Genomic DNA, 52089 nt, shown 5'->3' with positions numbered 1-52089 from the left:
AGCTTGCGACAGCCCGCTGCAAAAGCCTGTTGCCAAGGCCGATTGAGGAGATTGCCGCCGCCGTCGCGGCGAGGTACGTGACAGAGTGTCGCGCAACGAGAGCGATAGCTGTCCACCCGACAGCCCTGTGCTATCGTCATCAGGTTGTCCATGTGCCAGGCGACACTGTCGGTGGCATGCCTCCATGCAGCTACCCGCCCTGTTGCCCGCATTTCGCCAGCCATATCGCGAGAATCGCCAATGCCTGCCCTTCGCCGCCTGCTTGCCCGGCCCAGCACGCCCCTCGTCGCCATTCTGACCTTCAGCGCCCTGACCAGCATGACGCCCGCTATGGCGGACAGCCTGGAGCTACCCGCCCAGGCACGCATCGACGTCAGCATTATCGAAGGCATCGACCTCGACTCCGCCGGACAGCGGCTCGATGATGTCATGCTCAAGCCCGCCGCCGATGCCGAGGGACGCACCGACCTGCCCCACTACTGCGTGCTGGTCGGCGACGCCAAGCGCGATGGCCAACGCCTGCGTATCACCACCGAGGCCCTCACCTGCGTCGAGACCGATGGCGGCGAAAGCCACATCTACTCCGGCGAACTCATCGCCGGCGCCTATGACGAGGATGGCCAGTTCGGCATCGCCGCCTGCGATGACGGCGGCTGCCGCCTGGACGCCGACCGCGTGTTTCAGCTAGAACTGACCGAACCGCTGGCCATCGAGCAGATGCCCAACCCGTCTGCGCAGCTTAACGCCGAACGTCGTGGCGAAGACGCCGACAACGAAACCAAGCAGGCAACCCCGTCGAGCCAGACCACTCCGTCCGAGTAGCGGCACCTATGGCGGACAGCACACGGCGTCCGCCAGACCCCATCTGTCAGCCACCCGCCAGCCAGCGCTCGGAATCCGCCAGGGCCAGGCGTTGATGCTCCAGCTGGCGGATGTGCTCGTCCCAGTAGCCGGCGTCGGCGACCCAGGGAAACGCCCGGGGAAAGGCCGGATCGTTCCAGCGCGCCACCACCCAGGCGCTATGGCGCATCAACCTCAAGGCGCGCAGCGGTTCGATCAGGGCGAGCTGCTGGCGATCGAAATCGATCACCTGCTCGTAGCCCTCGATCACCTCCGATAGCTGCATCGCCCTTTCCTCCGGCCCCTGGGCGGTGAACAGCATCCACAGGTCCTGTACCGCCGGCGCCATCATCGCGTCGTCGAAATCGACCAGCGCAAAGCGATCCTCCCGCCCCAGCATATTGCCGATATGGCAGTCGCCGTGAACCCTCTGCATGGGTGCGCTGACACCCGCGGGTGGTGCCAGCGCCTCGATCAACTGCTGCGAGATGCGCTCGTAGGCCTTGCGCTGACGCTCGCTCAACCAGGGACTCTCGAGTACCGTGCGACGAGCCTGTTCGGCCATGGCGCGGGGCTCCTGCCGACAGCGATGGGCGAACTCGCCGCGCCGGCCCACCTCGTGCACGCGTCCTATCAGCTCACCCAGGGCGAACAGATGGTCGGGGTTCTCGAGCTCAGGCGCCTGGCCGGGCAGGTGGGGAAACAGCGCCACGCGGTAGCCCCCCGCCCGGTGCAGACTCTCGCCAGCGTCGTTGCGCCAGGGGGCCGCCACCGCCACCCCGGCATCGTCGAGCTCACGCAGGAAGGCGTGCTCCTCGCCGATGGCCTCATCGCTCAACCGGTCGGGGCGGTAGAACTTGGCCACCCAACGCTTGCGGTCATCGTCCTGCACCAGATAGACGCGGTTCTCGTAGCTGTTGAGCGCAAAGGGCTCGCCGGGCAGCCACAGGCCCAGTGATTCGATCGCCTCCACCACGCGCTGCGGAGAAAGTTCACTGAAGGGCGTGGGGGTCGTGGTCATGGGGGCTCCGGGTAAAAGCACAAATATCAAACGAGGCGAGAGGCGCCGAGCTTAACAGAGCCAGGGTGGCGGCGTCCTCGCCAGCGCCCAGGCGTCCACCCGGCGTGCCCCCGCCCGGCGACAGGCCTGCGCCAGCCGCTCAAGGGTGGCCCCGGTGGTCATGACGTCATCGACCAGCGCCACGTGCCGAGGCAGCCCTGACGCGATACCAAACATGCCCGACGCGATGCGACGGCGGGCCCGCGAACCGAGCTCATGCTGGGGGCGATCATCGCGACGCCGCCAGGCCCGCCTCACCGGCACGCCGAGCCGGCGCCCCAGCTCGCAGGCCAGCCACTGGCCCTGATCGAAGCCAAAGCGCCTGGCCCTGACGGGATGACGCGGCACCCCGATCAGAGCGTCAGGCACGCCATTCTCGCCCGCGAGTGACGCCTCGAGAAACAGTGCGACCAGCAACTGGGCGCTGGGCAGATGGGCCTCGGCCTTGAAGCGCTGGACGAGACGCCTGATCTCGTCGCGGTAGATCAGCGGCGTCCGCACCTCATGGAAGCTGAAGGGCTCCACCAGACAGCGACCGCACAGGCGTTCACCCGCCGGACGCCGCCAGCGGTGCTCGGGCAAGGGTTCGCCACAGCCCTCGCAGGGACAACGATTGAGGTCAAGCCCTCGGCGGCAGGGATCACACAGCAGGACGGACACAGGACCCGGCGCAGCAATCACCGCGAGCCCCGATCTTGACCCTGACCCTGGTCCTGGCGCCAGGGTCGCCAGGCAGAACAGGCAGCGATCCGCCATCAGTTTCGCCACGCCATGGTCAACCTTGCCGATCACGCAGGTTGACAGCTTCGCCACACCACCTATCCTTGTCGTCAACCAATCCGATTTTAAAAAGTTGACCATAGCGAGACACCCATGTCTGCCGACTCGACGTCCACAGTTTCCACCCTAGCCGCCGATGCCGCCCCCCGTCACGACTGGACGCTCGATGAGATCGAAGCGCTGTTCGCCCTGCCCTTCAATGATCTGCTGTTCAAGGCCCAGTGCGTCCACCGCCAGCACTTCGATGCCAACGCCGTTCAGGTCTCGACCCTGTTGTCGATCAAGACCGGCGCCTGCCCCGAGGACTGCAAGTACTGTCCTCAGTCTGGCCACTACAACACCGGCCTGGACAAGGAGAAGCTGCTCGAGATCGAAAAGGTGGTGGAGCAGGCGAAGTCCGCACTCGATGCCGGTGCCAGCCGTTTCTGCATGGGCGCCGCCTGGCGCAGCCCGCGCCAGCGGGATCTCGAGGTGGTCATCGAAATGGTGAAAAGGGTCAAGGCGCTGGGGCTCGAGACCTGCATGACCCTCGGCATGGTCGACGAAGCCCAGGCCCATCAGCTGGCCGATGCCGGCCTCGACTACTACAACCACAATCTGGATACCTCGCCTGAGTACTACGGCGAGATCATTACCACGCGCAGCTACGCCGATCGCCTCGACACCCTGGGCAATGTGCGCCAGGCCGGCATGAAGATCTGCTCCGGCGGCATCCTCGGCATGGGCGAGACCGCCCGTGATCGCGCAGGACTGCTCAGGCAGCTGGCCAACCTGTCACCGCACCCGGAGTCGGTACCGATCAACATGCTGGTCAAGGTCCCCGGCACGCCCCTGGAGGACGTCGAGGACCTCGACCCCATCGAGTACCTGCGCGCCATCGCGGTGGCCCGCATCATGATGCCGAAGAGCCACGTGCGACTGTCCGCCGGGCGGGAGCAAATGGACGAGTCGACCCAGGCACTGGCCTTCATGGCCGGCGCCAACTCGATCTTCTACGGCGACACCCTGCTGACCACCGGCAACCCACAGCTCGAGCGCGACCGCGCGCTGTTCGACAAGCTTGGCCTGCATCCGGAACGTCGCGACACCTGTGCCAGTGACGACGAACGCGAACAGGTCCTGGCCCGGCAGATCGAGCGCCAGGCCAGGGAAGCCAGCAGCGCCCAGTTCTATGACGCTGCGGTCTAGCCCCATGTGCGCCCGCTGCCAGCCCTGCGCTAGTGCGGCGCATCACTGCCAGGAGCCCACCCCATGAGCGCAGACTGGCATTCCCACCTGCGCCAGAGTGCCCAGGCACGCCACGAGGCGCATCGCTGGCGCCAGCGCCGTGTCCATCGGCAGGACGCGCAGCGACTCGACATGGCCGGCAATGACTATCTCGGTCTGGCCGCTGACCCGCGCCTGGCCGAGGCCGCCGCCGATGGTGCGCGGCGCTTCGGCGCCGGGGCCCGTGCCTCACATCTGGTCACCGGACACAGCACGGTGCACGAGGCACTCGAAGAAGCCCTGGCACGCCTCACCGGACGCCCCCGGGCGCTGCTGTTCTCCACCGGCTACATGGCCAACCTGGGGGTGATACAGGCGCTCTGTGACAGCGGCGTGCATCTTCTGCAGGACCGGCTGAATCACGCCTCCCTGATCGACGGTGCCCGGCTGTCCGGCGCCCGCTCACGGCGCTATCACCACAACGACCTTGATGACCTGGCGCGCCTGCTGGATCGGGTGCCGGACGCCAGCCGCCGCCTGGTCATCAGCGACGGTGTCTTCAGCATGGACGGGGACTGCGCCGACGTCGACGGCCTGGCCGAGCTCAGCCGGCGCCACGGCGCCTGGCTGATGATCGACGATGCTCATGGCATCGGCGTGCTGGGCGAAAACGGCGACGGTAGCGTCGGTCGACGGCTGGGCTGCGAGCGGGTCCCCGTGCTGGTCGGCACCCTGGGCAAGGCGCTCGGCACCGCCGGTGCCTTCGTCGCCGGCGATGACGCCCTGATCGAGCATCTGATCCAGTTCGCCCGCCCTTACATCTACACCACCGCCCTGCCCCCGCCGGTGGCGGCAGCGACGCTTCAGTCTCTCGAGATACTGGCCGGCGAACCCGAGCGACGCCGCCATCTCGATGGGCTGATCGCGCGATTCCGACGCGAAGCCGCCAGCCTTAAGCTGCCGCTGATGGCGTCGGCCACTCCCATCCAGCCGATCCTGCTCGGCGATGAGCAGCGCACCCTGGACTGGGCCAGCACGCTTGACGACGCCGGCATCCGGGTGGGCGCCATTCGCCCGCCGACGGTTCCCGCCGGCGCCTCGAGGCTGCGTGTCACCCTGAGCGCCGCCCATGACGACCACGACATCGACCGTCTGCTCGAGGCGCTCTTGACCTGCCAGAAGCAGGAGTCGGCCACCTGCGCAGGGGCATCCCGATGATCCGGCTGGTACTGCTGTCCGGTTGGGCCATCGACGCCAGAATCTGGTCACCGCTGGCGAGCCATTGGGGGACCTCGGTGACGGTGGAGGCCATCGACTGGCCCGGCATGGGCGGCAGGCCCGGGCTTGCAGACGCAGGTGTCTCGGACGCAGACGCCTCAGACGCAGACACGGGGCTTTTCCAGCAGCAGGCACACCCGTCCTCTGGCCTTCAGACGCTGGCGAAGGCCATGGGGCCTTCCCTGTCGTCCCGCGACGGCGAGCCGGTCATCTGGGTGGGCTGGTCGCTCGGTGCGTTGCAGGCCGCCGAGCTGACCCGGTACCTGCCCGCCCCCGATGGCCTGGTGCTGCTCGGCATGGGCCCGACCTTCTGTCACCCGAACGGGGTGACAACGTCCGCGCTGGCTGATTTTCGCGCCGCCTTCCGCCGCGACCCGACCAGGGCCAGAGAGCATTTCCTGCGCTGGCAGCTGTCCGGCGAGCCCACGCCCCGTGACGCCCTGCGCCGGCTGCGCAGCCTGCTGACGCCTGACATCGGCGCCGATCACGCCACACTGGAGCAGGGCCTCGCCACCCTGGCAGGCGCCGATATCGGTGACCTGCTTGGCGGCGTGCCAGGCCATGTCTCAGGCCAAGCGCCGGATAATGCAACTCCCGTCCCCGTCACGTCCCTGTGCGGTGCCACGGACCCCCTGCTGGCCCCTGCCGTACGCGCGGCCATGGACGAGCGGATCGAAGGCGCCGGACACTGCCCGATGCTGAGCCAGCCGGCCCGTCTGGCCGAGGCGATTCAGCGACACGCCTTGCGCATGCTAGATGAAGGAAAGGCACCCACCAGCCGTCGCGGGGCTCACTATGGTGACCGCGAAGCTATCGATGCCGACCGCGAAGTCCAGGGGTTTGACGAGGTGACGCCATGAACGCTCCGCTTGTGCAGCGCCAGCTCGAGCCCGCACGCTCCAGCGACACCGCCACGCCGGCCCAGGCTGGCGTCTCCGTAGCGCCCGATGCCACACCCGGTGACTGGCAGCGACGGGTCGCCCGGGCGTTCTCGCGGGCGGCCCCGCGCTACCGAGAACTGGCACGCGCCCAGATGGCAATGGCCGAGACGCTGTGGCCCCACCTGCCAGATCACGCCGAACGGATCCTCGATCTGGGTTGCGGGCCCGGCGACCTGACCCGGGGAGTAGCCCAGCGCTACCCTGACGCCAGCGTGCTGGGGCTGGATCTGTCCGCGGCGATGCTGGCACAGGCTCGCCAAGAGGCATCACCTCATCCGCGTGCCACGGCGTGCGCCTGGGTCTGCGCCGACGCCCAGGCGCTGCCGCTGGCCGATGCCAGTCTCGACCTGGCGATATCCAATCTGGCCATCCAGTGGTGTCCCGACCTGGAGCAGGTGCTGGCGGAACTCCATCGCGTCCTGGCACCTGGGGGACGGGCGGTACTCAACACCCTGCTGCCCGGCACCCTGGCAGAGATCGGCCAGGTCTGGCGTCAACCGGGCAAGGCCAGTGGAGTGCTGGACTTCGCAAGCCTCGACGACCACCGGCGAGCAGTGCTTTCCCGCCGCTGGGCCGCCACCGCCTTCGAGCAGCGTGCCGAGCGCTTCTACTACCCGGACCTGGACGCCGTGATGGCCTCGGTCAAGGGCGTCGGCGCCCAGGTCGCCCGTCCCGGCGCCCGTCTGAGCCGTCAGGATATAAGACAGGCGCGGGCCCGCTATGAACACCTGCGCAGACCCGAAGGACTACCGGTGACCTACCAGCGGCTGACGTTGATTCTCGATCGCTGACGCCTGACCACCGCGCCCCTGAGTGAGGTGCCCCATCGTCGTTTCACCGCCACCAAACTTGCAGCACAGGATCCCGCACTCGCCATGCCAAGCTACTTTGTGACCGGCACCGACACCGACGCCGGCAAGACCCTGGCAAGCTCCGGCCTGCTGGCCCTGGCACGCCGCCAGGGCCAGACCACCCTCGGCCTCAAACCGATCGCCTCGGGGTGTGAGTCCACCGCCGAGGGCCTGCGCAATATCGACGCCCTGACCCTGCAGGCCCAGAGCGTGCCGTCTGTACCCTATGACGACATCAATCCCTTCGCCTTCGCGCCCCCCATCGCGCCACACCTGGCGGCTCGCTATGCCGGCGTGGACCTGTCCCTCGACAGGCTCTGCCACACGCTGGGGGGAAGCCTTGAGCTCCCCCGTGATCTGATCCTGGTCGAGGGCGCCGGCGGTTATCGGGTCCCGCTCAACGACCAGGAGGACCTGGCGGGGCTCGCCACACGCCTTCAGCTTCCGGTGATCCTGGTGGTGGGACTGAAACTCGGCTGCCTGAACCACGCCCTGCTGACCGCCGAAGCCCTCAAGGCAGATGGCGTCACTTGCGCCGGCTGGATCGGCAACCTTGTCGATCCCGGCTTCGCCGAAGATGAAACCCTCTACCGGGACAACCTCGATCACCTGAAAGCCAGACTGCCGGGGCCCTGCCTCGGCATCATTCCGCGCCTCGATAGCAGCGACCATCGGGCACTGGCCGATCAGGCCGCCGATCATCTTTCGCTGCCATAGCTCGACCTCACAAGCCTCAGCCCCGCCCCCGCTCCCGCCCCGGACGCAGCGTCCGGGCGGATAGCGGGGCCCTGACTCGATCGAAGCGAGCGCACCTCACGGAAGTGTTTGACTTGCCAGGCCGGCAACGTAAAATATGCCCCGCCTACCCCGCGTGCGGATGTGGTGGAATTGGTAGACACGCTAGATTTAGGTTCTAGTGCCTTAGCGCGTGGGAGTTCGAGTCTCCCCATCCGCACCATCTTGATTTCCCTCAGCTTTTCCCGAATTCCAGCACATTGTCACGGCGCACTAGATTTTCGGGTGTGACCGGATTGTGACCGAGCCGATTCACTGCTTCCCTCACCCGGTGTGGCGCCAGGTGTGCATATCGCTCCGTCATCGTTATGCTGGAGTGACCAAGCAACTCCTTCACGACTTCCAGCGGCACCCCGTCTGTCACCAGCCATGATGCGGCGGTATGCCTCAAGTCGTGAATGCGCAGATCCTCGAGGCCGGCGCTCTTGCTTGCTTTCTCGAAACCACTGCGCAGCGACTTCACCTGGCCACCGCCCGGCCGGGCGAAGACCCAGGGCGACTGTGGCGCGTTCTCCGCACGCCAGGTCGCCCGCCTCTTGATTGCCGATGCCGCATTGGCGTTCAGCGGCACAACGCGAGGCTTCCCCGACTTCGTGTGCCTGGCGTTGAGCGTGATCGACTCCACTCCTCGCGTCAGGTCCACCCTGGCCCAGTCCAGGTTGAGCAACTCCCCGCGGCGGCAGCCGGTGTAGACGGCTACCTCTATAAAGTCAGCGAGGATGTCACCGCTCCGCTGCTGCCGGGCCACGGCGATCAGCCGGCCCGCCTCGGCTCTCGTCAGGTACCTCTCCCGGTGGTGGGGCTCCCGCAGCATCCTGCCCTTCACTGGGTTCGGTAGATCCCACTCCCATTCACGATTGCAGTGATTGATGGCCGAGGACAGGGCCGCCAGTTCGCGGTTGATCGTGGCGTTCGCTCGCCCCTGGTCTTTCCGCTGCCGGCAGTAGGCCTTGATGTCCTGGCCGGTCAGTCCGTTGACCTCCCTGCCCTTGAAGAACGCCAGCAGGTTCTTCGTCTGCCGCTTCAAGGTCTCCAGGCTGCGCAAGTGCTCCGACCCGCGCAGGTATTCCAGCATCACTTCCTCGAACAGCCGCGGTGGCTTTACCTCCCAGTGCTGTTCTCTGTGGGCCTGCGATCGCCACTTGGATTCGATCGCCTTGGCCTCGTTCAGGTCCGTTGAGCCAGTAGAGCGTCTAACTCTTTGGCCGCGTTCTTGGTATGAGGCCCACCAGTACGGCGACCCCTTCCTTCTGTGTGGCATGCAGTCTTCTCCATTTTCTGCACGCCGGGCGCACTGTGAGCGTCATACTCTGGTGCGCCGGCGTCAAGGTCAGCCAGTCGACGAATGCTCCCCAGGGTCACTTTCCGGCCCTTGCCGCTGCTCACGGTTCGCAGCGCCCCCTGGTTCGCCCAGCGCCGTACCGTCCAGTGGCTGACGCCAAGCATCTCGGCGGCCTCGCTGTAGGTCAGAAGCACCTTCTGCATACACCCTCCGCGCAAAAGAAAGCCGCCTCGAGGGCGGCGGTTATCGTTTCGAGTCGATGCGATCCGGCTTCGCAAACGCTGCCCAAGATCGGTAGGCCTGCTCGGGCGTTCTCCCGCGCCCGATGACCGGGATGCCTGGCTGAGAGCAGATGAAACCACTGGGCGCCATGGCGTAGAAGCCGCCGCAGAGATTGGCCACCCACACCCTTTTGAGCCGAATGTGCGGCTTCATGCCTCACCTCCCACCTTTGCTGCTGACCGAGTAATCGCCTCCCTAATAGATTCAGGGCCAGTGAACTCGACCGCCGGACACTCAGAGAAGGACAAGGCCGCTGGTTGCGCAGTCACAATAGGCTCGCCCAAGTCGTTCTCGCCGTGGAGCACGTCCATCCGGTGTCCGGCCGCTAGCTCTAAGGCGTCGCCGCTATTGACCAGCGGGTTCCAAAGACGGCTCGACTTCCCGTCATCACACTTCACCATGGAGAAGGCTCTGCCGAATCGACTGCTCTCTTTCATGTGGCTGATTTCTAGCCCGAGAGACGCCGCTGCTTTCTCGATCAGATGGCGACCGATCATTCCTCACCTCCCGGCTTCGGCGCCGCTGCGAGCATCACCGTCCACGCACCAAGCATTCCATGGTAGGCAGATGCGCTGGTGTCACCCGTCGATTCCAGCATCTCGCGCGTCGGCTCCACCGGCACGCACTGCCAGGGCTCGTCCGGCGTCGGGATGCGCGGGCCGGCTTCGATCTCGTCTCCGTCTGGGATGAGACTATCCCACCGAGCCAGCCTGGAATCCCAATAGCTGGGCGACCAGTCGTCACAGCCCAGCATGCCTTTCACCCAGTACCACCCGGCCTGCCTACTCATCGCCACCTCCCTCGGCCTGTTGGCGGTACATTCGGGCCATCTGCTTCATCGCGTCACGGCAGCAAGGGCTGTAATACTTCCCCAACTCGTGTTCTGCTTCATGCAGCGCCTCCGCCTTCATCCTGGCGTCGCGGCGGGCGAGGCCGGTGGCGATAGAGCCTCCTTTTAGCGCGACGTGCAGATCACGCCCCATCTTCGTTCTCCAGCCGGGCGACACGAACTCGACGGGCTCGCCATCCGACATGGTGTGCACTGGATGGTCAACACGATCCGCATCGGCAATTCGCTGCGCGGCCTCCAGGCATTCAGCCAGTGCATCCCTCTCTGCCTCTATCTCCTGGAGCCTGGAGCGCAGCGCGTCAGCCTCCTGCTCCATACCCTGGGACAGCCGTCGAACCGCATCCCACGTTTGCTCGTAGATCGGCCAGTCCGGCTCGACGACAACGCATTCTCGAGTGTGTATGTGGTTGTGAGTTAGTATCCGGCACAAAGCCACAGCCTGGCTGGCCGACAGGTCCTTGATTTTGACAACGATGTATCGCTCTTCCCGCTCAAAGCTCATGGCGTGCCCTCCAGCGCTTTCTCCAGCTTGCCGACCATCGTCAGCCCGACATTGGCCGGCAGGTTGTCGCCCGCCCATTCCCGTGCCGCTCTGACGTCCTCACGCAGCCGCCAGAGCTTCCGTTCCAGCACCCGCTCCCGTTCGCTCTTGCCATCGGGGTCCAGCTCGCCCTCTGGCATCCTGGCCTTCTCGATACACCTACCCATGTCGACTCTCCTGCTCTCTGTACGCCCGCCTCGCTTCTCTCAGGACCAGCGCCCCGCCCGCCATGATCAGCAGGCCGAGAATGATGGCCGCGATCATCCCGCCTTCCTCCATGCCGGCATCCCGTCGAGCGTGCCGTCGCGCTGGATCCGCCCGTGCTCGTGCCACTGCCGGATCGCCTCTTGGGCCGCCTCCGGCGCTTTCGCCAGCCGGTACTGGCCCATCACGGCACCGAGGCCCGCCGCCACGTGCCGGGCGCTGAACCGCACCGGCAGTCCTTCCCGCACCCTGATCTCCTGCTGCACGGACACCAGGCCGCGCAGCCTGTCTACTCGCTGCATACCCACTCCCTCCACATCTGATCGGCGAGCGCCTGCTCGATAGCCCTGGCGCCGACCTCGCCCCATACCTCGATGTCGTTGATCCACTCGGCTGGCGTCATGCGGCGCTCTGCCTCAGCAAGTCATCCTTGTGGCCCGCGCCGTACTGCTGGGCTTCGCCGCCCATCCACTCCACGACGCGATCCACGCTTTCGCCCAGGGCCTTCGCCATCAGCAGGAAGTCGGTCTCGAGGCGGGCTACCGCGTCATCGCCGTCATCAGCCTCGTTCGCCTCGTCAATCAGCGTGTCATCGAAGCGAATTGCCTTGATGGCCAGGTCGTCGTGGAGCACGAAGGTCATACGCCCCTCGAGCACCAGGGCGAGCTTGCTTGCCTGGCGCCCGCTCTCCAGCAGGTGCTGCATGTCATCGCTGTCCAGGTCCACCTGGCGGCCGCGCACGACTCCGTCATCACCTTTTGCCTTGAGCTCGACCTGATCCCCGATCTGCATGTCGGCCGGGCGGCTGCCGGGGTCCGCAAGCCAAGTCGTCATGGCGCGCATCGGAAGGGTCTGCGTAGCAAGCGGCGTGACCTTGAGGCTGCCCAGCGTCTCGCGCATCAGGTCCAGGGCTTCCTCTGCACGTTTGCGGCTCGAGGTGGCCACGCCGATCAGGTTGCGACTCACGTCCCACCACACGTCGAATCGCTGCGTCCGCACGAATGCCCGCGGCAACAGTTCCTCGTAAACCTGCTCCTTGATTGCCTGCTTCTCTTGGCGGCGCAGCTTTCTGCACTCCTCCGCCTCGATCACATCGACTCGCTCCTCGACTTCCTCTCGCACTACTGAGGCCGGTAGGATCCGCTCTTGACGGCACATGCTCATGAGGCAATGACTCTGAAGCTCATGCAGGTGGCGATCACTTCCGCGACCTGCCGGGGGCACCCAGCCAACGCGACGTGCTTCGCTGCCACTGAGGGGGCGCAACGCCTGCTCGCCCAGCGCTTGTTCCAGCCACTCCAGGCTTGAGATATGGGCGCTGTGAACGCGGTAGAGATGGAGATTTTTGAACCACATGATCGTGCTCCCATGAAAAAGCCCCGGCGCGTGCCGAGGCTGGAAAGAAATTGCCGCTTCACGTGCGGCACCCGGCCCGCCCTGCCGCCTACTGCTGTGCAGTGAACTCGCCCGCGCTCAGCACGGGTGGAGCTGAGGAGGCGGCGGCCAGCGGGCTGACTCCGTTTTGAGACACGGTGGCCTGGCCTCGTCCCGGTCATTGGCGCCACCGGGCACGGCGCGTTTATTCATGCCGCCCGCTTGATCCGCAGGCGCATTCGATATGCATTGCTGGCTTGGCGACGGGCCGCGTTGATGCTGGCCTGAAACTGGACCGGCGCGGGCATCTGCTTGACCCGGCTGTTGATGCTGGAGTAGCTGGTCGATATGCCCTGCCGTTGCAGATGGCTGACGACCTGGCGAATGGACATGCACTGGACCTCGATGCAGTCCTGTACTGTCTGGTCGATCTCGGACCAATCTCGCCGACGCCACGCGCCGCGGCGACGGGGATCAGTAAAGCCGCTGCGCTTGGCCAAGCCATGGACCTGGTCTCGCCCAAGGCCCAACTCTGTTGCGATGTCCTGGTAGGTGGCGCCCTCATCGAGACGGCGCTTCACATACTGTTTTTCCGTGGTCTTCCATTGGTGCTGTTCCATACCGCCTCCCACAAAAAAGGCCCTGGTGTGGGGCCTAAGCTGGTTGATTCCGCTCTGCTTGAGCCTTCTCCAACTCCGCGTTGAGGTCTTGCGCGTCACCTTCATGGCTGCGCATCGTGAAGAAGTCGCTGGCTCTTGCCTGGCCACCCTTGAGGCTGTTGTAGATGCTCTGAAAGTCTGCGATGTCCTCTGGCAGACAATCGTCCAAGCTCTTGCCGAGATAGGCGCTCAGGTGGTTCGCCTTGACGCCAAACTTGTTGAACGCCTGAACAGTACGGCGCACTCGGTCGGCGATGGGCTCAGCGTTGTCACCGGCTAGCGTCTTCCTGCATTGGTTGACGGCAGCCTCGACAAGATCAGGCGGGAGGATCGCCAGCAGCCGGGCACGCAAGCGCCGTCCGCCCATGTTGGCCGTGACTTCGTAGATATCCCGCTCGTCAGTCAACGCAACGCCACCGCCTCGCTTGTCGCGGATGTGTCGAACCGTGAATTTCTGGCTGCTGTAGGTGTTTGTCTCAACGTCCCAGGCGTAGGCTTCCATTTCGCTGTTACCGTCCTGACGCGACAGCTCACGGATGCCAAAGTCGATGTTCCCCCAGCACCGGGCAAGCTCCTCTGCCAGGCGGATCGACGGGCCGGACACCTTCTGGCCTCCGCGTGGATAGGCATACTCGCCAACGGCGGCTAGGGATGGGCGACTGCAGCTCTGCATCACCTTCGAATAGGCCAACGCTTCATCCCGTGGAAACTGCTTTGCCAACAGTAGCTTCCCCTGAGCCTCTGTCGTCGCCCGGCTTTGTTCGATGTGCACAGTCCCTGCGTTGACGTGCTGCTGCATCTGTTGTGCAGCAAACGGGTTGACCGTTTCCTGCTGTACCTGATGATTCATGATCGTCTCCTACGCTGCCCAATGCGGCAGGCTCAATGTCTCGATGCCTGGCCAGTTACCGGCCTGCATGCATTCGTGGTACACCTGCAGATCCTGCTGGTAGCCAAAGCGGCCACGATCCTTGGCCTCGGCGTCCAGCGAGAACAGGCGAACCGGGTAGCGGGCACATTCGATGCTTGTACTGATCACCAGAAACAGGAATGCGCGTGGCGCCTCACCAAAGTGGGCTTGATAGCCATCGGAGTAGAAGGCGTCTTGAACGTGGTAGCGGAACTCGTAGGCCGACCGCGAGAACTTGCCCATATCGGCGGTAGTCTTCACGTCCATCAGCCAGCCCATTTCGGGCAGCGCTTTATCTGGCCGGCATCGGCAAAGCTCTCCGGTAATCTCGTCGTTCCAGTAGATGCTGGCCTCGACATCACCTGCGGACTCAACCAACCACCGGGCATGCGGGTGCGCCATAACGCTTTCCCGGATCAGCTCGACCTTCCGGCCCTCGGAATGAGTCAGGACCGTCTTATCGCCCGCTTCCTCTGCGAACTTTGCCCAAGCATCCTTGCCCGCCTTAGTGTTCCTTGGTGCGTCTGGCCCCACTGCATACTCGGCCTCGAAGCGGTGTGGCTCCAAAATCCTGGCATGGCAGGCATCACCAATATTCAGCGCTGTCTTCTTCTCGTCGTCCTCGGGGGCCGTCCGAGACCATTGAAGAAGGGCCGGTGATCGATGCAGCAGATCAAGCTGCGACTTCGATACTCCCGGGCCCTTGTGATAGTCATCGTTCGGCATGCCCTGGTAGTAACCAGGGCCTATGCCTTGTGCTGACATGCTGCTACCCTCTCCTCGATACTGTTGGTATCCGCCCCAGTCAGACCGCCATCGGCTGGGGCTTCTCTATAACTCTGCGTCAACCAAGCGCTCCCCCAGGAGGACGCGAGCCGGTATTACCGATTCTTCGAGTCCAAGCTGGGTCGCTATCTCTTGATTGGTGAACCCCCTCTGGCGAAGCCGAAAAGCCGCCTTTGCTATCTTCCTGCTACGGGCGTTCTGCCGCGCCTTGCCACTGGCCCCCATGCTTCCCTCCTCATGCCGCCCAGGCGTCCCGCTCTCTGCGGTACTCCTCGAGCAGTCGGTCGCTGTCTTCGTCGGTGAGCTTGGCCTCGAGCCATGCCGCCGGATAACCGCGGCGGTCGAGAATGTCGAACTCGAATTCCTCCGGCTCTGGGGGATCGGCGTCACCGAATCCAAATCCAGTGGTGCGCATCGGCACCCCAGGGCTGTAGAGCGTCACCTGGCACCGGCACGGGATACCGGCAACGGTGGTCATAAACGTCATGCCGCCGCCCTCCCCTGTGTGCCTGTGGCGTGCAACCAATCAGCCAGCAGATCGACGACACACCGGTATGCGTTGTCGCCGCCGCTGTGGCCCTCGCTGGTGGCCACTCGTTCCAGGGCGTAGGCCAGATCGCCCAGGCTGCCGGTGTGAACGGCATGCGTGATCGCCGCCTCAATGGCGTCTGTTGCTGGCTGCGAGTCGGGCTGGCCAGCTGCAGTAATCAGCCACTGCGCATCGCTGCGGGCATCTACGTAGCGTTGGTAGCTCATGCTCACCTCCTGCCGCACCAAGCGGCGCCGATGATGGCCAGAGTGATCAGGCCCGCCGCGATGACGAGCCAGCTGTCGTTGGGGGTCATGACTCGCCTCGGGCTTTAGCCAGGGCGTCTGCCATGGTTCGGCGAAGTCCAGCAAGGGCTTCTGCCTCTCCGTAGTGCTCTGTATCCACGTCGCAATCTGCGGGCAACCATAGGTCGACAACCCTCTCGAAAGCGGCCAGCGCCTCATACAGATCCGGCGCGGCGGCTATCAGGTGTGCGTCAGGCTCGCTCTGGCAGGCGTAGTACCCCTCCAGGTTCTCCAGAAACAGGTTCTCGGTTCCGAATTTCCCCTCGAAGGTGACGCAATCGCGCATTCGGTGGTGGACCGTCCACGGCCCTGGAGTTGTGTTTAGTTCGCTCATACCGCCCTCCAAATCTCGATCGGCGGCGTCACGCCCTTGGCCGCCATGGCCTTGCGTCGCTGCCAGCGCTCTTTGCGCAACCACCGCTTGCGGTGCTCGCTCGTAATAATCTTGTCGGCCCAGTGCTCGCCGATGAGAGGCCGCAGTCCGAGGCGGCGTCGTGCTGTGTCTGCGGTCATGCGACCTCCTGGAATAAAAAAGCCCGCCGGTGGCGGGCAAATGCAGGGAACAGATGATGATGCGGCGGCTGGATGCCTCCAGCGGCACGGGGACACTTGGCCTGATCCCGTGTTGCCACCAGCATTTCCGGCTTAGCGAGCCGGCGCTTGCACCGCATCGGGGAGAACCCTCGTCAACGCTCTTGCCTGTGTGTCGGCAGCTCGAAGGGCTCTCTCCGATGGGCAGATACTGTCAGCCTCTGCCGGGGCGCTGGGCCGCACTGCGCAGCGGATCGCGTGGTGCTCCGTTGTCACGCCCTGCGGCGCTTACCGTTCTGCAATCTCGTCCCACTCCCGAGGGCATGCGACATGGACGCGATGGCCTGAGTGCTCTTCCATCATGTCGGCCATGAATTCCCTGCGATCCATGAGCTCGTAGCCTGGCGCGTGATCCTCGATCTCTCCTTGCAGGCGCTCGATGCGCTCTTGAATCTCTTGGGGCGTTGGGTACTTGCCGGCGCCCATGCCGACTGTCATCACGGCCCGCTGCTCCGTGTCGGGGTTCATCAGATGGACCTTCATCTCAAACACGACAGGGCCGTTCATGGTGATCTCGCTGCTCATAGCTTCCTCCCGTTGTCATCCGTCAGCCCTCTCGGCGAGAAGGCTGGTGGATAACCCTTTAGGGTTGCGGCTCGCCCTCTGTTGGGGCCTCGCCTCGCCAGCTCCGACTTCGCTGGGTCTCCGGGTCGGCTACATCCGGTAGCTCGGGTGGTGGGCTGCTGCCCTGTCCACGCTTCAAACAATACTCAGGCGTATTGATTCCGTCAATGATTTTGCGCATTGAAAAACACATGATTTTGCCTCTCACGGGGTAAGATATTGATACGTTTAGGAATTGTGGATCAAAAAAAATCCGCCAGGACGGCGGATTCTTATGGTGCGGCGCGTTCGCTTAGTGGGTCGTGAACCGGAGCTTCATCTTTGCCTCGACCACCACCCCAACGATCTCGCAGTTCCCGTTGATCGGGATGACCGGGTAGGACGGATTCAGCGGCTTGAGGTAGCGCATGCCGCCGTCGATCACGAGTTTCTTGAAGGTCGCCTCGTCGCCACCAGCGAGCTGAGCGACGACCAGGCTTCCATTGTTGGCCTCAACCTCGGGGTCAACCAGGATCATCATGCCCTGTGGAATGCTGACACCAGTCGGCGCCGTCATCGAATCCCCTTGCACCTCCAGCCAGAAGGCGCGCCCCTTAGCCTTGTAGTCGGTTTCTTCAAAGGACTGCTCGCAGCCCGGATCGTACGGTGTGATAGCTTCGCTCCAGTGACCAGCCGCCACCCACGACACTACAGGGTAGTGGTACGACTCGCCAACGGGTGACGGCGCACCGACGTTGCTGCCCCCGCGAGCCTCGTCACCCTTCCCGTTCCTGAGCCACGTCGCGTCGACACCAAGCGCGAAGGCCAGCTTCTCGATATTGCCCTGCCTGGGGTCCTTGCTCTGGCCGGACATGATCCGGTGGATGGTTGGCTGCTTCACTTTGGAGCGACGCGACAGCTCGCCCTCGGACCAGCCGAGCTCGTTCAACTTGCGCCTCAGCCTTTCGCCCAAGGTCTCCATGCGCGATTCCTCGCAATACGAATTCGAATTGAAAATTGTATTGCGCGAATCAATACCCGTGCGTATTATTGAATCATGATTTCGGGTATTGGAGCTGACGATGCAACTTAAAGACATGGTGGAAGCTCTCCTCGAATCCGGTCACAGCCAGGCATCCATTGCCCAGGCCTGCGGGACAAACCAGCCGACGATCTGGCGCGCTGCGCAAGGCGTCGACATCCGCTACAGCACCGGACGAGAGATTGAGCGCCTTTACCGCCGGGTTAGCCGCTCCAAGCGAGCCGCCTAACCACACCGACAGATTAACCAGCCACGCCCGCGAGCGGCACGGTATCGATCAGGAGAATTTCCCCATGGATAAACAACCAGTACGCGACATGGACGCTTTCATCGATCCGGTGCACGACGCGGCGTTCAACAACTGCATCAAGGCCCTTGCCGTAAACGTCGGCATGTCTGCCAAGAGCCTTTATCGCCGCCTGGACGACAACGACGCGATGCCGCTGCGATTCGTGGACTTCGTGTCGATCTTCTGGAGCGTCGACGACGAGTCGCGCAAGGAAATGATCCAGCCGTTTATGGATGACATGGGGATGGTCGCTGTGAAGCGCACCGAGGCAGGCGTGGGCCGTGGTGACGTGCTGGGCTCGGTGCTGGACAGCCAAACAGAATCCGGTCGCCTGGCCGGCCTGATCCACCAAGTGATCGCCGACGGCGAGGTGGACGAAGACGAAGCAGCAAGCCTGGATGCGCAGTTCCGCGCTATCGAGGCAGCGACAGCCAAGTTGAAAGCCGACCTGGCGTCGATGAAGAAACCTGCCCTGCGCTCAGTCGGGCAGTAAATGCAAAGAAGCCCGGCGTGCTGGGGAGCAAGGGCCGGGCTTCATCACAAACAGTAGGTGAATCATGACAGATACCGCTCAGATATTCCAGTTCCCAAGCGCGCCCGAGGCGCCCAGGGAAAAGCGAGGCCCGCAGGTGGAAGACGGATACACCCGCATTGCCAACGAGCTTTTCGAGGCAGTGACCAACTCTCACACCTGCCCGATCACCCTGCGCCAGATGCGCATCGTCCTGTCCGTGATCCGCAAGACCTATGGGTTCAACAAGAAGACTGACCGGATCAGCGACGGCCAGTTGGCTGCAGCTACCGGCATCAGTCGGCAGAACGTGAACGCCGCAAAGCGAGAGCTGCTGGCGATGAACGTGCTGTTCACTGACGGTCAGAAACTAGGCGTCAACAAGGCATACGCGGAGTGGGACTTCACCGCTCGGCCCGAGAAAGACAACCTGAAACAAACTAGAGACACTGTCTCTAAAGCAGAGACAAAAAATGTCTCTAAAGCAGGGTCACACAAAAGACAGAAAGACATAACTACTGCTGACGCAGTAGTTAATGCGCAATCGGTGCGCGACGCCTTCGACGTTTTCTACAACGCTGGACTGCCGAAGAAGGACCGCAAGCGTGCCGAGCGGAAGTTCTCCGCCCTGGTCAAACGCGACAAGCGTACCCCGGGTGAGCTGGCCGACTTCCTGGCCAACGACATCCGCAAGCGCCTCGCATCTGAGCAGCAAGGCTTCGAGCTTCTGCATCCGACCACGTACCTGAACAACGAGCGCTGGCTGGATGACTACGAGCCTGCCTCACCGGTTGTAGCCCCCGGCTCAGACATTCCCGCCTGCCCGCATGCGGACATCCTGGCCGAGTGGGACCGTCACCTGGCCGCCAAGAAGGGCCGAGCTCCGGCTCCTGTCGACTGGGAAGGCACTCGCATGGCCGGAAAGCTGGAAGCGCTCTGGGCCAAGTGCTGGAACGCGAAGAACCCATCCGGCGCCGTGCGCTATGACAGCGTCGAGTCTGGTGTCCAGTGGTGGTCCTCGGTGTTCAAGCACCTCGCTGGCAGCCGCAACTTCCTGCAGTCCGACGTCACCCTGAGCAACCTGTTCAACCCGGACACGTTCAGCCTCGCCGTCAACGGCAGCCTCCGCGAGCAAGGGGGTGCTGTCCGATGAACACTGAGGTCATCCAGTACGAAAACCAGATCATCGGCGCCGTGACCCTGGACTCCAGCCTGATGATCAAGGTCGGTGAACAGCTCCACGCCGAAGACTTCGCCGGGGCCGATCAGCAGATCGCCTGGGGATCCCTCCAGAAGCTGTGGCGTGAAGGCAAGCCCACCGACGTGGTGACGCTGTCAGAAGCCAGCGGCCTGGCCATCGACCTGCTGGCCGAGTGGGTGCGCGGTACCTACAGCCACGACGCCAACTCGGTGGCCACCTGGGTCAACATCGTTCGCCAGAAAGCGCGGATCCACCGTCTGACGACCGGCCTGGCCGATGTGCTCAGCAGCGCTCAGGAGAAAGGCGCCGACGCCGACGCCCTGCTGGGCCAGGCCCGCGACATGCTGATGGGCATCGAGAGCGACGCTGTCCAGACGAAGCGCTCTACCAACGAGATCCTGAAAGACCGCCTCGCTGCACTCGACCGCCGCATGAACGGAGAGGAAAGCCACATCGGGCTGACTACCGGGCTGCGAGACCTAGACGACAAGATCTATGGCTTCAAGCCATCCGAGCTGATCCTGCTGGCTGCACGCCCTGCGATGGGTAAATCCGCCCTGGCCCTCCAGATCGCCCAGCAGGCGGCCTGTGACCATGGCAAGAACGTCGCCGTCTTCAACCTGGAGATGGACGAGGACGAGATGTTCGACCGCTTCATGGTCCAGCGCGGCGAGTTCCCGGCGGACTGGTTCGCCAACCCTCAAGGACGACAGGACGACATCCACCGCATCGGCAAAGCCGTCACGTCGCTCAAGACCGCGTCGCTGACCGTCTTCGACAACATCTTCGACATCGAAGGGATCGTCGCCAAGTGCCGTTCGCTTCATCAGCAGCGCCCGCTTGATCTGGTGGTGGTCGACTACCTGCAGTTGATCAGCTCCCGCAACGCTGGCCGCTTCGGCAACCGCACCCAAGAGGTCGGCGAGTACAGCCGCGCCCTCAAGATGCTGGCCATGTCCCTGGGCTGCCCGGTGCTCGCCCTGTCCCAGCTCAACCGCGACGTGGAGAAGCGTCCCGACAAGCGCCCGCTGATGGCCGATCTGCGCGAATCAGGATCCCTGGAGCAGGACGCCAACAAGATCCTGATGCTCTACCGCGACGAGATCTACAACGAGCACAGCGACCAGAAAGGCGTCGCCGAGGTCATCGTCCGCAAGCACCGCGGCGGCCCGACGGGGACCGTGTTCACCAAAGCCAATCTGCGCATGTACGCCTTCGGCGATCTTGCGTTCAGCGACCGTCAGCAAGTCCAGGCACAGGAGGCGACCAATGACCCGTTCGCTTGAATCCACATGGTGCGCCTTCGACGGCTACATCATGCGCTCGCTGGCTGAGTCGCGCGTCGCCGGCATGCTCTCATGCCTCGGTATCTCCTACCTGTATGAGCACATGCCCTACAACTTCCATGGATACCTGCCCGACTTCTATCTCCCCGCCCTGGATGCCTTCATCGAGGTAAAAGGCGCCGAACCGACGCGGGGTGAGATCGAAAAGTGTGAGCGCTTGCACGAAGAGACAGGCTGCCCGGTTCTGTTGGTGCATGGCCGACCCGACAAATTCATGCATCACGACCACTTGGACGGATATGCCCGTATCGAAGTGTCGTGGCAGCCGCGCCTGCTGGTTGCCGGGCGCTGGGGGTCCATCTCGCTGAACCTGATCTGCCGCGCGATCTACCACCTGGGAGGGCGCATCGCTGGCGAGCTCTTTGTCAGTGCCGTTGCCAACTCTGGCGCGACTAGCACGCAGCCGATCGGTCCATATGCCGTCAAGTTTCTGCATGAGCTGAGCGACAAGATGGGCCGCCGCTGCCGCGCCATCTATGACCACAACGCACCAGTCAATGCCGCCAAGATTTCTGCTCTACCACGCGAGCCATCGCTGGCAGAGAGGGAGTGCATGGCGTTTATCAACAAGCAGAGCGCCAGGAGGGCCGCCGCATGAACGCCGCCATCAAGTGCAACTACCGATCAACCATGACCGACTGCCCAGCGCACGCCGTGCACATGGCTGTGAACCGTGCCGAGATCAGCGGGAGGCGTTACGGCGTTTTCTCTTGCGGAGAGGGCAAGTTTCGTGTCCGCCGCGTCAAGGGACGCCCTCAAAGCGCCCTGGAGATCATCACGCCCTCCTGGAGCTACGACAAAGCGTACCGCGAGGAGGTGGCATGAGCAGCAAAGAGCTGACCTACCAGATCGCCACCCTGCGGGACCTGGGCGGCGTCATCCATATGGCGGCCCGAATGGCTGGCCGGGGCCTGGAAGCAGGCCCTGTCGAGCTGGTGCTTCGCCGGCCCAAGAACCAGCGCAGCCTCGACCAGAACCGCCGCCTATGGGCCGTGCTAGCCGACGTCAGCCGGCAGGTTGAGTGGTATGGCCGGTACCTCTCCAAGGAGGCCTGGAAAGACATTTTTAGCGCTGCCCTGGAGCGTCAGGACGTGGTGCCGGGCCTGGAAGGCGGCTTCGTCATGATCGGCGGCCGCACCTCGAAGATGACCAAGCAGCGTTTCGCTGACCTGCTCACCCTGATCGACGCCTTCGGGGCCGAGCACGGTGTCCAGTGGAGCGATCCAGCCCTGCGTGTGTTCGACGAGTACCGGGAGGCCGCATGAAAGACGAGATTTTCCTTTACAGCCTTGTTGTGTGGCTGTGGGTTGTAGCGACGTTTGTATGGGCATTCCCGCTCTACTCGGCATGGCAGGCGGGTGTCCATGGTCCTGTGCTGCTCACCGCATTTGTCATTTTCGCAATAGCCACGCCAATCCTGGTGTGGTGCATCTTCAAGATTTTGCAGATTAAGCGAGGCGGTCAATGAACCCGACATTCGCCCTACTCGCCTTCGCCATCGTGTCCTGCCTCGGCGCCTGTGCCGCCTTGGCTTGGGCGCAGCGCGAGGAGAAGCGCCGGGCCTGCGAGGAGATGCGCAGCTTTCTGGAGCAGATCGACAGGAGGGATTCATGAAGCGCTCAGCCCTCCAGCGGAAGACACCACTCCGCAACCGGGCGCCGATGGCCCGTAAGCCGATGCAGAAGCGCCGCAAGACAGCACAGAAGGCGTCGAGCGACACCCGGTGGCGCAGTGAGCGGTACCTGGCGTTCGTCCGGTCCCTGCCCTGCTGCGCGTGCGGCGGCCCTGCCACGGACGCGCATCACGTCATCGGGCTGCACTGGGGCCTGTCTGGCATGGGCACCACAGCGCCGGACAGCTTCGCCATGCCCGTCTGCCGGGAGTGCCATCAGTCGATCCACGCCAGCCCCGAGATGCAGGCCCGACAGCCAGGGTGGCTGACCGACACCATCAACCGCGGCCTCGACCACTTCACTGACGAGCCCATCGTCGGCGCCCTGGCCGACGCCCTCGAGTTCATCGCTGCCAAGGAGGATGCCCATGGCTGACATCGTTAAAAAACTGGTCCAACGAGGCATCTCAATAGCCAGCCAAGTGGACCTGGCATGGATTGTAGGCACCACGTCGCACTGCATCTGGGAGACAGGAAAAGATAGCCCCTACGGCTACATACGGCGTATCGCCACAGGGAGTCGCGCGCGGGCAATCGTAAACCACGACCGCGTTCTCAATATCGAAGAGACCATGCGCCGGAGGGATGCCAAGTGACTGACCACATCGACAACGCCCTGCTCCGTCATGAGGAGACGCTCGTCAGCGTCAGGGATCTGGCCCGGCCAATCCGCATGGGTGATGAGGAGCCGCGCAACAAGTACCACCGCGAGATCAAGCCTGGCGTGTGGGTTGATGTCTACGACGTCCTCGCCGCCTGGGCCGTCGACAATCCAGCGCTGCAACACCTGATCAAGAAGGCATTGCAGCCCGGCGAGCGGGGCCACAAGACCCGCGAGCAGGATCTGGCCGACATCGTGGCGAGCGCCAAGCGCGCCCAGGAGCTGGAGCAATGAGCGATCTAGCCCTGGGCCGCATGAAGGCCGGAAGGATGAACCAGACAGAGGCGGCCTATGCCGCCCTGCTCGAGCAGCAGCGCGTCGCCGGAGAGATCGCCTGGTACCGCTTCGAAGGGCTCAAGCTGCGCCTCGCAGACAACACCTTCTACTCACCCGACTTCGCGGTAATGCGAGCTGATGGGCTGATGGAGTGTCACGAGGTCAAGGGCTTCTGGCGGGACGATGCCCGGGCAAAGATCAAGATCGCCGCCGACCTCTACCCCTTCCGGTTCATCGCGGTCATGAAGCGCCGCAAGAAGGATGGTGGCGGCTGGTCCGAGGAGGTGTTCGAGTGAGCGACAAGCAATCCGAGCGTCCACCAGACCGGCGCTACCACAACGACCCGAGGCGCCGGTCGTGAAGTGGTCACGGAAAAGCGCCTACTCAATCCAGAGCGGCGAATTCGTGATCTGCAAGACGACTCACAGCGGCGTCGACCGCTACACCCTCTGGCGAGGGTTTCAAGGCATCAGCGAACACAGCACGGCGAACGAAGCCAAGGCACGAGCAAAACGGGAGAGCGCGGCATGATTACGACTGATCCGAAACTGGCATGGGCCATGGCACTCGACACCGGTGTTCGCTCTCAGATGGGCCCCATCCTCGAGGAGCTGGAAAGCGGTGGCGGCGTGCAGTTCACCAAGAAAGGCGGCACCGGCGCTGCCCACGGCATTGAGTACGGGCCGGTCTACGCCCGCATCTGCCGTCTGGAGCGTGAGCAGCCCACCCTGGCTGCAATCGGGCATGTGCTGTGCCATCCCTCGACCGAGCAGGCGAACGCCTATCTGGATGACGCTGTAGAAGCCGTCGAGGGCAAGGTGATCGCCAGCATTCCGAACTGGGGCGATGGTCGAGCCTGGCGCCCCGCGAAGAAAGAGCGCGTGCACTACCTGATCCACGTCGCCCTACTGGAGCGGCAGCGCAATCTGTCGAACGAGCAGCCGGCATGGGGCCCTGAGCGCATCGGCGCCACGATGGCCGAGTGGTACGGCGTGGCGATCACCACCCGGGACTGGGCGCGCGACTGGCTGCCTGTCTGGGCTGCCATTCAGGCGGCAATCAACCACTGGGAGGGTGAAGCCATGGAACCAATCAGCGAGACAATTGGCGATCTGGTGCGAAATATCAGGAAGGCTGCATAAAGTGCTTGCTTTCTTGCGCCCGCTCAGATAGCTTATCTGTAAGCTGGACGGCGTACGCCCAAACAGCTACCACATCTCAAAGCCTCGCCCTTACCGGCGGGGCTTTTTCGTTCCTGCGCCCTGGCCTCTCGCCGGGGCGTAGTTCGTTATGCCGCCCTGCGAGCCTTCCCTCGCCCTGGTCGGGCGGCACCCTTTCCTGAATGACGCCGCCACCGGTGTCTTTGCCCGTTCGTGCGGGCTGTTTTATTCGAGGTGCATGATGATGGCGCTCCAGACGCAGACGCTGTTCATCAGCGCCGGCCACTCGATGTCCGATCCTGGCGCAACCGGTAACGGCCTGACCGAGGCTGACGTGGTGCTCGACTTCCGCGACCGGCTCTGTGACTACCTCGCCGACAAGCTGGTATTTGGCCGAGATGGCCAGCCGGGCCAGAACCTGCCGCTACGTCAGGCCTGCGAGATGGCGAAGCGTCACGACGTTGCTGTCGAGTTCCACTGCAACGCCTTCTCCAAGCCCACCGCCACCGGCGTCGAAACACTGTCGGATGCGAGCGGTAAACGGCTAGGCGCCCTCCTCTGCCACTCAATGGCGAGCGTCATGGGCATCGCCAACCGCGGCGCGAAAGGCGAAGACTCTGGTCAGCACAGCCGGCTGGCATTCGTCCGTGCCGGCGGGATCATCGTCGAGCTGTTCTTCATCACGAACCCGAATGACCTGGCTGCATACCGAGACAACCTCGATGCCCTGGTGGCCGAGGTCGGTCAAGTGCTGATCGCCGAGGTGTGCGAGCCCGAGTATTCCGACGCTGCCTAAGAGCGGCGCGGACACAACACTTGAATACGCAGACCGCGAAAGCGGAAAACACACCAGCCCGAGAGCTCCTATGGCTGAACAAGACGATCCTCTCGAAAGGCTGGAGCGCCGCGTCTGCACTGACCCCCAGTTTTCAGAACAAGACGTCGCCCTGATCCACGAGGTACTGAGAGCCTATCGCGGCTGGAAGTCCCTCGGTTGGGCCGCCAAATGGGTGACGATGATCCTGGCCAGTCTTGCGGGCGCTCTGATGGCATGGAAGACCGTAGCCGAGGAGATACGCAAATGGCTGACCGGATAGCACGCTGGGCCCTTAGCTGGCCCGCCTTTTTCCTGGCCCTGGGCTGGCTTGGGCTGTTCTCGCAGACAGACACCGCTGCACGACTCCATGGGTCAGCGCTCCCGGTGGTCACCGAGATGCAGATCGAGAGCCTGACCGAGACGGAATACCTGGGCCGCCCTGCCACGATCGTCAGCGGTTCGGCCGTGAAGAATCGGGAGTGCAGCTTCCGAGGCGTCGAATGGGCGCTCGAGGGTCAGGCCGGCATGGACGTGAAGGTCGACGCCTTCTTCAAGGATGCTCCGATGATCCGCGGCGAAGGCGTACAGCACTGGCAGGCGCTGATCGTCGGCGTTCCCCCTGATCAACTACCCGACACCCGGGGCGTCGTCCGGCATGAATGCGGGCGCTTCCCCGCCATCACGTCGCTCTACAGCGGCGAGTGAGGCAAGCATGAACTGGAGATCAGCCGTTGAAGAAGTCGCCAAGTACGCACCGGCTGTCGCTACTGCACTTGGCGGTCCTGCTGTGGGTGGTGCTGCAACTGGCGCCGCCCTTATGGTCACTTCTGCGCTGGGTATCGAGAACGATCCTGCTGCACTGGTGGCAGCGACTCAGGACCCTGCCAAGCGTGCTGAACTGGTCCGCCTCAACAACGAGCATCGACAGGCACTGGAGGCAATGCGCCTTGAGGCTGAGAAAGCCGCTGCCGCCGAGCAGACGGCTCGACTGACCGAGACACAACGGACCATGCGCGCCGAGCTGGAGCACGAGGGCATCTATAAGAGCGGTTGGCGCCCTGCCCTGGGCTGGGTGTTCGCCTTCTCCCTGGGAACCCTGTCCGCCGTGATGGCCTACACCATCGCGATCGACCCCACGGTCGTGGGTGATCCTGAGTTCACCGGCATGCTGATCTGGCTGTTCGTGACCATGGGCGCCGCCCTGGGCATCAATGTCCGTCAGCGCACGGTAGACAAAGCGCTCGAACGTGGGCAGCAGCCCCGCACATTCATGGACGCGATCAAGACGAGGTGAGAGATGTCCCGCGCAATACGTCGCCATCATTCCGAGCGGATGAAGGCCAAGTATCGCAGGAAGGAACGGTCCCACCCTTATTGGCGCAGCGACGAGCCTGCCGCCGCCGGCAAGTACGCAAACCATGGGTGCACTTGCTCGTGCTGGATGTGTGGCAATCCGCGGCGGCATCTCGGTGAGCTGACAATGCAGGAGCGTCGAGCGCTTGATCTGAAGGACGCCCAGCGAGGCATCTACGACGGCGACACAGACTCTCCATGCACATGGCACTGCACTGATGATGATCCAGAAGCGCCGTGCGAGGCGATCTGAACACCCACAGCCGCAGGAAGGTGATCCCCTGGCTACCAAGGCCCGGCGTCGATAGACGATTCACCCGGTGACCGCCCTTCGGAGAAAGCTCCCAAGGGCCCTATTCGATGAGGTCAGCATGGCATGTTCAGGCTGTGCAGCTCGACGTGAGCGCATCAAGAAGTGGAGGGCCATCGCCCATGAGCGAGCCAAGCGACTCTTTGCTCCGCGAGATGCTGCTGGAGCAGAGGCGGACCAACGAACTACTGGCCCTGCTGATCCAAGCCCTGGCCGACGAGGCTGACCTCGACGATCCCCCTACCACCTACCTGGATGGCACGCCTGCGAGGTGACCATGAAGGAACGCCCCTGGCGCCGCCTGTACAACACTAAGGCGTGGTATCGACTGCGCGCGGCACAGCTGCGTGATGAGCCGCTGTGTCGTATGTGTCAGCAGATGGGGAGAGTCACTGCCGCCGGCATCGCCGACCACATCATCCCGCATAAGGGTGACGAGGCGCTGTTCTTTGACCCTAGCAACCTCCAGAGCCTGTGCAAGCACTGCCACGACAGTGCAAAGCAGAGCCAGGAGAAGACGGGGCGATTACCGGGATGCGGAGAGGACGGATGGCCGCTCGACCCTGGTCACCACTGGATGAAGTGAGGAAGCAGATGGACAAGTCAAAAGTAGCCGCAGCCTTCAACCGCTGGATGGATGAGTACATGAACGACCCTGATGCCTTTGAGGACACCACAGCGACTGTGCTGCGTCACCAGAAGGAGAAGAAGGATGGGTCCGAGCCTACCTATGGCGACGACTGTGCAGCCCTTCTGGAGCACTACATGAGCGATTAAGGCGGGAGGGGGTGGGTCGAAAGTTCCCAGCCAGGCACAGAAGACCGCCGCCGAAGTTTTCTTTCATCGCTAACCCAGTTTTTCTCATATTTAGGCTTGACATCATGACGAAAAGTAATCGCCGCAAGCGTAGCGACAGCGCGGCTGCCGCTCAGTCGGCGGTTGCGTCAGCGGCGGCTGGAATCATCGAGCCGCCGAAGCATGTTCACCTGCCGACGGCGGCCCGGCCGTTCTGGGACGCCATCATGCAGACCCGCGCAGCCGACTCTTGGACGCCTGGCGATCTGGTGCTGGCTGCCCATCTGGCCAGGGTAAACGCCGACATCGAGCACTACACCAAGGTGGCCGAGGAGGAGACGCGACTGATGGCCGACCAGGCCGGCGTGTCGAAGATCCACCCGGTGCACAAGATTCTGACCGACCTTTCCGCGCAGGCGCTGTCCCTGTCCCGCTCCCTGCAAATCCATGCCCGGGCGACCCAAGGCGAATCACGGGACCAGCAGAAGCGCAACGGACTGCACGCCGAGGCGCAACGAACCATGAGCGCTGCCGACGACCTGATTGCGCGCCCAATGCACTGAGGTGCCCATGACCCGTGGCGAGAAGGTGATCAGCTTCATCGAGACCTTCTGCAAGGTTCCCGAAGGCAAGCTGATAGGCCAGCCGATTAACCTGGCCGACTTCCAGAAGCGCTTCATCCTCGATGTTTACGACAACCCAGTCGGCACCACAGACGGTTACCTGAGCATCGCCCGCAAGAACGGCAAGACGGGCCTGATTGCCGGCATCCTGCTGGCCCACCTGGTCGGCCCCGAGGCCAAGCAGAACAGCCAGATCGTGTCGGGCGCTATGAGCCGCGAGCAGGCGGGCATCGTGTTCAACCTGGCCTGCAAGATGGTCCAGCTTGAACCCCGGCTGACTGAGATCGCCCACATCGTGCCGAGCGGCAAGAAGCTGATCGGCCTGCCCTGCAACGTCGAGTACAAGGCGCTGGCCGCCGAAGGCAAGACCACCCACGGCCTTTCTCCGATCCTCGCAATCCTCGATGAGGTCGGCCAGGTGCGCGGCCCGCAGGATGATTTCATCGACGCGATAACGACCGCCCAGGGCGCCCACGACGCACCGCTCCTGCTGGCAATCAGCACGCAGGCAGCCACCGACGCTGACCTCCTCTCTGTGTGGCTGGATGACGCCGAGCGCTCTGGCGATCCCCATATCGTCAGTCACGTCTATGCGGCGCCCAAGGATGCCGAGCTGGACGACGAGGCAGCCTGGAAGGCAGCCAACCCGGCGCTTGATCTGTTCCGCTCCAGAGCGGACATGGAGAAGCAGGCCACCCGCGCCAAACGGATGCCGTCAGCCGAGAACACTTTCCGAAACCTGAACCTGAACCAGCGCGTGTCGACGGTCTCGCCGTTCGTGTCGCCCGACGCCTGGAAAGCGTGCGGTGGTGACCCTGAGCGCCTCGAAGGCCTTGTCGCCTATTCCGGACTGGACCTGTCAGCCCGAACTGACTTAACCGCTTGCGTGATCGTGGGCCGGGACGCCGACGGCGTGGCTCACGTATGGCCCTATTTCTGGACACCGGAGAAAGGGCTGCACGAGCGGGCCAAGACCGACCGAGTGCCCTACGACGCCTGGGTGCGAGATGGATGGCTGCGGACCACGCCGGGCGCCACGGTTGACTACTCCTTCGTGGCCGCCGAGATGGCCGAGATCATGGCCGACCTCGACGTCGAGCTGGTGGCCTTCGACCGGTGGCGCATCGACGTCTTCAAGAAGGACGCCGAGCATCTCGGCATGGAGTTTCCCCTATCTCCCTTCGGCCAGGGCTTCAAGGACATGAGCCCTGCCCTGGACATCCTCGAGGCCGATCTACTCAACGGGCGCATCCGGCACGGTAACCACCCAGTGCTGACGATGTGCGCCGCCAACGCGGTGGTCACGAAAGACGCCGCGGGAAACCGCAAGCTCGACAAACACAAGGCGACCGGCCGCATCGACGGCATGGTGGCCTTGGCCATGGCCCTGGGCTGCGCGGGCGCTGGCGAGGTGGCTGAGGACTACGACGACTTTATCGACAACATGATCATGGTAGGTGTCTGATGGCGCGAAAAGATAAACCGGGTCGCGTCAAGTCGGCCCTGCTGGACTGGCTTGGCGTACCGATCCACTTGACCTCGGGTGAGTTCTGGAAGGAATGGAATGGTCGCTCATCGAGCGGTAAGGACGTCACTGTCAACGCCACACTTCAGCTCTCTGCCGCTTGGGCCTGCGTCCGACTACTGTCCGAAACCATCTCTACCCTGCCCCTCAAGCTGTACGAACGGCAGTCTGACGGCTCCAGGGTCGCCGCAACCAGCCACCCGATGCACTCACTGATCACCCGGGCACCTAACCGCGAGATGACGCCGTCCCGGTACATGCTGATGATCGTTGCCAGCCTATGCCTCTGGGGCAACGCATTCGTGGAAAAACGGAAGGTTGGCTCGCGGGTGGTTGCACTGGAGCCCCTGCTCCCTCAACGGATGACAGTGAAGCGCGGCGACAATGGCGCCCTGCAGTACAAGTACCTTGATCCGGTGACTGGGAAGGATCGCGAGATTGCCGAGAAGGACGTGATGCACATCCGAGGCTTCGGTCTTGATGGAATCTGCGGCATGCAGCCGGTGAGCGCTGGGCGCGATGTCTTCGGAGGCGCCATGTCCGCAGACGAGGCGGCGAACAAGGTGTTCGCCCAGGGCATGCAGGCCTCCGGCATCTTGAGTGGCGACAGCCCTCTCAAGCAAGAGCAGCGTGATCGCCTGCAGAAGCACCTTGAGCGATTCATGGGGTCCACCAATGCCGGCAAGGTGATGGTCACCGAGGCCGGCATGAAGTACCAGGCCATCACCATGAATCCCGAGGCCGCGCAGATGCTGGAGACTCGGAACTTCAGCGTTGAGGAAATTTGCCGCTGGTTCCGCGTGCCGCCGTTCATGGTCGGCCACATGGACAAGCAGTCGTCTTGGGCCTCCAGTGTCGAGGGCATGAACCTGCAGTTCCTGACCAATACTCTGCGCCCGATTCTCGAGAACATCGAACAAGAGATCGACCGGTGCCTTTTGGGAAATACCGATCGCTACTACGTGGAGTTCAGCGTTGAGGGGCTGCTGCGAGCTGACAGCACTGGCCGTGCGAACTACTACAACACCCTCCTGCAGAACGGGGTGATGTCGAGGAACGAGGTCCGCCGGCTCGAGAACCTCCCGCAGGTAGAAGGCGGCGATACCCTCACCGTCCAATCCAACATGATGGCGCTCGATCAGGTCGGCCAGGATGGCGGCGATGGCGAGAATGCCCGCACCGCGCTGCGCAACTGGCTCAACCAAGAAGCCCCCTCCTAACCTTCGGAGCTAACCATGACCATCAAGCAACTTCCGGCAGCGCCGGAGGCTCGCCCATGCGCGGGCGTTCAGTGTGATCTGCTGCCGAAGGCGCTGGAAGCCTGGAACCCGGGCCTGCACGCCGCTGAGCAGGAAGCCGAGAACACCATCAGCATCTACGACCCAATCGGCGCGGACTTCTTCGGCGACGGTGTTACCGCCAAGCGAATTGCCGGCGCTCTGCGGAATATTGGTCCGGGCAAGGATGTAACAGTCAACATCAACTCCCCCGGCGGCGACGTCTTCGAGGGCCTGGCCATCTACAACCTCCTGCGTGACCACCGCGGGAAGGTCACCGTCAACGTGATGGGATTGGCTGCCTCGGCCGCCTCGTTCATCGCAATGGCTGCCGATGAGATCCGTATCGGCCGGGCCGCATTCTTCATGGTCCACAACGCCTGGGTCATGGCGATGGGCAACCGCAACGAACTGCGAGAGGTGGCCGACTGGCTGGAGCCATTCGATCACACCCTGGCCGACATCTACGCCGCTCGCACAGGCCTGCCGATCGACGACATCAAGGACCAGCTCGACGCCGAGACATGGATCGGCGGCGCCGAAGCCGTCGAGATGGGGTGGGCGGATGACTACCTGCCTTCCGATATGGTCGAGGCCGACGATCCCAGCAATCAACTCGACTCCCGCCTGGCCGCCCGAGAGATGGATGTGGTCATGGCAAAAGCGGGCGTGCCGCGCAGCAAGCGACGCTCGCTAATGCAAGCACTCAAGTCCGGTACGCCAAGCGCTGCCGACTCCGGTACGCCTAGCGCTGCCGATCACGAGGCCGGAATGGCCGAAGCCTACGCCGACTTCCAGAAGATGGTCGCGCAACTCACTACAGTCACCGGAGAAAACCATGACTGACAAGACAAACGCCCAGCTGCTCGCCGACGCCACCAAGCAACTCGAGAAGGTACAGGACGAGCTGAATCAAAAATCCGAGCGCGCTCTGACCGAGGCGTCCCGTAGCGGCCAGCTCTCTGCCGAAACCAAAGAGGCTGTTGACCGCCTCATGACCACCCAGAATGGTCTCCAGGAGTCGGTCAACACCCTCAAGGCCAGCCTGGGCGAGCTTGAGCAGGAGTACGCCCGCATGCCGCTGGATCGGGCCATGGGTGCCGCCAAGAGCGCCGGCAGCATGGTGGCCGAGTCTGACGCCCTCAAGGCATTTGCTGCCGACGTGCAGTCTGGCCGCCGCGTCAGCGTTCCAGTCAACGTCCTGACCTCGCCCGACGTTGGTGGCGACATCATTGCCCCTGATCGCCAGCCAGGCATCGATGTCGCCCCCAAGCAGCGCCTGTTCATTCGAGACCTGATCGCCTCCGGCCGTACCGCGTCGAACACCATCTACTGGGTACAGCAGACCGGCTTCACCAACAACGCGGCGCCGGTGGCGGAAAACACCACCAAGCCGTACAGCGATATCGAGTTCGCTGAGAAGATCACCCCGGTGCGCACCCTGGCTCACCTGTTCAAGGCGTCCAAGCAGATCCTTGATGACATGCCGCAACTGCAGTCCATGGTGGACGCCGAACTGCGCTATGGCCTCAAGTACGTCGAGGAGCAGCAGATCCTGTTCGGCGACGGCACCGGCCAGAACCTGGAAGGCATCGTGCCGCAGGCATCCGCCTACTCCGCCGCCTTCGCAGTTGACCAGCAGAACGGCATCGACGACCTGCGTCTGGCGATGCTCCAGGCCCAACTCGCACGATTCCCTGCCAGCGGCCACGTCCTGCACTTCATCGACTGGGCCAAGATCGAGCTGACCAAGGACAGCATGGGCCGTTACATCCTGGCCAACCCCGCCGGCCTGACCGGCCCGACGCTCTGGGGCCTGCCGGTTGTCGCCACCGAAGCAGCTGCATTCCAGGGCAAGTTCCTGACTGGTGCCTTCAACGCCGGCGCGCAAATCTTCGATCGCGAAGATGCCAACGTGGTGGTGTCCACCGAGAACGCCGACGACTTCGAGAAGAACATGATCTCGATTCGTTGCGAGGAGCGCCTGGCGCTGGCCGTTAAGCGTCCCGAGGCGTTCATCTACGGCGACTTTACCGTTCCCGCCCCGGCCGGCTCGTAAGCAGACCACATAAGGGGGCCCCGGCCCCCTTCTCCACCAGGAGATCCACATGAAGTTGATCACCAACTACCCCATCGCTTTCAAGGGCGGCGTGGTGCTGGCCGGCGGCTCGATGGAGACGACTGAGCCCCATGGCCGCGAATTGATTCGCAAGGGCTACGCCCGCCAGCACGAAGAAGCGCCGGAGAAAAAGCGGGCCACGAAACGAAGCGGCTCCACTGACTGACAGGAGGCCCTAACATGCTGGACCTCCCTACCATCAAGTTGCACTGCCGACTTGACCCTGATTACACCGAGGAGGACGACCTCCTCGAGGTCTACTCACAGGCTGCATCACGGTTCATTGAAAACCAGACCGACCGAACCCTATATGCGTCCAGTGATTCTGTGCCTGACGAGGACGACTGTCCGCTGGTGATGGACGGCAGCGTGCGAACTGCGATGTTGCTGTTGATCGGCCATTGGTACGAGAACCGTGAGGCGGTTGTTGTTGGGACCATCACGTCCGAGGTGCCAATGGCCGTCGAGGCCTTGATTCAGCCCTACAGGATCTATGGCGTATGAGAATCGGCAAGCTGCGGCACCGGGTGACTATCGAGCGCCCGGGGCTCACCCAAGACCCTGCAACAGGCGAGATGATCCCTGGATGGCAAAAGGTCAAGACAGTCTGGGCCTCCGTCGAACCGTTAAGCGCCAGAGAGTTCATTGCTGCCGGCGCCGACCAGGCAGAACTGTCGGCCAAGATCATCATTCGCCACCGCGACGACATCGCCCCGGACATGCGCATTGTTCACCGCGGCAAGGTGTACAACATCCAGGGCGTTCTACCCGATCCGGAAAGCGGCAGGCACTACTTGACCATCCCGGTTTCTGAGGGCGTCAACGATGGCTGATCTGTCGTTCAACCTCTCTGGCGTCGATGAGGCGTTGGCGAAGATGAAGCAGGTGGAGACCCTGCCGAAGAAAAAGGCGACGCGGTTTGCCCTGCGCAAGGCGGCGAACCTGGTTCGTGATCGCGCCAAGGATGGAGCGCTTCGGATTGACGATCCACAGACCGCTAACAGAATCGCCGACAACGTGGTGGTCCGGTTCGATAGCCAGCACTTCCGACAGCACGGCGATCTGAAAATGAGTGTCGGTGTCCGCGGCGGGTCCACGTCGAAGAAGTCGAATGCCAGCAACCCCGGCGGTGACACCTACTATTGGAGATTTAAGGAGTTCGGCACCGAGAAGATGCGCGCCGATCCCTTCATGCGACCAGCGCTGCAGGAATCAATCGAGCCGGCAACGGATGAGTTCCTACGCCAGTTCGACAAGGCCCTGGTCAGGGCAATCAAGCGGGCCAGCCGCTAATACGGAGTCAATAATCATGATCACCCCAGGCGCATCAGGGCCAGCCGTCGGCCATTACCAAATCACGCCGAGCGACACCGAAGCCCTTCATCCACTCCCTCGGGCGCTGTTCGCGCTGACCGATGGCCAGGTGGCGATCAAGGCTGCGATTGGTGATACGGCAATCACGTACCCCGTAGCGGCCGGCCAGGTCTACCCTATCCGCGCAGCCTATGTGCTGGAGACCGGAACCACCGCAACACTCGCGGCGTGGTGGTGACCATGATCGGCCTTGGATTCCGCATGGCGCCGACAGGTGCCCCGGCCCAGGCACCGGATCTCATTGGTGACGCAGTCTCGGCAGCGTTTGGATCGGGCCAGCTTGGCGCCCTCTACGTCATCCAGCCTGACTACCAGGGGATCACGATTCTCTGGCAGGACGAGGCCGGCACGATCCCCGCAGCGGCTGATGGCGACCCGGTTGGCCGTATCGATGATCTATCGGGTGGCGGCAACCACGCCACCACGCCTGTGCCAGGCACGCTTCGAGGATCGGCCGGAAATTGGCGCCTCGAGTTCGATGGTGTCGACGACTACTACGACCTGCCGTTGAGCCTTGCGCAGAACTCACCGAGCCTGTACCTGGCCTTCGCCGGGGCGTACCGAGAGCTGGCCGGCGCCGATAAATCGATGATCTGGTTCTCGACCGGCACATCAAGCACTGGCACCCGGGCCAGACTGAACACCAGAGCCACGACCTACTTGCAAGCAGCGGGCCGCAGGCTGGATGAGGGCCCCTTCGACACGGGTGTGCAGGCAGAAGTCATTGCAGCCGACGAGCCGTTCACCGCATCAGCATTGCTTGACTACGCGAACGCATCGGCCTGGCTGCGCAAGAACGGTGCCGAGCAAGCGAGCGGATCATTCTCCACCGCCGGCGCAAGCTCGGACACGCCGTCCCTCGAGGCCTACCTCGGCTGGCAGGCTGGCGAGTACACGACCATGGATGCTCGGGCCTTCGCCATCGTCACCGGCGGCACTGACGGGATCGCTGAAATCGAAGCCCTGCTGTCGAGCCGGATTTAGAGGTGCCCATGCAACCACCCATTTTCACTGTCTGCGCGTCTGACCCAGAGGTCACCGCGCTTCTTGGCACGAGCCCTACCCGTCTCTACCCCTGGGGTGAAGCACCTCAAGGCGTGCCCACCCCGTATGCCGTGTGGCAAGTGGTGACCGGCGCGCCAGAGAACTATCTGGGGAGCCGGCCAGACATCGATGGATTCACCATCCAGGTGGACGTCTACGCCGACACGGGCAGCGCGGCCACCGACGTTGCCGAAGCTATCCGCGACGCCATCGAGGACAAGGCCTACGTCGTTCGCTGGGGCGGTCAAGAGACTGACCCGGACACCGGGCGGCGCCGGATATCGTTCGACGTCGACTGGCTCGTGCCGAGATAACCCCCAGCAACGCAACACCCAAGCCCTGGCATCCGCCGGGGCTTTTTTGTACCTGCGCCACGCACGGCGCAACAACCCAAGAGCCTTTCAGAAAGAGCCCAGGTGAAGCGTCGGTAAAAGCTGGCGAGCTTCTCTTGGGGCTGGCGTTTCTGTGCGACTGGGCTCTTTGCTAAAAGGAAAACGCACCATGCACAACGTTGTTCCCTTCGACTACCAAGGCCAATCGATCCGCTTCAACACTGACGGCTGGATCAATGCCACCGACATCGCCAAGCGATTTGGCAAGCGCCCCGTGGACTGGCTCAAGCAGGACGAGACCCAGGCGTACCTCCGGGAATTCGCATCAGCACTTAATTGTGACCCCGGATCACTTTTAAAAACTCGGCGCGGTCGCTATGAAGGCGGCACTTGGCTGCACCCAAAACTCGGGGTCCGGTTCGCTCAGTGGCTGGACGTTCGCTTTGCTGTCTGGTGTGACCTTCACATCGACGCCCTGATGCGGGGCGAGCTGAACGCCCAGCAAGAATTCGACAAAGCATGCCGCCAGCTTGAAGACCGGCGCGAGCTAGCCAGCCTTCAAGGCCGCGGGCTCGCCAACTGGCGCCACGAGAAGCATTCGCTCGAGCACCGCGTCGACTACTGGCGCAACGAGCTGCAAATGAGCCTCGCGCTCGAAGACAGCGCAGCCTGACCTTATCACCCTCGCCCGCCATGTGCGGGCTTTTTCATGCCCGCAACTCAGAGGTATCTGAACCATGTCTATGCTCTCCCAGGGGACTCACGTCTACTTCATCGACCCCAACGACGGCACGCCTCAAGTGGTCCAGGTGGAATGCGCCACCAGCTTCAGCCCTGGCGGCAACCCAGCAGACCAAATTGAGGATACCTGCCTCGAAGACTTCGAGCGCAGCTACAAGCCTGGTCTTCGCACCCCCGGCCAGGCCTCGCTGGGGCTTAACTCTGACCCCACGAACGCAAGCCACGTCACGCTGCATGAGCTGTCGCAGATGAACCCCTCGCCCACCGTCAAGTGGGCCATCGGCTTCTCTGACGGAGCCGACGCCCCCACCCTGGGCGTAGACGATGACTTCGACCTTCCTGAAACCCGCACCTGGTTCACCTTCGAGGGCTACGTGTCCGATTTCCCGTTCGACTTCTCTCAGAACAGCCTTGTCACGAGCGAGGTCAGCATCCAGCGTAGCGGTGGCTCCACATGGATTCCGAAGGTATGAAGCTCAGTCTTGAAAGCCTGCAGGAGATGGGGGCGTTCGCCCCCGTTGACCTGGCCGAGGAAACCGTAACCTGGCGCCAAGACGGCGAAGACGTCAGCGCTACGGTGTTCGTCAAGCCACTGTCCTATAAGACGGCCGTCTCCGAGATCGTGGCCAGCCGCGAAAACACTGACGCCCTGGCCGCCCGCATCGCTGCCAGTATCTGCGATGAAGCCGGCGAGCCGGTGTTCAGCGTGGGCGACATCACCGGCGAGGCTGATCCAGAGCGCGGGCCACTCAATCACAATCTGACCATGGCGCTGCTCGAGGTCATCGGGAGGGCCAATGGCTTGGGAAAGAGCAAGAGCCGCTCGGTGACGAAGAAGAATTCTGGCACGAGCTCGTGATGAACGGCATCGGCGGCCGCACGGTCGCCGAGGCCCAAGACCGCTTGAGCTACCGCGAGTTTCGTCGCTGGGTGGCTTTCCGCCACAAACGAGGATCGCTGCACGTAGGGATGCGGATTGAGCACGGCGCCGCCCTGGTGGCCTCTACGCTGGCCAACATCCACAGCAAGAAAGGCGGCCACAAGATTTTCGACTTCATGCCGCACATGGACGAGCCGCCGATCACTGTCGAGCAGGCCATGGAAGCCTGGACTTAGCCGCGGGCGCGAGCTTTCCAGACCACCCCACCGATCACGGCGACAGCCAGCGACAAAATCGCAACTGGCGGGTTCCCGGCCTGCCACCCATAGATGAGCCCTGCGATTCCGAGCAGCTGCATTGCGCTAGCAAGTGTTTTCGCCTTCATAACCTATTGACCACCGACTGATGAGGTGAGTAATGGCTGTAAGAAGCCTCGGACAGCTGACACTCGACTTGGTTGCCAAGGTTGGTGGCTTCACTGGCCCCATGGATAAGGCGTCGCGCCAAGCCAAGAAGAGCATGACCAGCATTGCCTCGAGCGTCAAATCGGCCTCGCAGGCTATGGCTACTGCAGGGACTGCTGTATCAGCCGCAGCTGCAGGCTTTCTGGTCTATGCCAAAAGCGCGGCCGACTCTGCGCGTGAAACCAAGAATCAGGCAGCAGTTGCTAATGCTGGCGTTGAAGCTTTCCAGCGCATGGCCTATGCCAGCACCACTGTTGGGGTGGAGCAAGACAAACTGGCCGGGATACTGCAGGACGTCAACGACCGTGTCGGCGACTTCATGGCCACCGGCGGCGGGGAGATGGCGGACTTCTTCGAGAACATCGCGCCGCAGGTTGGCGTGACCGCTGAGCAGTTCAGGAATCTGTCCGGGCCCCAGGCGCTGCAGCTCTACTACGACAGCCTCGAGAAGGCGAATCTGTCGCAACAGGACATGACCTTCTACCTCGAGGCCATGGCCAGCGACACCACAGCGCTGATTCCGCTTCTTCGCGATGGCGGCAAAGGCTTCGCTGATATGGGGGATGAGGCTGACAGGCTAGGCATCGTTCTGAGCGAGCTCGACATCGCCAAGCTCAATCAGTTTTCAGCCGAGTTCGATAAGTCTCTAAAGCTCCTGTCCTCAATGGGACAGATCCTTGTCACTGAGCTGACCCCCTACATGACAGCTCTCGGTGACGAGCTGGTAGACGCGGCAACGGACACAGACGATCTCCGCGATTCATTCGCTGTCGCGTTCAGGCAGGCGGTGGAGTCCATTGGGCCTGTCCTCGACAAGATTCACGACCTCCGGATAGCCGGAGCGGAGATCATGGTGTGGGTCGGCGAGCTTGATGTCGCCTTTGCCAACTTCGCCCAGAACGCATGGGGCCATGTTGATGCGCTGATCGACTCCATCATTGAAGGCATAAACAGGGCCATTACAGGCCTGCAGTCGCTGCCAGGCTTCGGCGATCTTGAGTTGATCGACTACGATTTTGGTCGCTCATCTTTCATGGGGCGAATAATCGATCAGACGTACGACGCTCGAGAGCAGCTCAGCAAGTACAACCTAGAGCTCTCCGAGCTCCTGAACGCCGGCGCGCCAAGCACAGTTATTAGCGACTACCTCGATAAGGTTGATGAGCAAGCCAGGCAGCTCGAGGAAACCTTGTCCGGCGTGACCGACCCCGCAGGTGGCGCCACGCTTCCCAGCGCTAAGGATCGCGAGGCGGCGCAGAAGGCCCAGGCCGCCGCGGCGAAAGAGGCAGCCGAGGCTGACAGGGAGGCTACTAGAGAGATTGAGCGGCAGCGATCCGCGTATAGGGGGCTGCTTGATGACCTCTACCCGCTACAGGCGTCACAGCGCGAATTCCGCGAGGAAATGGAGCTGCTCAAGCTCGCCGACGTCGCCGGTGAAGTGGACGACCTGGCCGACGCTCAGCGCCGGCTGCGAGAAGCCAGCGCCGATCAAGTGGCATCAGGGATGGAGGATGCCCCCAGCTATGCCGGCCTAGACGGAAGCGTGGGCGGCGCGTTCGGTGAGATCGCCAAGATCGACGAGGCTCAGGAGGCGCTCGAGTCCTGGTACGAAACGCAACTCGAGATGCTAGCAGAATTCCGCGAGGCCCGAGCCGACCTGAACTCGGAGTGGGACGAGCGCGAGCAGGAGATCCAGCAGCAACACCAAGACCAGCTGCTACAGATCGAGCGTGCCCGGCAGCAGGCGCAGCTCGTGGCGGCAGAAAGCGTCTTCGGCGACTTGGCAGACGTCACGCGCACATTCGCGGGCGAGCAGTCTGGCATCTACAAGGCCATGTTCGCTGTGCAAAAGGCCGCCGCGATCGCGCAGTCCTTGGTAGCCATTCAGCAAGGCATTGCCATGGCCGCCGCCAACCCCTTCCCCTACAACCTGGCGGCGATGGCGTCCGTGGCATCAGCGACTGCCGGCATCGTCTCCAACATTGCCTCTATCGCCGGGCCAGACGGCATGGCCCACGACGGCATCGACTCGGTCCCACAGGACGGCACCTGGCTGCTCCAGAAGGGTGAACGGGTCACCACCGCCGATACCAGCGCTAAGCTCGACCGCACGCTGGATGACGTTCAGCGCAACCGATCTGATGGGGGCGGCACCACCGTCAACGTCATCGAGGACGCCAGCCGCGCCGGCCAGGTGAACGAGCGGCAAGACACTGACGGCAAGGCCATTATCGACGTTGTCGTGGCCAACATCACCGGCGACGGCCAGATCCACAAGGCAATGTCCGGCAAATACGCACTGAGCACCAAGGGGCGCTGATGGCTATCGAATACCCCAAGGGCCTCCCCCTGCCGCTGCGCGAGGGATACGGCCTCAATCACGTCGATTCGGTGCAGCGCACCGACATGGCCAGCGGGCGATCCCGCATGCGGCAGCGGTTCACGTCCGTGCCGTCCAGGGTCAGCGTCTCGTGGCTGCTCACGACGCCTGAGGCGCAGCTGTTCGAGGGCTGGCACGCACACACGCTCAAGAGCGGAACCGAGTGGTTCGACTGGCCGACGCTGACGCCGATGGGCCTCAAGAAGTACGAGGCCCGATTCATGCAGATGTACGACGGCCCGCAGCTCGTGGGCCTCGACTCATGGCGTATCACCGCCCAGGTCGAGCTGTTCGAGCGGCCGCTCATGCCAGCCGACTGGATCGAGATCGCGCCCGATTTCATCCTCGGCAGCAGCATCTTCGACCAGGCGATGAACCGCGAATGGCCGACGCCCTGACCTACTCCCTGTGACTGACCACAGCCGCCCATAGAGGCGGCTTTTTCGTGCCCGAATTAAGGATCGCTCCATGACCACGTTCAATACTGGCAACCCTGTTGGCTCCGTTGACCCCCGCGACCTCTATGACAACGCCGAGAATCTCGACAACTTGGTCAACCATCCGACCAAGACAGAGTTCCAGGACCGCCTGGGCGTGCCGCGCAAAACGTGGCATGGAATCGAGCAGGATTTCCAGCAGTTCCTGGTCAACAGCGGGTACACCGGTACCGGCGCCGGCGGCGCGTATGAGGACTATGACGCCGACGGGCCACTGACCATCACTGCGCTCAACCAGATTTTCACCAAGGGCGGCGAGCTCTACCGCCTCAAGCCTGATCAGGCGATGCCCTACACCACCACCAACTGGGCGGCCGATGAGGCCAACATGTTGGCAGTGGGGGATGCGGCGCTGCGGCAGGAGCTGGCAGCGCCCAGTGGGGCCGAACTTGTTTCATATGAAGGGAAGAGCCTAAAAGAAACTCTTGATGCAATTGGCCCGGTGTTCAAAAGCATTGCCTCGGCCAAGCTCGGAGAGTTCCCCATCGAGGGCCAGCGGGTTCACGTATCATCTTATTATTCCGACTGGGCCATGCATGCGCCATACCACCCAGCTGGCGGCGGTGAGTTTGTGGCCACGGCAGAGGCCGACCAAGAGGACGGCCTGAACGTATATGCCACTGCAACTCCTGGCATGTTTCTTGTTCGAACTGCAGTGGATCGCCACACCCCCCAGATGATGGGGCTCGGCTTAGGCAGAAACGCCCACGAGGGGTTGGAGCTTTCCGAATTCCTGCAGTTAACAAAACGCGCTTATTTCCCAAAGGGCGAATACCCAATTGATGCTGTTAGTGCGCCATTAACCGTTCCGTCAGATACTGACGTGGAAGCCCATAAAGAAGCGAAGTTTTCCACGCTACCCAATTCTTCCAGCGGTCTCACTAAGACCATCGCCGTAGAGAATTGTTCAAACGTCCGCTGGCAGGGAGGCGTGGCGGTAGGCGAGAGGTACGACCACACCGGAACCGACGGGGAGTTCGGGCATGGTATATATATTGGCGGCGGAGCTAGTAATGTAAAGTTTATTGGTGTCGAAAGCTCTGACTTTTGGGGTGACGGTTGGTACATCGGGAATGCTGACGCAACAACAATCACTAATGTAACTATCGAGGATTGCATTGGAGATGGCAACCGCCGCCAAGGGCTTTCCCTTACCTCGGGCATCGGTGTAAACATTATTCGCGGGCATTACCGGAACACAAATGGGACAGCACCCGCCGCTGGAATTGACATTGAGCCCAACGTTAAGCAGGATGCGACTCAATACGTTAGAAAACTTCTGGTTGACGGGGTTCGTTGTTACGGAAACGCCGGAGGCGGCCTTCTTGTTGCAGTGGCGGCGGGATCTGGTGGGGTCGGAGATGGCGGGCTGGTCGAGGGAAAGATTGTAAACTGCTTCGCCTACGAAAATGGCAAGGATGGCTTTTTCTTCAATGAAACATCTTGGCTGACCGCATCAGGGAATCACAGTTTTAACAACGGAGAATGGGGTTATAATTGCAGCGTTGGCGTTAAAGACTCCATTCTTTCTGCAAATCAGGCCAGAAACAATCCTTCCGGTTGTTTTAATCTCAATAATGGCTGCGATCGTGTCACGCTATCGGGTAATCGAGGCGGTGGAGGTGAGTACCTAATAAAGGCGTACAACTGCGACGAGCTAAGGATAACAGACTGCCACCTCAGAAACGCGGAAACTGCCTTACAGTTGGATCAGTGCCGGGGGTATAACGTGTCAGCGTCGTCATTCAAAGATTGCCCTTACGTTGGGGTTTTGCTGTCAAATCCTGACACATCCAACGGCATGATTGTTGACAACAGCTTCCACAACTGTGGAAGCCATGCCACCGAAGTTACGGGAAGAGCTTACGGTGCTGTAATTTGTGCGATATCTGGCGCATCCGCAAACATTACCAATATGAACAGGTTCACATGGGATAGCGGAAAATCTCCTGCAAATTCTATTTACTACGTTAGAAGCACGACAACCATTAAAAACAAGTTTGTACATGACGTCATTCAAGATAGAAACATGACTAAGTTGCGAACAGAGGGAGGGCCAGCAGAGCCCAATAATGAGGTAGTGGACATTAACGACCTATTTACGTACCCGTTATGACTAACGTCAGCTGTTTCACTGCATCAGCCCCCGCCGGCGTGACGAACATCTCCACCCTGGAGATCGCGCACCCCTCGTTCCCGGCCATCCGCACCTGCTCAGGCTTTGTCGATCAGATCGTAACGCTCGAGACCGGCGAGGTGGCCACGTTCAAGGCCTCGGCTCTGGACGTGTCCCTGCCGGCCCGTGACGCCACGGGCCAGCAGAACCTGCAGTTCGCCATCGAGAACGTCACCGGCCAGGCTCAGAACGCCATCCTGGCCGTGATCGACAGCGACGACCTGGAGCCAGTGACGGTGATCTACCGTATGTACTTGTCGAGCGATCTGACGGAGCCAGCTGAGCCACCGCTACGTATGGTGCTGGTGGCCCCGGAGTTCAAGGGGGCGACCATGCAGGTGGTCTGCTCCTACCTCGACATCATCAACATGGCCTGGCCGCGAGACCGGTACACGACCGATTTCGCTCCCGGTTTGAAATACCTCTGACGCCCCGCCACTGAGCGGGGCTTTTAGTTGGTGCCCCATGATTCAGCCCTACCTGATGAGCGCCTACCGCGATGGTGGGCGTGGCGAAGCCGTGTCTGGACGCCTGGCATATGACTGCTGGGGCCTCGTCCGCGCCGTGCGTAACGAGCTGTTCGGCCTCCCCCTGCTGCCGAGCTACGGCGTCATCTCGCCCGACGACAAGCGCGGCCTGACGGACGCTTACCAGGCCGAGGTCGATGCCTTTGCCGAGGGCCCGCCGGTGCCTGGCGCGATCGCCACCGTCTGGAAATTCAGGCTTTGCGTGCACGTTGGCGTGTGCGTCGAAGTTAACGGGCGCCTGGGCGTGCTGGAGACCGGCCGCAAGATCGGTTGCCGCTGGCTGAGCATCGCTGACTTCGAGAGCAAGTACATGACCGTGAGGTACTATTCGTGATCCGCTTCTATCCCAGTGTCCTGCCCGGCGAGCCATTGATCATTGACGAGCCGCGCGGTCAGTCGGTGCGCGAATGGGTCGACGCCCGGGTGCCCGAAGTGGCCCGCGAGCGGGTCACCGTCAAGGTCGATGGTCAGCTGGTCGACAAGGGCGAGTGGGCAGCAACCACACTGCATCACTGGCAAGACGTCGAGATTCGCCCGCAGCCGGGCGAGCCTGCCACTTTGATCGCTGCCACCATTGCGGCTGTTGTGGCGGTCGCGGCCACGTTCCTGCTCAGGCCGTCGATCCCCAGCCAGTCGAACAAATCTGGCGGCAAGGGCAGTTCGCTGCTAGAGGCGTCCGCCACGGGCAACAAGGTCAAGACGGGCGACGTGATCCCCGAGTTGGCTGGCCGGCACCGGCGGTTCCCCGACTACCTCGCCGCTCCGCGCCGGCGCTTCGTGGAGCCCAAGGTGCAGGCCCTGGATCTGCTGTTGTGCGTCGGCAAGGGCGAGTACGAGATCGAGCCAGACGAGATTCGCATCGGCAACACCAGGATCGGGGCTCTCTCCTCGGCTGTCGCCTACCAGATTTTCGGCCCGGGCGAGACAGTGACCGGCCACTCTGCGCATCAGAACTGGTACAACACGCCCGAGGTCGGGCCCAGCGTTGGCGCCAATGGCATCCGGCTGCCGTCGAATCGAGATGCCGACAAGTCGTGGCCCGGCGAGCTGTCGTTCAGTGGAGACGAGATCACATCATCAGGCGAGCTGCCCAATGGCTGGCTGGCCGGCGCCGTCATCGATATCGCTATCCCCCAGTCGGTCACGATCACCGATCCTGGGTCTGGTGCCGACATCATCGAGGGTGATTTCGATTATCTGATGCTGAGCCCAGGCAATGCGCTCGAGGTTGACGGGCTGGATGATGCTTCCTATCGCGTCCTCGACTACACGCCTGGCACCCCTGGCCAGCTGACTCTCGAGGTTTTCGTGATTAACCAAGGGTGGCAGCCGGCTACCGGCCTGCCAACGGGAAGCCAGACCATCACCATCACCCGCAATGGCTACGACTATGAGGTCGTGGAGACGGTGACCGACGGGCTCAAGATGACCGCTCGCGGCACCACCGGCTGGCCGGGGTTCCCGACGATCACCACCAGCAATGCCTCAGTCACTATCTCGTCCGATGAGCTGGTCGGCTACTGGACTCTGCCGTTTACCGCCTGCCCCGAGGGGGAAGTGACCAACACCCTGGAGTGGGACATCTTCGCTCCCCAAGGGCTATGCGAGATCGGCGAGTCGAGCGGGAACATCTACCGGCTGTACCGCGACATCGAGATCCGCTATCGGCCTGTCGGCGGCACCACCTGGACTACGCTCGGCCAGTCAGTCACAGGCCGCACCCGGGATCAGATCGGGTGGACGTTCCGGCTCACCCTGCCCTACGCCATGCGCCCTGAGGTGCAGGTGCGTCGCGTCAAGGCCGAGTCGAACGACATCCAGATCGTCGACCGTCTGGAGTGGTACGGGCTGCGCGCCAGGTTCGACAATGCACCGAGCCGGTATGAGGGCGTGACGGTGATCGCCCTCACGGTGACCGGCTCCGACGCAATTGCCAGCCAGACCGAGAACCAGGTGTCAGTGGTGGCCACACGCAAGCTCCCAGTGCGTGAGAATGGCACATGGACAGCGCCGCAGCCGACGCGCGACATTGCCCCCTGGTTCGCCCATGTCGCCCGGAGCGTGGGCTACACCGACGCCGAGATCGACCTGGATGAGCTGGACCGTCTTGATGCCATCTGGAAAGCCCGCGGCGACCAGTTCAATTTCATCGAGGCTGACGACTCCACCGCCAAGGAATCGCTGAACCGGTGCCTGATCGCCGGCATGGCCGAGCTGACCATTGCCGCCGGCAAGCTGAGCCCGGCGCGGGACGAGCCCCAGGCGGTCGTGGAGCACTCCTACAGCGCGCAGAACGTAGTGAGCGACATCTCGTTCGGCATCACCATGCCTCGCCCTGACGATCATGATGGCGTCGACGTGGAGTTCATCAACGAGACGACGTGGGAAGAAGACGAGGTGCAGTGCCGCCTGCCGGGCGACCAGGGGTTCAAGACCGAGAAGCTGCGCCTTGATGGCGTGACCAGCCGCACCCAGGCGTACCAGATCGGCATGCGCCGCCGGCGGGAGCTCAAGTACCGGCGCAAGGAGTTTTCGTTCTCCACCGAATTGGACGCGCTCAACTCGAGGTACATGCGCCGCAATGCGCTGATCACCGATGTGCCTGGCCAGGGGCAGTCAATGCTGCTGGAGGGGTTCGAGGACATGGGCGGTGGCGACTACCGGCTGTTCGTGACCGAGCCTCTGGACTGGTCTGCCGGCGGCGCGCATGTCGTGGCTTGGCGTCGTGCTGACGGCACTATGGCCGGCCCGTTCCCGGCTGCCCAGGGCAGTGCCGAGGACGAGGTGATCATGCAGGGCGTCACGGCTGAGGAAGACGTGCCGGTGATCTACCCCAGCATGGAGCCGCCGCATGTCTATTTCGGCCCCGAGTCCTCATGGAGCCATGACGTGCTGATAACCGAGATCAATCCCAACGGCTTCGAGTCGGTCGATGTCAAGGCTGTGGGGTACGACCCGAGGGTCTATCTGGATGACGACAGCGTGCCAGCGTGAGATGGGCGCCAGGGACGGCGCTCAGCACGACCTGCCATAGGGTAGCCCATGGCGCGTTGTGCTGTGACCAGATTGTGACGCCGGCACCACGTAGGCCCGCCTATGTGTGTACCAATCGATGCAAACGGTCACATTGCAGTCGGTGCGCCCGGCGTACAAAGCATTGATATTAGGCCATATTAGCCAAGTCCTCACAGGCCAATCGGGATTTAGGTTCTAGTGCCTTAGCGCGTGGGAGTTCGAGTCTCCCCATCCGCACCATATTGATCTTCCTCAGCTTTTTCCTACAGCTGTTAGTTTCCCAAGACGCCTAGGCCATTCGCTCAGGGTAGAATCCTGGCATGGTCTCATCATGCCGGGCGACACCTGACATGACGGCTCGTCAGGGTCTTCCCTGCAATGATCCAGCACCTACCTATCACCTCTTGAGCGTGATGGCATTGCTGCAGGTAGGCCTGGTCAGCGCTCGTAAGCACTCCATCATCTCATGGCGCTTTGCAGGAAAAGCCCGAACGCCATCGCCACCGACGGCGAACAACCCCGGCTTCCCCTGCATATTCTTCCCGCGATACTTCGAGACCTTACAGTGGTCCCACAAAAGAGCGCCCCAAACTTGAGGGGCGGTTCAGGGCGCTCTTGCCATTACATCGAAGGTTGAAGCGATAGTCAGGGCGTTACGATATCGAACCAGAATTCGAAGCTGTCGAGCAGGCCGATAAATTCATCGACAGTCTGCTGATCACCATCCACGGTCACGTCGCCCGCGTCAATCGAATCCGCCATGGTCGTTTCACCAAGGTTGATGCTATCCAGTTGCGCACGATCGATTGTCACCGTTGCCGCTGCATCTTCTGCCCAATCGCCAATCGTGTAGTTCATTACCCCATTGGAAATGGAGATGGTGAACTTCTCGTCAACGTCGGGCATTTCAAAGTTAATATCGAAGTCCTTACCGACGGCTTCAGGATGGTTAAGTCTTACAGCGAGATAATCCAGATAAATATCGAGCGGTAGACCTTTCACCATATCTGGGGAGGCAGTATCGGGTGTCGCCACCTCGGCTACGCCTTCACGAAGTTCCTTCGCCCCGGATAGATAGAAATTCCTCCAAGGACCACTCTCTGCTTGATAGCCCATCTGAGTCAGAGCGTCTGCCAGCAGATCTTTGGCCTCCTGGTTCTCAGGTTCCGCGAAGACAAGATGATTCAACGCCGTCGCGGCCCACCGATAGTTCCCCTCATCCACGTCCTGACGAGCCTTCTCGAGAACTTGCTCCGCGCCACCTACGTATTCGACAAACTTTGCACCTTCTTCTGCAGGAGGAAGTTCATGCAACTCGGAAGGATTACCACTGAACCACCCAAAGTACAGCTGATATTGCGCCTTGGCATTATGGCTGACACTACCGTAGTAACCACGATTGTAGAACTCTTGAGCAAGCGAGTCCGGCAGTTCGATCTGTTCTGCTATCTCGAGCATTGTCTCGCCATGGTTGGCCAGACGCAGCACTTCGTCGTGCAGGTAGCGGTAGGTATCACGCTGCTTTTCCCAGTATTCAACGACATTCTCGTTACCCCAGGTGGGCCAGTGGTGGCTACCCAGGCTGACCTCTACATCGTCGCCATACCGGTTGATGACATCGTGAATATACTTGGCCCACAGATCACCGCTTCGTACCTTTGCACCTCTCAAGGTATACAGATTATGCAGGGTGTGGCTAATTTCCTCTGCCTGCATCAATGCCTTGAACTCAGGTACATAAAACATCAACTCCGCCGGTGCCTCTGCACCTGGCGTGTTGAGAAACTCGATCTCGACACCGTCGATTACCTCGGTCTTCGGGGTGTCGTCAATCGTTATCGTCGGTTGAGCGATAGTCACAGTACCGGCTGCGGTGGTGGTGCCAAGCCCAGAACCAAGTGAGCCTTCTGGCCCTTTCTCGATTACATTGCCATACATGTAACTGGCCCTACGACTCATCGTATTGCCGGCGATCAGATTCTCACTGACAGACTCTTCGAAGAAGTTCTCAGGAGCCACAATTGGAATCTCACCTGCATCGACTTCATCTTGGGTCAGGATACCTTTTACACCCCCGAAGTGATCCACATGACTGTGCGTGATAATCACGCCGGTAACGGGAATATCTTCCACATGCTCTTGCAGCAAAGACAGGCCGGCGGCAGCCGTTTCATTGGCGGTCAGGGGATCGACGACAATCCATCCATTATCCCCCCTGATGAAGGTCATGACGGCAAGGTCAAAACCTCGTATCTGATAAATTTTCCCTTCAACAACTTCAAACAAGCCATTTATTGCGTTCAATTGACTTTGCCGCCATAAACTGGGATTTGCCGTATCCGGAGAGTCCCCCGTGGCAAAGTCAAATTGCGCCGTGTCATAGACAGGCGAACCGTCCGGCTTCTTGATGACACTCTCGTCCAGCGTAGCAATCAAGCCACGCCTGGCATTCTCGAAATCGGTATCATCATCAAAGGGCAAGTAGTCTCGCAGTTGCTGGTTGAAGGCTTTCGTGCTTTCCGATGCGGCGTTTTCAGCAGCAACTGCCGGAGTGGCGCCAATGGCAAGTGCAATCGCCGTGACTGCGAAAGGTATGGTTTTCATTCCCTGTAATCGTCCCTGTCGATGCGCATTGGCCAAACGCGACCAATAGTCATTAATGAATTGTGCTCATTCAAGCTAGAACAGAGACCTGAGGCCGTCACGGCATATTTATCAACCAAAAAACTATCACAAATACATTCTTGATTGCTTTTTACTATCATAAAGCCAAGACCTTTCCGGCCCATCGCCATCCATAGGCAAGTCGTCACGAATGCTGACCTGATTCAAGGCCTTGTTCGCACCCTGGCTCCGGCGCAACCTCAGCCCTTATCCAAATAATACTTAGTCCATTGCGACACCACCCCCGCGATAGTGTCTGCAACTGCCCGAGACGAGCCTCTGGCGAAACCTGGCGCTTAGCGTGGAATCCAGCACTGGGACGGGTGCGTCCCGTTGACGCCGCCTAAGCATCCGTTGGCTTTGTCAGGGCTCGATCCTGCTATCGTTACATGCATGTTCCATGATTGAAATCGACCTCGCACGTTGCGCAGGTCCGCGAAAAAAGGTCATTGCATGCTGAACTACTTTGCCCTCGGCATCCTGTGCTTCGTGGTGTTGACCCTGTTCTACGGTGTCATCGTCATCCACGACATCCCCTACGGTATCGCCAAGAAGCGCGACCATCCGCACCAGGACGCGATCCACGTCGCCGGCTGGGTCAGCCTGTTCACCCTGCACGTGCTGTGGCCCTTCCTGTGGATCTGGGCCACCCTCTACCGGCCGGATCGCGGCTGGGGCTTCAAGCAGATCGAGGAAGAACAGGCGCGAGAGCGCAGCGAGATCGACGAGTTACGCCTTGAACTCGACCACCTGCGCCAGCGGCTCGACGCCCAGGAGGCCTCAGCGCCGTCGCTCAAGGCCGAGCAACCGGCTCGCGCCCAATATACGTCCGGCAATACCCAGGGGGGTCAGGACTGATGGATCTGCTTATCGTGCTGACCTATGCGGCGCTGTGTATCGCCGTGTTCAAGATCTTCCGCATCCCGCTCAACAAGTGGACGGTCCCCACTGCGGTACTCGGCGGCATCATCGTGGTCGCGACCCTGGTGCTGCTGATGAACTACAACCATCCCTTTACCCGCCAGGTTCGCCAGGCCTACGCGGTGACGCCGCTGGTATCCGAGGTCCGGGCCCGGGTCAGCTCCGTCGAGGTCGACCCCAACACCCTGGTCGAGGCCGGTACCCCGCTGTTCATCCTGGACGCCACCCAGTTCGAGTCCCGGGTAGAGCGGCTGACGGCGGAGCTCGAAGACGCCCTGCGCAATTCCGACAGTCGCAGCGCCGGCGTTGCCGAGGCCGAGGCCAACCTGGTGGCGGCCCAGGCCGATAGAGATCAGGCCAGTCGGACCCTGGCACGTTATCAGGCCGCCTCCTCGGCCTTCAGCCGTCAGCAGATCGACGAAGCCTCCCAGAATGCCCAGACCGCGGCTGCACGTGTCGCCCAGGCCGAGGCCGCCCTCGAGCGGGCCCGCGCAGAACAGCGCCCCGACGGCGATGACGAGGACCCGCTGGTCGTCGCCAAGCGCGCCCAACTGGCCGAGGCACAATATGACCTGCAAAACACGGTCATCCGCGCACCCACGGACGGCTTTCTGACACAGCTCGCGGTGCGCCCGGGAATGATGGCGGTACCGCTGCCGCTGAAGCCACTGGGGGTCTTCGTGCATGACGAACCCGGCCGCTTTACCGGCGCCTTCCGCCAGCAGGCACTCAACCGCATCCAGCCAGGCGACGAGGCCGAACTGACCTTCACCGCCCTGCCGGGCCAGGTGTTCGCCGCCGAAGTCATCGAGGTGCTACCGGCCATCGCCGAGTCCCAGGTCGCCGCCGGTGATCGACTGCTGGGCGCCGACGCCTTCGCCAGGACCGACGCCCCGGCGCTGGTGACCCTGAAGCTCGCCCCGGGCCAGGATATGCCGGACATGCCGCTGGGCATCGGCGCCCAGGCAGCGGTCTACACCGAGCACTTTCACCACGTCGCCATCATGCGCAAGGTGCTGTTGCGCATGCTCGGCTGGCAGCACTATGTCTACATCGACCACTGAGTCGACAGGCGTTTCGCCGACGCTGCCCCGCTGCTAGGCTGGCCCCAGTCAGGTTCGCCCAGAGTGGCGAACCAGGGAGCGACAGACAGCACCCAGCCTTTCCCGGTGTACCCGACGAAAGGCACACCAGGTGGCTGGGGGCGGGGGGCAAGGATGCACAGCAGGAAGGAATCAACGCGCACCAATACCTGGGTGGCACTGGTGATCGTCATCGCCAGCGCCGCTCTGAGCTATTGGCTGCTGGACAGTCGCGACGACGTCAACGGAGGTGCAGCGGTATCGCTGTTCTCGTTGGGTCTCGTCAGCGCGCTGGTGATCGGCTATTCCCGTTCGGTCAGTCAGATCAACGCCCTCGGCGCCCAGGTCAAGTTCAACCGCCTGAGCCAGGAAGCCGACGCCACGCGCAAATCGCTGGAGCGCGACCGC

At 62.4% G+C, this 52089-nt stretch carries 72 protein-coding genes and 1 tRNA gene (1 of these 73 running past the window's edge); 53 read left to right on the top strand and 20 right to left on the bottom strand.

Features of this window, described 5'->3' with window-relative positions; translation table 11 throughout:
• Positions 1-240: 240 nt before the first annotated feature.
• Positions 241-822 (top strand): hypothetical protein, encoded by a 582-nt coding sequence (locus KUW00_RS18265; RefSeq protein WP_108132873.1) that lies wholly within the window; start codon positions 241-243, stop codon positions 820-822.
• Positions 823-868: 46 nt separating this feature from the next.
• On the opposite strand, the gene KUW00_RS18260 is transcribed toward KUW00_RS18265, so the two are convergent.
• A complete protein-coding gene (locus KUW00_RS18260) occupies positions 869-1861 on the bottom strand; it encodes a serine/threonine protein kinase (RefSeq protein ID WP_045993968.1) in 993 nt (330 codons plus the stop codon).
• 51 nt (positions 1862-1912) lie between these two features.
• Positions 1913-2713 carry a ComF family protein gene (locus KUW00_RS18255; protein ID WP_240184240.1) on the bottom strand — a complete coding sequence of 267 codons (801 nt, stop codon included), beginning with the start codon at positions 2711-2713 and terminating at the stop codon, positions 1913-1915.
• A gap of 60 nt (positions 2714-2773) precedes the next feature.
• On the opposite strand from KUW00_RS18255, the gene bioB reads away from it, so the two are divergent.
• From bioB to KUW00_RS18225, 6 genes are all read left to right on the top strand, one after another.
• Entirely contained in the window at positions 2774-3868 is a 1095-nt protein-coding gene (gene bioB / locus KUW00_RS18250) for a biotin synthase BioB (RefSeq protein ID WP_222569810.1), read from the top strand.
• Positions 3869-3931: 63 nt separating this feature from the next.
• Complete coding sequence (gene bioF / locus KUW00_RS18245; protein ID WP_222569809.1) at positions 3932-5104, top strand: 8-amino-7-oxononanoate synthase; 1173 nt, start codon at positions 3932-3934, stop codon at positions 5102-5104.
• Positions 5101-6024 (top strand): alpha/beta fold hydrolase, encoded by a 924-nt coding sequence (locus KUW00_RS18240; protein ID WP_222569808.1) that lies wholly within the window; start codon positions 5101-5103, stop codon positions 6022-6024. The genes bioF and KUW00_RS18240 overlap by 4 nt, the downstream gene beginning before the upstream one ends.
• Positions 6021-6896: a malonyl-ACP O-methyltransferase BioC gene (bioC, locus tag KUW00_RS18235; RefSeq protein ID WP_124803754.1), complete on the top strand. Its 876-nt coding sequence runs from the start codon at positions 6021-6023 to the stop codon at positions 6894-6896. The genes KUW00_RS18240 and bioC overlap by 4 nt, the downstream gene beginning before the upstream one ends.
• A gap of 84 nt (positions 6897-6980) precedes the next feature.
• The gene (bioD, locus tag KUW00_RS18230) at positions 6981-7673 is read left to right on the top strand and encodes a dethiobiotin synthase (RefSeq protein WP_222569807.1); all 693 of its coding nucleotides are present in this window, start codon (positions 6981-6983) and stop codon (positions 7671-7673) included.
• A 156-nt stretch (positions 7674-7829) separates the two neighbouring features.
• Positions 7830-7914: transfer RNA gene (locus KUW00_RS18225), tRNA-Leu, on the top strand.
• A 12-nt stretch (positions 7915-7926) separates the two neighbouring features.
• Here the strand turns inward: KUW00_RS18225 and KUW00_RS18220 are convergent.
• The 17 genes from KUW00_RS18220 to KUW00_RS18140 form a co-directional block, all read right to left on the bottom strand.
• Positions 7927-8826, bottom strand: a complete 900-nt coding sequence (locus KUW00_RS18220) for a tyrosine-type recombinase/integrase (protein ID WP_052704450.1) — start codon at positions 8824-8826, stop codon at positions 7927-7929.
• A 92-nt stretch (positions 8827-8918) separates the two neighbouring features.
• The gene (locus KUW00_RS22705) at positions 8919-9236 is read right to left on the bottom strand and encodes a helix-turn-helix domain-containing protein (protein WP_222569806.1); all 318 of its coding nucleotides are present in this window, start codon (positions 9234-9236) and stop codon (positions 8919-8921) included.
• A 228-nt stretch (positions 9237-9464) separates the two neighbouring features.
• On the bottom strand, positions 9465-9812 hold the full coding sequence (locus KUW00_RS18210) for a hypothetical protein (RefSeq protein WP_222569805.1): 348 nt from the start codon (positions 9810-9812) through the stop codon (positions 9465-9467).
• Entirely contained in the window at positions 9809-10105 is a 297-nt protein-coding gene (locus KUW00_RS18205; RefSeq protein WP_222569804.1) for a hypothetical protein, read from the bottom strand. Before KUW00_RS18205 ends, KUW00_RS18210 begins: the two co-directional genes overlap by 4 nt.
• Positions 10098-10667: a hypothetical protein gene (locus tag KUW00_RS18200; RefSeq protein ID WP_222569803.1), complete on the bottom strand. Its 570-nt coding sequence runs from the start codon at positions 10665-10667 to the stop codon at positions 10098-10100. Before KUW00_RS18200 ends, KUW00_RS18205 begins: the two co-directional genes overlap by 8 nt.
• Entirely contained in the window at positions 10664-10873 is a 210-nt protein-coding gene (locus KUW00_RS18195; RefSeq protein ID WP_222569802.1) for a hypothetical protein, read from the bottom strand. The genes KUW00_RS18200 and KUW00_RS18195 overlap by 4 nt, the downstream gene beginning before the upstream one ends.
• A gap of 93 nt (positions 10874-10966) precedes the next feature.
• Positions 10967-11212 (bottom strand): hypothetical protein, encoded by a 246-nt coding sequence (locus tag KUW00_RS18190; RefSeq protein ID WP_222569801.1) that lies wholly within the window; start codon positions 11210-11212, stop codon positions 10967-10969.
• A gap of 97 nt (positions 11213-11309) precedes the next feature.
• Positions 11310-12266, bottom strand: a complete 957-nt coding sequence (locus KUW00_RS18185) for a recombination-associated protein RdgC (protein WP_222569800.1) — start codon at positions 12264-12266, stop codon at positions 11310-11312.
• A gap of 227 nt (positions 12267-12493) precedes the next feature.
• Positions 12494-12904 carry a hypothetical protein gene (locus KUW00_RS18180; protein ID WP_222569799.1) on the bottom strand — a complete coding sequence of 137 codons (411 nt, stop codon included), beginning with the start codon at positions 12902-12904 and terminating at the stop codon, positions 12494-12496.
• A 34-nt stretch (positions 12905-12938) separates the two neighbouring features.
• Positions 12939-13793 carry a hypothetical protein gene (locus KUW00_RS18175; RefSeq protein WP_222569798.1) on the bottom strand — a complete coding sequence of 285 codons (855 nt, stop codon included), beginning with the start codon at positions 13791-13793 and terminating at the stop codon, positions 12939-12941.
• Between the two features lie 9 nt (positions 13794-13802).
• Positions 13803-14618: a PD-(D/E)XK nuclease-like domain-containing protein gene (locus KUW00_RS18170; RefSeq protein WP_222569797.1), complete on the bottom strand. Its 816-nt coding sequence runs from the start codon at positions 14616-14618 to the stop codon at positions 13803-13805.
• 256 nt (positions 14619-14874) lie between these two features.
• Entirely contained in the window at positions 14875-15126 is a 252-nt protein-coding gene (locus KUW00_RS18165; protein WP_222569796.1) for a hypothetical protein, read from the bottom strand.
• Positions 15123-15395 carry a hypothetical protein gene (locus tag KUW00_RS18160; RefSeq protein WP_222569795.1) on the bottom strand — a complete coding sequence of 91 codons (273 nt, stop codon included), beginning with the start codon at positions 15393-15395 and terminating at the stop codon, positions 15123-15125. The genes KUW00_RS18165 and KUW00_RS18160 overlap by 4 nt, the downstream gene beginning before the upstream one ends.
• Positions 15396-15480: 85 nt before the next feature.
• Positions 15481-15807: a hypothetical protein gene (locus tag KUW00_RS18155; RefSeq protein ID WP_222569794.1), complete on the bottom strand. Its 327-nt coding sequence runs from the start codon at positions 15805-15807 to the stop codon at positions 15481-15483.
• On the bottom strand, positions 15804-15986 hold the full coding sequence (locus tag KUW00_RS18150; RefSeq protein WP_222561318.1) for a hypothetical protein: 183 nt from the start codon (positions 15984-15986) through the stop codon (positions 15804-15806). Before KUW00_RS18150 ends, KUW00_RS18155 begins: the two co-directional genes overlap by 4 nt.
• Before the next feature lie 306 nt (positions 15987-16292).
• The gene (locus KUW00_RS18145) at positions 16293-16589 is read right to left on the bottom strand and encodes a hypothetical protein (protein ID WP_222569793.1); all 297 of its coding nucleotides are present in this window, start codon (positions 16587-16589) and stop codon (positions 16293-16295) included.
• Between the two features lie 331 nt (positions 16590-16920).
• Positions 16921-17589 carry a LexA family protein gene (locus tag KUW00_RS18140; RefSeq protein ID WP_222569792.1) on the bottom strand — a complete coding sequence of 223 codons (669 nt, stop codon included), beginning with the start codon at positions 17587-17589 and terminating at the stop codon, positions 16921-16923.
• Positions 17590-17689: 100 nt separating this feature from the next.
• Between KUW00_RS18140 and KUW00_RS18135 the strand changes: the two genes are divergently transcribed.
• The 43 genes from KUW00_RS18135 to KUW00_RS22585 all read left to right on the top strand — a co-directional run bounded on the left by KUW00_RS18135 (position 17690) and on the right by KUW00_RS22585 (position 46993).
• On the top strand, positions 17690-17878 hold the full coding sequence (locus KUW00_RS18135) for a hypothetical protein (protein WP_222569791.1): 189 nt from the start codon (positions 17690-17692) through the stop codon (positions 17876-17878).
• A 64-nt stretch (positions 17879-17942) separates the two neighbouring features.
• Positions 17943-18431: a phage regulatory CII family protein gene (locus KUW00_RS18130; RefSeq protein ID WP_222569790.1), complete on the top strand. Its 489-nt coding sequence runs from the start codon at positions 17943-17945 to the stop codon at positions 18429-18431.
• Between the two features lie 64 nt (positions 18432-18495).
• Positions 18496-19602 (top strand): replication protein, encoded by a 1107-nt coding sequence (locus tag KUW00_RS18125; RefSeq protein ID WP_222569789.1) that lies wholly within the window; start codon positions 18496-18498, stop codon positions 19600-19602.
• Entirely contained in the window at positions 19599-20936 is a 1338-nt protein-coding gene (locus tag KUW00_RS18120; protein ID WP_222569788.1) for a replicative DNA helicase, read from the top strand. Before KUW00_RS18125 ends, KUW00_RS18120 begins: the two co-directional genes overlap by 4 nt.
• The gene (locus KUW00_RS18115) at positions 20920-21594 is read left to right on the top strand and encodes a hypothetical protein (protein ID WP_222569787.1); all 675 of its coding nucleotides are present in this window, start codon (positions 20920-20922) and stop codon (positions 21592-21594) included. Before KUW00_RS18120 ends, KUW00_RS18115 begins: the two co-directional genes overlap by 17 nt.
• Complete coding sequence (locus KUW00_RS18110; RefSeq protein ID WP_222569786.1) at positions 21591-21821, top strand: hypothetical protein; 231 nt, start codon at positions 21591-21593, stop codon at positions 21819-21821. The genes KUW00_RS18115 and KUW00_RS18110 overlap by 4 nt, the downstream gene beginning before the upstream one ends.
• Positions 21818-22261, top strand: coding sequence for a recombination protein NinB (locus tag KUW00_RS18105; RefSeq protein ID WP_261392256.1), 444 nt, complete (start codon positions 21818-21820; stop codon positions 22259-22261). Before KUW00_RS18110 ends, KUW00_RS18105 begins: the two co-directional genes overlap by 4 nt.
• Positions 22258-22464 carry a hypothetical protein gene (locus KUW00_RS18100; protein ID WP_222569785.1) on the top strand — a complete coding sequence of 69 codons (207 nt, stop codon included), beginning with the start codon at positions 22258-22260 and terminating at the stop codon, positions 22462-22464. The genes KUW00_RS18105 and KUW00_RS18100 overlap by 4 nt, the downstream gene beginning before the upstream one ends.
• Positions 22461-22610 carry a hypothetical protein gene (locus KUW00_RS18095; RefSeq protein ID WP_222569784.1) on the top strand — a complete coding sequence of 50 codons (150 nt, stop codon included), beginning with the start codon at positions 22461-22463 and terminating at the stop codon, positions 22608-22610. Before KUW00_RS18100 ends, KUW00_RS18095 begins: the two co-directional genes overlap by 4 nt.
• Positions 22607-23044, top strand: coding sequence for a DUF968 domain-containing protein (locus tag KUW00_RS18090; protein WP_222569783.1), 438 nt, complete (start codon positions 22607-22609; stop codon positions 23042-23044). The genes KUW00_RS18095 and KUW00_RS18090 overlap by 4 nt, the downstream gene beginning before the upstream one ends.
• The gene (locus tag KUW00_RS18085; protein ID WP_222569782.1) at positions 23037-23264 is read left to right on the top strand and encodes a hypothetical protein; all 228 of its coding nucleotides are present in this window, start codon (positions 23037-23039) and stop codon (positions 23262-23264) included. Before KUW00_RS18090 ends, KUW00_RS18085 begins: the two co-directional genes overlap by 8 nt.
• Positions 23261-23563: a hypothetical protein gene (locus tag KUW00_RS18080; RefSeq protein WP_222569781.1), complete on the top strand. Its 303-nt coding sequence runs from the start codon at positions 23261-23263 to the stop codon at positions 23561-23563. Before KUW00_RS18085 ends, KUW00_RS18080 begins: the two co-directional genes overlap by 4 nt.
• Positions 23560-23901 carry a DUF1064 domain-containing protein gene (locus KUW00_RS18075; protein ID WP_108133142.1) on the top strand — a complete coding sequence of 114 codons (342 nt, stop codon included), beginning with the start codon at positions 23560-23562 and terminating at the stop codon, positions 23899-23901. Before KUW00_RS18080 ends, KUW00_RS18075 begins: the two co-directional genes overlap by 4 nt.
• 231 nt (positions 23902-24132) lie before the next feature.
• Positions 24133-24747: a hypothetical protein gene (locus tag KUW00_RS18070; RefSeq protein WP_222569780.1), complete on the top strand. Its 615-nt coding sequence runs from the start codon at positions 24133-24135 to the stop codon at positions 24745-24747.
• Between the two features lie 262 nt (positions 24748-25009).
• Positions 25010-25561 (top strand): N-acetylmuramoyl-L-alanine amidase, encoded by a 552-nt coding sequence (locus tag KUW00_RS18065; protein ID WP_222569779.1) that lies wholly within the window; start codon positions 25010-25012, stop codon positions 25559-25561.
• A 70-nt stretch (positions 25562-25631) separates the two neighbouring features.
• Positions 25632-25862 carry a hypothetical protein gene (locus KUW00_RS18060; protein ID WP_045995096.1) on the top strand — a complete coding sequence of 77 codons (231 nt, stop codon included), beginning with the start codon at positions 25632-25634 and terminating at the stop codon, positions 25860-25862.
• Complete coding sequence (locus tag KUW00_RS18055) at positions 25847-26287, top strand: hypothetical protein (protein ID WP_222569778.1); 441 nt, start codon at positions 25847-25849, stop codon at positions 26285-26287. Before KUW00_RS18060 ends, KUW00_RS18055 begins: the two co-directional genes overlap by 16 nt.
• A gap of 112 nt (positions 26288-26399) precedes the next feature.
• Positions 26400-26876 (top strand): 3TM-type holin, encoded by a 477-nt coding sequence (locus tag KUW00_RS18050; protein WP_222569777.1) that lies wholly within the window; start codon positions 26400-26402, stop codon positions 26874-26876.
• A gap of 491 nt (positions 26877-27367) precedes the next feature.
• A complete protein-coding gene (locus KUW00_RS18045) occupies positions 27368-27520 on the top strand; it encodes a hypothetical protein (RefSeq protein WP_222569776.1) in 153 nt (50 codons plus the stop codon).
• A 2-nt stretch (positions 27521-27522) separates the two neighbouring features.
• Positions 27523-27831, top strand: coding sequence for an HNH endonuclease (locus tag KUW00_RS18040; protein WP_222569775.1), 309 nt, complete (start codon positions 27523-27525; stop codon positions 27829-27831).
• Positions 27832-27839: 8 nt separating this feature from the next.
• Positions 27840-28022, top strand: a complete 183-nt coding sequence (locus KUW00_RS18035) for a hypothetical protein (RefSeq protein WP_222569774.1) — start codon at positions 27840-27842, stop codon at positions 28020-28022.
• Between the two features lie 104 nt (positions 28023-28126).
• A complete protein-coding gene (locus tag KUW00_RS18030) occupies positions 28127-28603 on the top strand; it encodes a hypothetical protein (protein ID WP_222569773.1) in 477 nt (158 codons plus the stop codon).
• Between the two features lie 7 nt (positions 28604-28610).
• Entirely contained in the window at positions 28611-30128 is a 1518-nt protein-coding gene (locus KUW00_RS18025; RefSeq protein ID WP_222569772.1) for a terminase large subunit, read from the top strand.
• Positions 30128-31408, top strand: coding sequence for a phage portal protein (locus KUW00_RS18020; RefSeq protein WP_222569771.1), 1281 nt, complete (start codon positions 30128-30130; stop codon positions 31406-31408). Before KUW00_RS18025 ends, KUW00_RS18020 begins: the two co-directional genes overlap by 1 nt.
• A gap of 15 nt (positions 31409-31423) precedes the next feature.
• Complete coding sequence (locus tag KUW00_RS18015; RefSeq protein ID WP_222569770.1) at positions 31424-32311, top strand: head maturation protease, ClpP-related; 888 nt, start codon at positions 31424-31426, stop codon at positions 32309-32311.
• Complete coding sequence (locus KUW00_RS18010) at positions 32304-33524, top strand: phage major capsid protein (protein WP_222569769.1); 1221 nt, start codon at positions 32304-32306, stop codon at positions 33522-33524. The genes KUW00_RS18015 and KUW00_RS18010 overlap by 8 nt, the downstream gene beginning before the upstream one ends.
• A 49-nt stretch (positions 33525-33573) precedes the next feature.
• The gene (locus KUW00_RS18005; protein WP_222569768.1) at positions 33574-33750 is read left to right on the top strand and encodes a hypothetical protein; all 177 of its coding nucleotides are present in this window, start codon (positions 33574-33576) and stop codon (positions 33748-33750) included.
• A 14-nt stretch (positions 33751-33764) separates the two neighbouring features.
• Positions 33765-34088 (top strand): head-tail connector protein, encoded by a 324-nt coding sequence (locus KUW00_RS18000; protein ID WP_222569767.1) that lies wholly within the window; start codon positions 33765-33767, stop codon positions 34086-34088.
• On the top strand, positions 34085-34417 hold the full coding sequence (locus tag KUW00_RS17995; protein WP_222569766.1) for a phage head closure protein: 333 nt from the start codon (positions 34085-34087) through the stop codon (positions 34415-34417). Before KUW00_RS18000 ends, KUW00_RS17995 begins: the two co-directional genes overlap by 4 nt.
• Positions 34410-34877 (top strand): HK97-gp10 family putative phage morphogenesis protein, encoded by a 468-nt coding sequence (locus KUW00_RS17990; protein WP_222569765.1) that lies wholly within the window; start codon positions 34410-34412, stop codon positions 34875-34877. The genes KUW00_RS17995 and KUW00_RS17990 overlap by 8 nt, the downstream gene beginning before the upstream one ends.
• A gap of 16 nt (positions 34878-34893) precedes the next feature.
• Positions 34894-35136, top strand: coding sequence for a hypothetical protein (locus KUW00_RS17985; RefSeq protein WP_222569764.1), 243 nt, complete (start codon positions 34894-34896; stop codon positions 35134-35136).
• Positions 35137-35138: 2 nt separating this feature from the next.
• The gene (locus KUW00_RS17980) at positions 35139-35942 is read left to right on the top strand and encodes a hypothetical protein (protein ID WP_222569763.1); all 804 of its coding nucleotides are present in this window, start codon (positions 35139-35141) and stop codon (positions 35940-35942) included.
• Between the two features lie 8 nt (positions 35943-35950).
• A complete protein-coding gene (locus tag KUW00_RS17975; protein ID WP_222569762.1) occupies positions 35951-36316 on the top strand; it encodes a DUF3168 domain-containing protein in 366 nt (121 codons plus the stop codon).
• A 187-nt stretch (positions 36317-36503) separates the two neighbouring features.
• Positions 36504-37007, top strand: a complete 504-nt coding sequence (locus KUW00_RS17970; RefSeq protein WP_222569761.1) for a KilA-N domain-containing protein — start codon at positions 36504-36506, stop codon at positions 37005-37007.
• 64 nt (positions 37008-37071) lie between these two features.
• A complete protein-coding gene (locus KUW00_RS17965; protein ID WP_222569760.1) occupies positions 37072-37548 on the top strand; it encodes a phage tail tube protein in 477 nt (158 codons plus the stop codon).
• Positions 37545-37934 (top strand): phage tail assembly chaperone family protein, TAC, encoded by a 390-nt coding sequence (locus tag KUW00_RS17960; protein WP_222569759.1) that lies wholly within the window; start codon positions 37545-37547, stop codon positions 37932-37934. Before KUW00_RS17965 ends, KUW00_RS17960 begins: the two co-directional genes overlap by 4 nt.
• Positions 37934-38191: a hypothetical protein gene (locus tag KUW00_RS17955; RefSeq protein WP_222569758.1), complete on the top strand. Its 258-nt coding sequence runs from the start codon at positions 37934-37936 to the stop codon at positions 38189-38191. Before KUW00_RS17960 ends, KUW00_RS17955 begins: the two co-directional genes overlap by 1 nt.
• A 181-nt stretch (positions 38192-38372) precedes the next feature.
• Entirely contained in the window at positions 38373-40739 is a 2367-nt protein-coding gene (locus KUW00_RS17950; RefSeq protein ID WP_222569757.1) for a hypothetical protein, read from the top strand.
• Positions 40739-41197, top strand: coding sequence for a hypothetical protein (locus tag KUW00_RS17945; RefSeq protein ID WP_222569756.1), 459 nt, complete (start codon positions 40739-40741; stop codon positions 41195-41197). The genes KUW00_RS17950 and KUW00_RS17945 overlap by 1 nt, the downstream gene beginning before the upstream one ends.
• Before the next feature lie 70 nt (positions 41198-41267).
• Positions 41268-43412 carry a right-handed parallel beta-helix repeat-containing protein gene (locus tag KUW00_RS17940; protein ID WP_222569755.1) on the top strand — a complete coding sequence of 715 codons (2145 nt, stop codon included), beginning with the start codon at positions 41268-41270 and terminating at the stop codon, positions 43410-43412.
• The gene (locus KUW00_RS17935) at positions 43409-43900 is read left to right on the top strand and encodes a DUF1833 family protein (protein WP_222569754.1); all 492 of its coding nucleotides are present in this window, start codon (positions 43409-43411) and stop codon (positions 43898-43900) included. Before KUW00_RS17940 ends, KUW00_RS17935 begins: the two co-directional genes overlap by 4 nt.
• 37 nt (positions 43901-43937) lie before the next feature.
• The gene (locus KUW00_RS17930; RefSeq protein WP_222569753.1) at positions 43938-44333 is read left to right on the top strand and encodes a hypothetical protein; all 396 of its coding nucleotides are present in this window, start codon (positions 43938-43940) and stop codon (positions 44331-44333) included.
• On the top strand, positions 44330-46993 hold the full coding sequence (locus KUW00_RS22585; RefSeq protein ID WP_222569752.1) for a host specificity factor TipJ family phage tail protein: 2664 nt from the start codon (positions 44330-44332) through the stop codon (positions 46991-46993). The genes KUW00_RS17930 and KUW00_RS22585 overlap by 4 nt, the downstream gene beginning before the upstream one ends.
• Before the next feature lie 666 nt (positions 46994-47659).
• Here the strand turns inward: KUW00_RS22585 and KUW00_RS17920 are convergent.
• Positions 47660-49618 (bottom strand): alkyl/aryl-sulfatase, encoded by a 1959-nt coding sequence (locus KUW00_RS17920; RefSeq protein ID WP_222569751.1) that lies wholly within the window; start codon positions 49616-49618, stop codon positions 47660-47662.
• A gap of 513 nt (positions 49619-50131) precedes the next feature.
• On the opposite strand from KUW00_RS17920, the gene KUW00_RS22700 reads away from it, so the two are divergent.
• From KUW00_RS22700 to KUW00_RS17905, 3 genes are all read left to right on the top strand, one after another.
• A complete protein-coding gene (locus KUW00_RS22700) occupies positions 50132-50536 on the top strand; it encodes a DUF3302 domain-containing protein (RefSeq protein WP_108132880.1) in 405 nt (134 codons plus the stop codon).
• Positions 50536-51663, top strand: a complete 1128-nt coding sequence (locus tag KUW00_RS17910; protein WP_108132881.1) for an HlyD family secretion protein — start codon at positions 50536-50538, stop codon at positions 51661-51663. Before KUW00_RS22700 ends, KUW00_RS17910 begins: the two co-directional genes overlap by 1 nt.
• A gap of 153 nt (positions 51664-51816) precedes the next feature.
• On the top strand, positions 51817-52089 hold the beginning of the coding sequence (locus KUW00_RS17905) for a hypothetical protein (RefSeq protein WP_222569750.1). It continues 453 nt past the right edge of the window; 273 of the gene's 726 nt are visible here — the first part of the coding sequence; it begins with the start codon at positions 51817-51819; its stop codon lies off the right edge, out of view.

Source organism: Halomonas sp. DP5N14-9 (assembly GCF_019802175.1).
GTDB lineage: Bacteria > Pseudomonadota > Gammaproteobacteria > Pseudomonadales > Halomonadaceae > Halomonas > Halomonas litopenaei.
Note: the sequence above shows the minus strand (reverse complement) of the source record. Positions and strands in the feature narration are given on the sequence as shown.

Excerpts from the sequence above, each read along its gene's own strand:
- KUW00_RS18175 (WP_222569798.1), bottom strand. The coding sequence starts at position 13,793 with ATGAATCATCAGGTACAGCAGGAAACGGTCAACCCGTTTGCTGCACAA.
- KUW00_RS17990 (WP_222569765.1), top strand. The coding sequence starts at position 34,410 with ATGGCTGATCTGTCGTTCAACCTCTCTGGCGTCGATGAGGCGTTGGCG.
- KUW00_RS18135 (WP_222569791.1), top strand. The coding sequence starts at position 17,690 with ATGCAACTTAAAGACATGGTGGAAGCTCTCCTCGAATCCGGTCACAGC.
- KUW00_RS17985 (WP_222569764.1), top strand. The coding sequence starts at position 34,894 with ATGATCACCCCAGGCGCATCAGGGCCAGCCGTCGGCCATTACCAAATC.
- KUW00_RS18155 (WP_222569794.1), bottom strand. The coding sequence starts at position 15,807 with ATGAGCGAACTAAACACAACTCCAGGGCCGTGGACGGTCCACCACCGA.
- KUW00_RS17950 (WP_222569757.1), top strand. The coding sequence starts at position 38,373 with ATGGCTGTAAGAAGCCTCGGACAGCTGACACTCGACTTGGTTGCCAAG.
- bioD (WP_222569807.1), top strand. The coding sequence starts at position 6,981 with ATGCCAAGCTACTTTGTGACCGGCACCGACACCGACGCCGGCAAGACC.
- KUW00_RS18030 (WP_222569773.1), top strand. The coding sequence starts at position 28,127 with ATGACGAAAAGTAATCGCCGCAAGCGTAGCGACAGCGCGGCTGCCGCT.
- KUW00_RS22700 (WP_108132880.1), top strand. The coding sequence starts at position 50,132 with ATGCTGAACTACTTTGCCCTCGGCATCCTGTGCTTCGTGGTGTTGACC.
- KUW00_RS18205 (WP_222569804.1), bottom strand. The coding sequence starts at position 10,105 with ATGAGTAGGCAGGCCGGGTGGTACTGGGTGAAAGGCATGCTGGGCTGT.
- KUW00_RS18200 (WP_222569803.1), bottom strand. The coding sequence starts at position 10,667 with ATGAGCTTTGAGCGGGAAGAGCGATACATCGTTGTCAAAATCAAGGAC.
- KUW00_RS18120 (WP_222569788.1), top strand. The coding sequence starts at position 19,599 with ATGAACACTGAGGTCATCCAGTACGAAAACCAGATCATCGGCGCCGTG.
- KUW00_RS18180 (WP_222569799.1), bottom strand. The coding sequence starts at position 12,904 with ATGGAACAGCACCAATGGAAGACCACGGAAAAACAGTATGTGAAGCGC.
- KUW00_RS18115 (WP_222569787.1), top strand. The coding sequence starts at position 20,920 with ATGACCCGTTCGCTTGAATCCACATGGTGCGCCTTCGACGGCTACATC.
- KUW00_RS18110 (WP_222569786.1), top strand. The coding sequence starts at position 21,591 with ATGAACGCCGCCATCAAGTGCAACTACCGATCAACCATGACCGACTGC.
- KUW00_RS18090 (WP_222569783.1), top strand. The coding sequence starts at position 22,607 with ATGAAGCGCTCAGCCCTCCAGCGGAAGACACCACTCCGCAACCGGGCG.
- KUW00_RS18105 (WP_261392256.1), top strand. The coding sequence starts at position 21,818 with ATGAGCAGCAAAGAGCTGACCTACCAGATCGCCACCCTGCGGGACCTG.
- KUW00_RS18145 (WP_222569793.1), bottom strand. The coding sequence starts at position 16,589 with ATGAGCAGCGAGATCACCATGAACGGCCCTGTCGTGTTTGAGATGAAG.
- KUW00_RS18195 (WP_222569802.1), bottom strand. The coding sequence starts at position 10,873 with ATGGGTAGGTGTATCGAGAAGGCCAGGATGCCAGAGGGCGAGCTGGAC.
- KUW00_RS18160 (WP_222569795.1), bottom strand. The coding sequence starts at position 15,395 with ATGAGCTACCAACGCTACGTAGATGCCCGCAGCGATGCGCAGTGGCTG.
- KUW00_RS18210 (WP_222569805.1), bottom strand. The coding sequence starts at position 9,812 with ATGATCGGTCGCCATCTGATCGAGAAAGCAGCGGCGTCTCTCGGGCTA.
- bioC (WP_124803754.1), top strand. The coding sequence starts at position 6,021 with ATGAACGCTCCGCTTGTGCAGCGCCAGCTCGAGCCCGCACGCTCCAGC.
- bioB (WP_222569810.1), top strand. The coding sequence starts at position 2,774 with ATGTCTGCCGACTCGACGTCCACAGTTTCCACCCTAGCCGCCGATGCC.
- KUW00_RS18015 (WP_222569770.1), top strand. The coding sequence starts at position 31,424 with ATGACCATCAAGCAACTTCCGGCAGCGCCGGAGGCTCGCCCATGCGCG.
- KUW00_RS18125 (WP_222569789.1), top strand. The coding sequence starts at position 18,496 with ATGACAGATACCGCTCAGATATTCCAGTTCCCAAGCGCGCCCGAGGCG.
- KUW00_RS18045 (WP_222569776.1), top strand. The coding sequence starts at position 27,368 with ATGAGCGAGCCAAGCGACTCTTTGCTCCGCGAGATGCTGCTGGAGCAG.
- KUW00_RS18065 (WP_222569779.1), top strand. The coding sequence starts at position 25,010 with ATGGCGCTCCAGACGCAGACGCTGTTCATCAGCGCCGGCCACTCGATG.
- KUW00_RS17970 (WP_222569761.1), top strand. The coding sequence starts at position 36,504 with ATGCACAACGTTGTTCCCTTCGACTACCAAGGCCAATCGATCCGCTTC.
- KUW00_RS18055 (WP_222569778.1), top strand. The coding sequence starts at position 25,847 with ATGGCTGACCGGATAGCACGCTGGGCCCTTAGCTGGCCCGCCTTTTTC.
- KUW00_RS18240 (WP_222569808.1), top strand. The coding sequence starts at position 5,101 with ATGATCCGGCTGGTACTGCTGTCCGGTTGGGCCATCGACGCCAGAATC.
- KUW00_RS18020 (WP_222569771.1), top strand. The coding sequence starts at position 30,128 with ATGGCGCGAAAAGATAAACCGGGTCGCGTCAAGTCGGCCCTGCTGGAC.
- KUW00_RS18095 (WP_222569784.1), top strand. The coding sequence starts at position 22,461 with ATGAACCCGACATTCGCCCTACTCGCCTTCGCCATCGTGTCCTGCCTC.
- KUW00_RS17955 (WP_222569758.1), top strand. The coding sequence starts at position 37,934 with ATGAACGGCATCGGCGGCCGCACGGTCGCCGAGGCCCAAGACCGCTTG.
- KUW00_RS18265 (WP_108132873.1), top strand. The coding sequence starts at position 241 with ATGCCTGCCCTTCGCCGCCTGCTTGCCCGGCCCAGCACGCCCCTCGTC.
- KUW00_RS17965 (WP_222569760.1), top strand. The coding sequence starts at position 37,072 with ATGTCTATGCTCTCCCAGGGGACTCACGTCTACTTCATCGACCCCAAC.
- KUW00_RS17930 (WP_222569753.1), top strand. The coding sequence starts at position 43,938 with ATGATTCAGCCCTACCTGATGAGCGCCTACCGCGATGGTGGGCGTGGC.
- KUW00_RS18060 (WP_045995096.1), top strand. The coding sequence starts at position 25,632 with ATGGCTGAACAAGACGATCCTCTCGAAAGGCTGGAGCGCCGCGTCTGC.
- KUW00_RS18150 (WP_222561318.1), bottom strand. The coding sequence starts at position 15,986 with ATGACCGCAGACACAGCACGACGCCGCCTCGGACTGCGGCCTCTCATC.
- KUW00_RS18035 (WP_222569774.1), top strand. The coding sequence starts at position 27,840 with ATGGACAAGTCAAAAGTAGCCGCAGCCTTCAACCGCTGGATGGATGAG.
- KUW00_RS17945 (WP_222569756.1), top strand. The coding sequence starts at position 40,739 with ATGGCTATCGAATACCCCAAGGGCCTCCCCCTGCCGCTGCGCGAGGGA.
- KUW00_RS18130 (WP_222569790.1), top strand. The coding sequence starts at position 17,943 with ATGGATAAACAACCAGTACGCGACATGGACGCTTTCATCGATCCGGTG.
- KUW00_RS18010 (WP_222569769.1), top strand. The coding sequence starts at position 32,304 with ATGACTGACAAGACAAACGCCCAGCTGCTCGCCGACGCCACCAAGCAA.
- KUW00_RS18260 (WP_045993968.1), bottom strand. The coding sequence starts at position 1,861 with ATGACCACGACCCCCACGCCCTTCAGTGAACTTTCTCCGCAGCGCGTG.
- KUW00_RS17910 (WP_108132881.1), top strand. The coding sequence starts at position 50,536 with ATGGATCTGCTTATCGTGCTGACCTATGCGGCGCTGTGTATCGCCGTG.
- KUW00_RS17995 (WP_222569766.1), top strand. The coding sequence starts at position 34,085 with ATGAGAATCGGCAAGCTGCGGCACCGGGTGACTATCGAGCGCCCGGGG.
- KUW00_RS18050 (WP_222569777.1), top strand. The coding sequence starts at position 26,400 with ATGGTCACTTCTGCGCTGGGTATCGAGAACGATCCTGCTGCACTGGTG.
- KUW00_RS17975 (WP_222569762.1), top strand. The coding sequence starts at position 35,951 with ATGCAACCACCCATTTTCACTGTCTGCGCGTCTGACCCAGAGGTCACC.
- KUW00_RS18190 (WP_222569801.1), bottom strand. The coding sequence starts at position 11,212 with ATGCAGCGAGTAGACAGGCTGCGCGGCCTGGTGTCCGTGCAGCAGGAG.
- bioF (WP_222569809.1), top strand. The coding sequence starts at position 3,932 with ATGAGCGCAGACTGGCATTCCCACCTGCGCCAGAGTGCCCAGGCACGC.
- KUW00_RS18000 (WP_222569767.1), top strand. The coding sequence starts at position 33,765 with ATGCTGGACCTCCCTACCATCAAGTTGCACTGCCGACTTGACCCTGAT.
- KUW00_RS18165 (WP_222569796.1), bottom strand. The coding sequence starts at position 15,126 with ATGACGTTTATGACCACCGTTGCCGGTATCCCGTGCCGGTGCCAGGTG.
- KUW00_RS22705 (WP_222569806.1), bottom strand. The coding sequence starts at position 9,236 with ATGCAGAAGGTGCTTCTGACCTACAGCGAGGCCGCCGAGATGCTTGGC.
- KUW00_RS18140 (WP_222569792.1), bottom strand. The coding sequence starts at position 17,589 with ATGGAGACCTTGGGCGAAAGGCTGAGGCGCAAGTTGAACGAGCTCGGC.
- KUW00_RS18085 (WP_222569782.1), top strand. The coding sequence starts at position 23,037 with ATGGCTGACATCGTTAAAAAACTGGTCCAACGAGGCATCTCAATAGCC.
- KUW00_RS18040 (WP_222569775.1), top strand. The coding sequence starts at position 27,523 with ATGAAGGAACGCCCCTGGCGCCGCCTGTACAACACTAAGGCGTGGTAT.
- KUW00_RS18070 (WP_222569780.1), top strand. The coding sequence starts at position 24,133 with ATGATTACGACTGATCCGAAACTGGCATGGGCCATGGCACTCGACACC.
- KUW00_RS18100 (WP_222569785.1), top strand. The coding sequence starts at position 22,258 with ATGAAAGACGAGATTTTCCTTTACAGCCTTGTTGTGTGGCTGTGGGTT.
- KUW00_RS18005 (WP_222569768.1), top strand. The coding sequence starts at position 33,574 with ATGAAGTTGATCACCAACTACCCCATCGCTTTCAAGGGCGGCGTGGTG.
- KUW00_RS17940 (WP_222569755.1), top strand. The coding sequence starts at position 41,268 with ATGACCACGTTCAATACTGGCAACCCTGTTGGCTCCGTTGACCCCCGC.
- KUW00_RS18075 (WP_108133142.1), top strand. The coding sequence starts at position 23,560 with ATGAGCGATCTAGCCCTGGGCCGCATGAAGGCCGGAAGGATGAACCAG.
- KUW00_RS17960 (WP_222569759.1), top strand. The coding sequence starts at position 37,545 with ATGAAGCTCAGTCTTGAAAGCCTGCAGGAGATGGGGGCGTTCGCCCCC.
- KUW00_RS17980 (WP_222569763.1), top strand. The coding sequence starts at position 35,139 with ATGATCGGCCTTGGATTCCGCATGGCGCCGACAGGTGCCCCGGCCCAG.
- KUW00_RS18025 (WP_222569772.1), top strand. The coding sequence starts at position 28,611 with ATGACCCGTGGCGAGAAGGTGATCAGCTTCATCGAGACCTTCTGCAAG.
- KUW00_RS17920 (WP_222569751.1), bottom strand. The coding sequence starts at position 49,618 with ATGAAAACCATACCTTTCGCAGTCACGGCGATTGCACTTGCCATTGGC.
- KUW00_RS18220 (WP_052704450.1), bottom strand. The coding sequence starts at position 8,826 with ATGCTGGAATACCTGCGCGGGTCGGAGCACTTGCGCAGCCTGGAGACC.
- KUW00_RS18170 (WP_222569797.1), bottom strand. The coding sequence starts at position 14,618 with ATGTCAGCACAAGGCATAGGCCCTGGTTACTACCAGGGCATGCCGAAC.
- KUW00_RS18185 (WP_222569800.1), bottom strand. The coding sequence starts at position 12,266 with ATGTGGTTCAAAAATCTCCATCTCTACCGCGTTCACAGCGCCCATATC.
- KUW00_RS17935 (WP_222569754.1), top strand. The coding sequence starts at position 43,409 with ATGACTAACGTCAGCTGTTTCACTGCATCAGCCCCCGCCGGCGTGACG.